Raw genomic sequence first — 57156 nt, forward strand, 5'->3', positions numbered from 1 at the left:
AGAATGTCCTCGCCGGACGGGCAGACCATCAAAGCAGGGGGGAGGATCAAAGGCGGCGAGATGAGTTGCAGACCAGTGCCAGTTTGTGTTGGCGCACCTGCGGCAGCGTGGGTGGTTCCGCGGGGTCTGGGTGGTTCTGCTTCGACGGCCTTACGAAACCAAACCACATCCCGTCAAGCGCCCCAGTTCCAGCCGTTGGTGGCGGTTGGTGTTGTTGGTGGGGCGCTTGACGGGATGTGGTGTGTCTTCTCCAGGCCGTCGAAGCAGAACCACCCAGACCGGCCGCTCCGTTGCGAGCAAAAGCGAAGAGCCACAACCCTTTCGCTACGGGACCTTCGCGGCCAGTTTCTCCGCCAGGGCCTTCGCGATCGGGCAGGGGTCCAGGCCGGGGAACCGTCCATTGCGGACGTCCACGCCCCCGCCGCCCTTGGCGAACTTCATCGCGACCAGGCAGATCGGGTCCTTGAGGGAGCCGATGGTGTCGGGGACTACCGCCGCGGGTTTGCCGCCCAGGGTGGTTTTCTCGCCGCCGAACTTGGCTGGGTCGATGGTGGCGCCCCAGACCACGCTGACGCGGAAGTACGGGCTCTTGGTGATGGGGGCGGCTGAGGTGGTGGCGCCGGGGCTGGGGATGACCACGCTGATGGTTTCGTCGTTGTAGAACATGCAGCCGGTCTCGATGGCGTCGTCCTTCTTCAGCACCATCAGCTTCGGTGGGCGGGCCTTCGGGTCGCGCTGGGGCTCGGGGATGTCGTTCCAGCCCAGGACGGTGCACGGGTCGAAGGGGGCGCCGGCGGCCTGCCAGTCCTTGGGCGGGTCTTGCAGACCCAGGCGGATCGGCTGGCGTTTGACCTTGTCGCCGGAGGGTGGGGTGACGCCCGCGTCGGCGGCGCTGGGGCCCGTGGCGGGGGTGGGGGTGCCGGGGATGGACTGGGTGCAGGCGGTCAGCATGGCCAGGGCGGCGAGCAGGGGCAGGAGCTTCTTCATGACAGGGCCGCCTTGGTGACGAGTTTGGCCGCGGTCTCGGTCTGCTGGCAGTCGGGGCCGGTCACCCGGATCACCGGGACCTCCTCGTTGAGGCCGGGGATGGAGAGCTCCTCGGCCTGCACGTTGATCTGGCACTCGTCCTTCTTCTGCTGCACGCTGCCCGGCCTGCCCTCGACCTGGATCGGCTTGTACTGCCCAGGGGTGCGCTGGACGGCGGCCACCGGGTCGTCGGCGAGCAGGAAGCGGACATCGAAGCCGCCGCTGCCGGTCTTGGTGCGCACCGGCAGCCGCACCACGCACGAGTACGGGTTGGCCGCCTGGAGCTGGGGCTTGTCGCCGCCCTGCGGGAGCAGCTTGGCCAGCTCCTCGTGGGTCGCGCAGGGGTCCTTGGCCGCCAGGGCGATCGCCGGTTCGGTGGCGCCTTCGCCGCGCAGGGGCGGGTTCGACCAGATCGGCGCGAGGGTGGCCAGGTAGTCCTTGCCGAGCTCGCAGGCCGGCTTCGGCGGCTGCTTGTTCTGCGTGCCGCCGTGGAAGGAGATGCGCAGGGTGATCGCGGACTGCTTGCTGGTCTGGTAGTACCAGCTGCAGCTGCTCGCGTCCTTGGAGTCGCTGAGGAAGGTCTTGCCGCCGATCTCGGACTTCGGCTCGTCCTGCGGGAAGAACGGCGCGCCCACATAGGTGGTCACCGAGAAGGTGCCCAGGTCAGGGAGCTTCACCCGGGCCACGCACTGGTCGAAGGTCTCCGGTTCCAGCAGCTCGAACTCGCCGCCGAAGACCTTCTTGACCGCCTCCGGATCGTGCAGGGCACAGGTGTCCCAGGTGCGGTACACCGTGTTCTCCGCCAGCCGCTGCCGCATGCTCTGGTCCATGGTGACCGGACCGGTCTGCGCGGTGACGGTGGGTTTGGTCGCTGTTGGCGTGGGGCTGGGCCCGGTGCAACCGGAGACCAAGAGCCCCACCAGGATCAGGCCGATAACGCTGCGCACGGGGAGAAACTAGTCCACATCGGACAGCGCCGTGCGGTGAACCGCCCGGGTGGGCCGCCGTGGCAGCCCACCCGGGGTTCGACTCAGGCGCGCAGCGTCGCGCCGTGGCGCTCGGTGGCGACCGCGATCGCCGCGTCGCGGGCCGCGGTGGCCTCCTCGACGGTCAGCGTGCGGTCCGCGGCGCGCAGGCGCAGCGAGAAGGCCAGTGACCGCTTGCCCTCGCCGAGCTGTTCGCCGGTGTAGACGTCGAACAGGCGGACGTCCTCCAGCAGGTCGCCGCCGCCGTCGCGGACCGCGTCGGTGACCTTGGCCGCCGGCACCGACTCGTCCACCACCAGCGCCAGGTCCAGCAGGACCGGCGGGTAGGGCGAGATCACCGGGGCCGGGCGGGAGCTGACCACCGGCAGGGCGTCCAGGTCCAGCTCCAGCGCACAGGTGCGCTTGGGCAGGCCCAGGGCCTCCACGACCTTGGGGTGCAGCTCGCCCGCGTGGCCGACCGGGATGCCGCCGACGCGGAACTCGGCGCAGCGGCCGGGGTGCCACGGCGGCTGGCTGCCCGCCACGACCTCCAGCTCGACCCCGGCGGCGTGGCCGATGGCGCGCACGGCCTCCACCGCGTCCGCCCAGCTCGCCTCGCGGCCCTTGCCCCACCAGCCCGCGCGCTCGCGGGAGCCGGTGAGCACCGCGGCCACGTGCACCGGCTGGTTCGGGATCGCCGCGTTCAGCCGGGCCAGGTCCTCATCGGACGGACGGCCGGCGACGCCGACCTCCGGCATCGGGACCTGCTCGGCGCGCGGCAGCACCACCTGGCCGATGCCGTACACCGCGAGCTCCTTGAAACCGCGGGAGATGTTGCGCTGCACCGCTTCCAGCACACCCGCCAGCAGCGTGGTGGCCAGCTCCGGCTTGTCCGCCTCCAGCGGGTTGAGCAGCTTGACCGTGCGGCGGCGCACGTCGTCCTCAGCCAGGCCGAGCGCGTCCCACATCGCGGGGCCGGTGAACGGGCTCGGGATGATCTCCACGAACCCGGCCGCGGCCAGCGCGCGGGAGACCGTGCGGCGGCGGCGCTGCGCCTGGGTCAGGCCGCGACCGGCGGGCACGGCGGGCAGCGTGGTGGGGATGGTGTGGTACCCCTCCAGCCGCAGCACCTCCTCCACCAGGTCGGCCTGCTGGTTGAGGTCGTTGCGCCAGGTCGGCGGGTAGGCCACCACCACGGCGGTGCCGTCGTCGGCCGAACCGATCTCGATCCGGCAGCCGATCTGGGTGAGTCGGTGCGCGGTGACCCCGCGTGCGTAGTTCACCCCGGCCACCCGGTCCGGCAGCGCGAGCGGCATGGTGATCGGCTCGGGCAGCGCCGGGCTGCCCACGTCGGTGCGGCCGCGGTGGATCTGGGCGTCGCCGTAGCGGGCCAGCAGCTGGGCGGCGCGCTCGGCGGCCACCGCGGGCAGCGCCGGGTCCACGAACCGCTCGAACCGCTTGGAGGCCTCACTCGGCAGCTTGTGCCGCCGGACGCCGCGGGCGATGGCGGCGGGCTCGAAGTTGGCCGCCTCGATCACCACGTCGGAGGTGCTGTCCCTGACCTCGGTGCTGGCCCCGCCCATCACCCCGGCCAGGCCGATCGGCCCGGACTCGTCGGTGATCAGCAGGTCGTCGGTGCTCAGCGTGCGCTCGACGTCGTCGAGGGTGGTGAGCTTCTCCCCCTCGTTGGCCCGCCGCACCGTGATGCCGCCCTTGAGCGCGGCGGCGTCGTAGGCGTGCAGCGGCTGGCCCATCTCCAGCATCACGTAGTTGGTGACGTCCACCGCGAGCGAGATCGGCCGGATGCCACACAGCATCAGCGTGCGGCGCATCCACCACGGGGTCGGCGCGGTCGGGTCCAGGCCGGTGACCCGGCGGGCGACGAAGCGGCGGCAGCCGGCGCGGTCCTCGATGTGCACCGGCCAGCACTCGCCATCGGCCTCCGGCGGCTCGTTGCCCGCCGGGTCGCCGTAGGGCACGTCGAAGGCGTTGGCGATCTCGCGGGCCAGGCCGCGCACGGACAGCGCGTAGCCGCGGTCCGGGGTGACCGCCAGCTCGATCACCGCGTCGTGCAAGCCAAGCACGGTGACCGCGTCGTCGCCGGGGCTGGCCGAACCGGGCGGCAGCACCAGGATGCCGGCGTGGTCCTCGCCGATGCCCAGTTCCTTGACCGAGCAGATCATGCCGTTGCTGACCCGGCCGTAGGTCTTGCGCGCGGCGATCTTGAAGTCGCCAGGCAGCACCGCGCCGGGCAGCGCGACCACCACGAGGTCGCCCTCGCGGAAGTTGCTGGCCCCGCAGACGATGCCGGTCGGCTCGCTCAGCGCGGCGGCCACCGCGGCCTGCTCAGCCGCTTCCTCGGCCACGTCGGCCGGGGCTTCCTCGGCCGCGGCGGTGGCGGCCGCGCCGACCACGCCGGGGCCGGTGATCTCGACCTTGCAGTAGCGGATCGGCTTCTTGAACTCGGTCAGTTCCTCGATCTCGGCCACGCGGCCGATGACCAGCGGTCCGGTCACGGTGGCGAGGGGGTGGACGTCCTCCACCTCCAGCCCGACCCGGACGAACGCGTCGGCCAGCTGCTGCGGCGTGGTCCCCTCTGGCAGTTCGAGGTGCTGGGACAGCCAGGACACCGGGATACGCACGGGCTCAGGACTCCGTTCCGAAGGGCAGGGTGAAGCGGACATCGCCGTCGGCCATGTCCCGCAGGTCGGAGATGCCGTTGCGGAACTGGAGCGTGCGCTCGAGGCCCATGCCGAAGGCGAAGCCGGAGTAGACGTCGGGGTCGATCCCGGCCGCACGCAGCACGTTCGGGTTGACCATGCCGCAGCCGCCCCACTCGACCCAGCCGGGCCCGCCCTTCTTCTGCGGGAACCAGACGTCGACCTCGGCGCCGGGCTCGACGAACGGGAAGTAGGAGGGCCGCAGCCGCACCGTGGACTCCTCGCCGATGATGGCGCGGGCGAAGGCGTCCAGGGTGCCCTTGAGGTGGCCCATGGTGATGCCCTTGTCCACCACCAGGCCCTCGACCTGGTGGAAGGCGGCCAGGTGGGTCGCGTCCGGCTCGTCGGTGCGGTACACCCGGCCGGGGCTGATCACGTACACCGGCAGCTCACGGTCGAGCAGCGTGCGCAGCTGCACCGGGGAGGTGTGCGTGCGCAGCACCAGCCCGGAGTCGGCAGGCCCGACGTAGAAGGTGTCCTGCATGGTGCGGGCCGGGTGGTCCTTGAGGAAGTTCAGCGCGTCGAAGTTGAACCACTCGGACTCGACCTCGGGGCCCTCGGCGAGCTCGTAGCCCATGGCCACGAACACGTCGGCCACGTACTCGGCCAGCGTGGTGATCGGGTGCCGGGCGCCGGGCGCGATCCGGTCCCACGGCAGCGTGACGTCGACGGTCTCCTCCCGCAGCACCCGCTCGTCGCGCTCGCGCAGCAACTGCTCGCGGCGCTCGTCGAAGGCGGTCTGGATGGCGGTGCGGGCCTCGTTGACCCGCTTGCCGGCATCGGCCTTGGCGGCGGGGGGCAGCGCGCCGATCTCGCGGCGCGCGGTCAGCAACGGGGAGCGCTCACCTAGGTGCGCAGGCTTCGCCGCCGCCAGTGCCTCCAGGTCGCCGGCCTCGGCAAAAGCCTTCTCGGCCTGCACGACGGCAGCGGCGAGGGTCTCCGGCGCGAGGGCGGCGACCCCCTTCGGGTCATAGGGGTCGTTGGCTGCGGACATGGGTGAAGAACAGCTCCTAGAGTCTGTACTGGTTAGCAGGGCGATCCTAGGCGATGGCCGGATACCGGGCGCACTCATATCGCGCAACGCGTAACATCCGAGGGCCTTGACGCGCTGATTCGAGTGCGAGAGCCAGACCCACCTCGCTCCAGCCGATCTCCCTGAGGGCCATCTTGACGCACACCTTCGGTGTCGACCTGCGCGGCGTCATCGACCTGCTGAGCCACCACCTCTACCGCAGCCCCCGCGTCTACCTGCGGGAACTGTTGCAGAACTCGGTGGACGCGACCACCGCCCGCGCCGAGCTCGGCCACGCCTTCACCCCGGCGGTGCACGTCGAGCCCGCGGTGGACGGCGGGGTGCTGCGGATCACCGACAACGGGATCGGGCTGACCGCCGAGGAGGTGCACAGCCTGCTGGCCACCCTCGGCCGCACCTCCAAGCGCGATGAGCTGGGCTTTGTCCGCACCGGGCTGCTCGGCCAGTTCGGTGTGGGGCTTTTGTCCTGTTTCATGGTGGCCAGGCGGATCCGGGTGGTCTCCCGTTCGGCCCGCGGCGGCGAGCAGGTGGTGTGGACGGCCGAGGCCAGCGGGGACTACCGGGTGGAGACGGTGGCCGAGCCGACCATCGGCATCGGCACCGTGCTGGAGCTGGAGCCCGCGCCGGACGCCGCGCACTGGCTGGACGGGGACCTGGTCCGGGCGCTGGCCCGCGAGTTCGGTGAGCTGCTGCCGGTGCCGGTGACCGTGGCCGGGGCGCGGGGCGACGGCCGGATCAGCCGGCCGGAGCTGCCCTGGGTGCCGATGCCAGGCGAGACCGCGACCGAGCACCGGGAACGGCTGCTGGATTACTGCGGACAAACTCTGGGATTCACCCCATTCGACGTACTGCCGCTGGACGTGCCCGCCGCCGGGCTCACCGGCGCGGCCTTCGTGCTGCCCGCGGGCACCCATCCGGGCGTACGGCAAGCCCATCGGGTGTACCTGCGGCGGATGCTGGTCGGCGACGGGGTGGAGGGGCTGCTGCCGGAGTGGGCCTACTTCGTGCGCTGCGTGGTCAACACCACCGCGCTGCGGCCCACCGCCAGCCGGGAGGCGCTCTACGAGGACGAGACGCTGCTGGCGGTGCGGGAGGCGCTGGGCAGGCAGCTGCGGGACTGGGTGATCCGGCTGGGCGCCACCGAGCCCGCGCGGGCCGGCGCGCTGCTCTCGGCGCACCAGCTGGGCATCAAGGCCATGGCGCTCACCGACGACGACCTGCTTCGCTTGGTGGAGCGCTGGTTGCCGTTCGAGACCACCGAGGGGGTGGTGAGCCTGCGCCAGTTCCGCCGCAAGTACGGCACCGTGCTGTTCACCCCGGACGTGGACGAGTTCCGCCAGCTCGCCGCGGTGGCCGAGGCGCAGGGGCTCGGCCTGGTCAACGCGGGCTACGCCTACGACACCGACCTGATGCGCCGCCTGGTGCAGACCGAGGGCAGCGCCGCGGCCCGCCGGGTGCTGCCCAGCGAGCTGCTGGCCAGCCTCGGCGCGCCCGATCCGGAGGTCGAGCAGGAGCTGCTGGCCGCGGTGGAGCGCGCGGACGCGGTGCTGGCCAGGCACGACTGCGAGCCAGTGCTGTGCGACTTCGACCCGATCTCGCTGCCCGCGCTGCTGATCACCGACCCGGAGCTGAGCCGGGAGGCCGACACCGAGCAGCTGCGCGCCGAGGCCGATCCGCTGTGGGCCGACCTGCTGGGCCAGCTCTCCGGCGCGGCCTCCGGCGCCACCCACCGGCTGGTGCTCAACTGCCGCAACCCGCTGGTGCGGCGGATCGGCACGGTGGGCCCCGACCTGGCCAGGCTGGCGATCGAGTCGTTGTACGTGCACGCGCTGCTCCAGTCGCGGCGGCCGTTGCGGCCCAAGGACACCGCGGCGCTGAACCGGTCTTTCCTGGACCTGCTGGACCGAGCGGTGCACAGCGACAACTGAGGGGACTGGGGTGACCGAGGAACAGGCGCCGGCGCGGATGCTGGCCACGGCCGAGCACATGCCGGCCGGGCTGCCGCGCTATGAGGCCCTGGAGCGGGCCGCGCGCGGGGCGGACGCGGCCAGGGATGTCCGGCTGGGGCTGCGGGTGCGGCTGGCGATGATCCGGCTCTGCCACGAGCTGCGCCGCTCCGACCTGATGCTGGCGCCTTTCGCCTGGGCGGTGGCCGCCGAGCGCCGCGATCCGGCCGCCTTCGACCCGGCCGCGCTGCACCAGCTGCGCTGGATGCACAAGTGGGTGGTCAACGGGCTCATCTCCGATCCCCGGTTCAGCCTGGCCCAGGTGGAGGCGGCGCTGGCCGAGCTGGCCGCCCGGTTCCAGCGGGAGGGCGCCTCGCCGCAGCCGGTGCTGGGCTTACGGATCCGGCTGGCCGGGCAGCGCGGGGACGCCACCGCCGAGGAGCTCTTCCCGGCCTGGCTGGGCAGTCCGGGCGACCAGCTCAGCGACTGCGCGGCCTGCGTGGTCGGCGCGCAGGTGGAGTTCCTGGTCGCGCACGGGCGGCACGCCGAGGCGGTGGCGCACGCCGATCCGGTGCTGCGTCAGGAAAGCGCCTGCTCGATGCAGCCGGCCGGGGTGCTCAGCAGCCTGCTCGGCGCGTTCCTGCGCGGCGGCGAACCGGCCCGCGCCCGGCAGGCGCACCTGATGGCCTACCGGCGGTTGCGCGAGCGGCCGGGCGATGGCGCGGCACTGGCCGCGAACCTGGAGTTCCTGGCCGTCACCGGCAACGCCGAGCGCGGGGTGGAGCTGCTGGAGCGGCACGCCGAGCTGCTCACCGAACTGCCGAACCCGTTGGCGCGCCTGGTTTTCCTCGGCGCGGTCGCGCTGGTGCTGGGCCGGGTGGACCCGGATCGGGTGGTGGCCGCGGGGCCGCGCCGGGTGGCCGCGGGCGTGCTGCGCACCGAGCTGGTCGCCGAGGCGGGCGGGCTGGCCGAGGCCTTCGACCGGCGCAACGGCGCGGTGTGGCTGATGCGCAGGCTGGCGGAGTTCCTGGAACAGCCGGACGGGCCGAGGGTGACCCTGGCGCTGCCGCCGCCCGAGGTGGCCGAACCCGTTGTGCCACCAGAGGATCCGCGCACGGTGGCGGCGGCCGCGGTGGACGCCTTCGACGCGGGCGACTTCGTCAGCGGGCACCGGCTGCTGGCCTGTCTGCCCCAGGAGGTCGACCTGCCCCCGGTGCTGGCGCTGCGGGTGCGGGCGCGGCGGGTGTTCGAGACCAGGCCGCAGCCGCCGGAGGCACGCACCGTGCTGGCCGGGGCGGTGGAGGCCTTCGCCGCGCTCGGCGAGCACGAGCTGGCGGTGCGGCACCGGTGCGGGCTGGCCGTGCTGGAGCTGCGCGCGCACGCCGACCACCGGGCGGGCGCGGTGGCCGAGCAGGCGGTGCGGGACGCGGTGCTGCTGGGCGATCCGGAGCTGGAGGTCGGGGCCAGGCTGGTGCTGGCCGAGGTGTGCCAGGAACGCGGCCTCGGCGAACCGGCCGCCGCGCAGCTGGAGGCCGCGCGGGACCTGGTGCTGCTGCGCGCCCGGCGGCTGGCCACCCGGCTCGCGGTGCGCGAGGCCGAGCAGTTCGTGCTCACCGGGGACCTGACCGCCGCGCTGGCCGCGCTGACCTCCGCGCTCACCGTGGACAGCTCGCAGGCCGACCGGTTCAGCGCTTTGGTGGCCCGCGCCCGGCTGTGCAAGGACTTGGGCGAGGCGGCCGAGACCGTGCACGCCTACGACGAGCTGGCCGCCTTCGCCACCGCCGCGGACGGCCCGTGGACCGCGGAGGCGCTGCTGGAGCGGGCCGCGGTGCTGGTCGAGCTGGACCTGGAGGTGGAGCGGCTGCCCGACCTGGTGAACGCGGTCGCCGCCTGCCGCAGGCACCTGGGCGCCACCGCCACCGCGCAGGCCTGCTTCCTGCTCAGCGGCGCCTACCTGGAGCTGGACCGGTACGTGGAGGCGGCGGAGACCCTGGAGGAGGCGCTGCGGCTGGTGGAGGGCCGGGACCAGCGCAGCACCGAACTGCCGGTGCGGCACCGCCTCGGCGCGGTCTGCGGGGTGCTCGGCGAGCACGAGGCGGCCGAGGAGCACCTGCTGGCCGCGCTGGACCTGGTGCCGCCGGAGAACCGCCTGCACCGCGCCCAGGTGCTGGCCAACCTGGCCGCTGCCTACACCAACCTGGACCGGGTGGAGCCCACCCGCGCCGCCTACTGGGAGTCCGCGGAGATCCTGTGCACCGCCGGGCACCCGGACCAGGCGGCCCGGATGTTGTTGCGGCTGGCCAACTCCGTGGGCGCGCAGGACCAGGAGGCCGCGCTGGCCGCGCTGAGCAGGGCGGCGGAGCTGGCCGCAGAGGACGACGAGGAGCTGCACGCCGAGCTCATCGCCGGCCGGGCCTTCGTGCTGGCCCTGCACGGCCGCTACGCCGAGTCGCTGGCCGACAACGCCGAGGCGGAACGGCTGGCGGTGCGACTCGGCGACGTGCTGTGGCAGGTGTACCTGGTGAACCGCTCGGCCCAGATCCACCTGTTACAGGGAGATCCGCGGCGCAGCGAGAGCGAGGCCCGCCGCGCCGCCGCGCTGTTACCCGAGGACGCCCCGCACGTCGATGTGGCCGGGGTGCTCAAGGCGCTCAGCGACGCCCTCACCGAGCAGCACCGCACGGTGGAGCGGGATCCCTTGGCCCAGCAACTGCTGGCCCGCCTCTGAGTCAGTTCGGCGTGGTGGGCACCAGGCCAGGGTTGAACAGCTCGCGGACGTAGATGCGGGCGCCGGAGCGCAGGTGGATGAGATAGTCCTTGCCCACACAACGTTCCAGCCCCGACCGGGGTGGCCAGTGCGCGGTGAACCGGCCCAGCGCCTCCCGGCCCGCGCTGAGCCGGTTGCCGGTGAGGTGGCGGCCCAGTGGGCGCTGGCCGGGCGGGAGCAGGGCGTCGGCTTCCTGGCGCGGCAGCAGCACCAGGTTGATGCTGACCACCTGGTTGGTGGGGGTGACCAGGCGGCTGTGCCGGTGCACGTAGCCGCCACCGCGCGCGGTGCGCAGTTTTTCGCGTAGTGGCACCGGAACCGAGTTCGCGGTGTGCGTCTCCTGCCGGTCGATCACCGCGGTCAGCGGCGCGCGCAGCAGGGCTTCCAGCAGGGCCGTGGTCGAGCCGTCGGCGGCGAGCAACATCCGGGTGGTGGCGGGCAGGTCGGTCAGGTCGCCGAGTGGCACCGGCATCGGAGCAGCCTCCAGTCGGGGGCAGGGTTTCCCGTTTCATACTCCCGAAAACCCGCCGCGGACAGCGGCCCCGTTGGCAGAACTGCCGGTGGTGGTTCAGCCGCGGCGCTGGGCGCGCGCGCTGGCGTAGAGGCAGACCGCGGCGGCGGTGGCCAGGTTCAGGCTCTCCGCGGCGCCGTGGATGGGCACCTTGAGCGCGATGTCGGCCGCTGCCAACACATCCTGCGGCACGCCGTGCGCCTCGCTGCCGAACAGCCAGGCCGTCGGCGCGGCCAGTTCGCCGCGATCGTCGGCGGTGTCCAGGTCGGCCTCGGTGTTGCCGTCGGCGGCGACCAGGCGCAGATCCGCTTCCGCGCATGCCTGGAGAACCGAGGCGGTGTCCCGGGACCGGGCGATCGGCAGGTGGAAGACGCTGCCGGTGGAGGCGCGCACGCACTTGCCGTTGTGCACGTCCACGGTGTCCCCCGCGAAGATCACCGCGTCCGCGCCTGCCGCGTCGGCGACCCGGACCACGGTGCCCGCGTTGCCGGGATCGGCGATGCCGACGAGCACGGCGACCAGCCGGGGACTGCCGTGCAGCGCCTCGGCCATGGTGACCTCGACCCGGTCGCAGACGGCGATGACGCCCTGCGGGGTGACCGTCTCGGACAGGCCTTCGGCGGCCCGTTCGGTGATCTCGCTGATCCGGATCCCGGCCGCGTCCGCGGCGTGCAGCAGATCCGCGTTGCGCCCGGCGGCGACCTCGGTGACGAACAGCTCGTGCACCTGGCCGCGGCCGTGGCCCGCCCAGCCCAGCGCCTCGCGGACCGCCTGTGCGCCCTCGGCGAGGAAGCGGCCTGCGCGGTCCCGGCCCTGGCGGCGGGTCAGCTGGCGAGCAGCAGCGACCCGGGGTGTCCGTTCGGTCAGGACGGCCCCGGGTCGGCTGGTGCTGTTCGCCTGGTGGCGGGTCAGGAGGCCGCCGCGTTCCGGTCGGCGGGCAGGGCCTCGCGCGCGACCTCGACGAGGGCCGCGAAGGCCGCCGAGTCGCTGACGGCCAGCTCGGCCAGGATCTTGCGGTCCACCTCGACGCCGGCGAGGTTCAGACCCTGGATGAAGCGGTTGTAGGTGATCCCGTTCGCGCGAGCGGCCGCGTTGATACGCGTGATCCACAGCTTGCGGAAGTCACCCTTGCGGGCACGGCGGTCCCGGTAGGCGTAGTTGAGCGAGTGGAGCACCTGCTCCTTCGCCTTGCGGTACATCCGCGAGCGCTGACCGCGGTAGCCGCTGGCCTGCTCCAGAATCGTACGGCGCTTCTTCTGGGCGTTCACTGCCCGCTTGACGCGTGCCACGGGTACATCCTGTCAATCAAGTGAGACCGGAGTGGGGCGGTCCCAGGTGGAAAAGTCGGTCTGGGGTGGCCGTCAGAGGCCGAGCAGGCGCTTGAGGCGGGGAGCGTCGTTCTTCGAGACGACCTCGGTGCCCTCAAGACGGCGGGTCAGCTGGGAGCTCTTGCGCTCCAGCTTGTGACGGCGCCCCGTCTTCTCCCGCATCAGCTTGCCGCTGCCGGTCACCCGGATGCGCTTCGAGGTCCCTTTGTGGGTCTTCTGCTTGGGCATGTCCGTCCTCGTTCGTTTGCTTGCGCCGCCACAGGGGCAGCGCGGGGCCAGCCGGTTCCCGCCGGGGGAACCGGCTCGCAACGCGGGCGAGGGTGCCCGCGTTGCTCGCAGTACGCGGGGAGTTACTCCGCCGCCGCGTCCTGCTCGGTCTCCGCGTCCGACTTGGTGGCGGTGCGCGGCTTCACGTTCTTGTGCGGAGCCAGAACCATGATCATGTTCCGGCCGTCCTGCTTGGGGCTGGACTCAACGACACCCAGATCGGCGACGTCCTCCGCGAGGCGCTGCAGCAGGCGGAAACCCAGCTCGGGCCGGGACTGCTCACGACCACGGAACATGATGGTCACCTTGACCTTGTGTCCCTGACCAAGGAAGCGGACGATGTGCCCCTTCTTGGTCTCGTAGTCGTGCGAGTCGATCTTCGGCCGGAGCTTCTGCTCCTTGATGACCGTCATCTGCTGGTTGCGACGGGACTCGCGGGCCTTCTGCGCGCTCTCGTACTTGAACTTGCCGTAGTCCATGAGCTTGCAGACCGGCGGTCGTGCCTGTGGGGCGACCTCGACGAGGTCGAGGTCCGCTTCCTCGGCAAGTCGCAGCGCGTCCTCGATGCGGACGATGCCGACCTGCTCACCCGCGGGTCCGACCAGACGGACCTCGGGTACCCGGATGCGGTCGTTGATGCGTGTTTCGGAGCTGATGGGGCCTCCTCGGTTTGGCGGTAGCTCGCGCGCACCGCGACAAGAAGAACCCCGACATAACGACGAGGCCCCGGCGCATTGTTCCGCGCACGGGGCCCGCCCATTTCCGATCTCGCGATCACCCGCCGTCGCCGGCGAGGATCGCGCACGGGTAGTCTGACCTGGGTCGACTACCTGACCGGACCCGGACACCTCAAGCGGTGACTCGGGTGGGAGCGGGGCTCCACTTGCCGCCCCCACGTGCGCGGGGGCTGGTCGCTCGTGGAATCGTACCAGGCGTGAGTACGTCCCACCCAATCGAGGGCTCCGACCCCGACCCCGTGCGCGAACTGTCCGACGTCCCCAGCATCGAGGTGATCAGCCGCGCCGCGGTGATGCTGATGTCCGCCGCCGCCGAGAAGCTCGGCCTGGCCGACCCCGACCCCGCCGAGAGCGACCGCCTGGACCTGGACGAGGCCCGCAGGCTGATCACCGCGCTGGCCGGGTTGATCACGGCTTCGGTGGAGTACCTGGGGATTCACGCGGCGCCGCTGCGGGACGGGCTGCAGGCGCTGCAGAAGGCGTTCCGGGAGGCCTCGGCGGTGCCGGACGAGCCGGGTCAGGGGCCGGGCGAGAAGTACACGGGACCGGTGTACTGAAGCAGGCGGTCCAGGTCGAGGGTGATCGGGAACGGAACCGGGCGAGTCAGAGTGCCACGGAAGACGCCGGCCGGAGCATAGGCGCCGGTCGGCTCGTCCAGCTCATAGGCGCGCACGACCGGCGCGAGGTCGTCCCTGTCGACGATCCAGTAATGCGGGATGCCCGCTTCGGCGTACTTGCGCAGCTTGACCGTGTGGTCCCGGTGCGCGGACTCCGGTGACACGACCTCGACCACGAGCCGCACGTCCGTCGGCGCGAACCAGGTGAGGCCGGGATCGGGCGGCGCGTCGTTGACGACGATGTCGGCTTCCGGCCGGTTGCGCTGGTCCAGCCGGATGGTCATGCCACAGTCGACCTCGATGCCGGGCGGGGCCTGCGCGGCGAGGGCCCTCCCGAACTCGTGGCACATCCGGCTGTGCCAGACGGTCTGCGGCACCAAGCGGAACACCAGTGCGCCGTCGATCAGCTCGGTGTGCTGGGGCGCCTCCGGCAACTGATCGAGGTCGTCGGAGTACCAGCCCTCGTCGCGGGGCGGGCGCATCCACTCCGGCAGGGTGTCCAGGTCGTCAGCGTTCACTTGTTCCTGTCTCCAGTCGTAACCCCAGCCGACGCAGCTCCTTGCTCGCCAGCAGTTCGGTGGCCGCGCGATCACCCGACCGCCACGCTCCCACCAGGTCCACCCCAGGCTTGGCCAGGGTGTGCAGCGGCAGGTTGGCCAGCCCGCGCAACGCGAGCAGATCCACGTGCGCCTCCCCCAGCCTGGTCAGCCGCCGGGCCGCGGTGGCCTGGCGGACGAACCGGGCCCGCAGCGGCAGCCAGGACACCAGCAGCAGTGACACCGGGACCAGCACCAGCAGCACGCTCAGCCACAGCGCGGTCGAGTCCACCGCGGACATCTGCTTGTTCCCCGCGTCCACCAGCCGGTCCGCCACCGCCGAGCCACGGCCCAGCGCGGCCGCCAGCTCGTCCCCCACCAGCGGCAACCGCCCGGCCTGGGCGGCGGCCGAGGTGGACAGCTCGCGTAGCGAACCGCCCGCCTCGACCAGCTCGACGCCGGGTGCTCGTAGTTTGCTCACCAGGTCGTAGAGGTCCATGGCCAGCCAGACGCTGACGGCGATGATCAACAGGGCACCGAGGTCGGCCACCAGCTGGGCCGTGCGGCGGGCCCCGTGGTCGGCGTAGAGCTTCACCCCCTCCTTGTATCCCGGATCGGGTGGGTTCAGACAGGGGTCACCAGTCGGCGCGGGAGCAGGCCTCGTAGGCGTGCCTGCGGAAGATGCCGTTGTCGTCCAGGAGTTCCACGCACAGCCGGTAGTGGCCGTCCGCGCCGTACTCGCAGGCGAGGTCGTGGTCGTCGTCGATGCCGTAGTAGAGCCGGTCGAGGTAGCGGTAGCAGTCGTAGCTGTCCGCGCTGGCGGGGGCGGCCAGGGCCACCGATCCGCCGAGGGCGAGGGCTAGCGCGGTCAGGAACCCGGCGACGCGGGATCGCTGTGCCATGACGTGAACCTCCTGAGCTGGTGGAACGTCTGCTCTCCCAACCAAACCCAGTGCCGCCGGGGACTCAATCCCGCGCCACTCCACCAGGGGACGGATCTCACGCGTTGGTAGCGGACGCGGTATCCCTTGGAGCAGTGGCGCGAGGTTCAGTCACCGTCGGTGATCAGTCGCCGAGCACGGCCAGCGCGTCGATCTCGACCAGCAGGCCGGCGGGCAGGCCCACGTAGACCGTGGTGCGCCCGGAGAACGGGCCGGAGTTGATCACCTCGTTGTAGACCGCGTTCATCTCGCCGAAGTGACCGGTGTCGGTGAGGTACACCCGGAACATCACCACGTCGTCGAAGCTGGCGCCGCCGGCCTCCAGCACGGCGGCCACGTTCTTCAGGGTCTGGCGGGTCTGCTCGGCGACGGTGTCACCGACGATCGCGCCGGTGGCCGGGTCGAAGGCGACCTGGCCCGCGACCTGCAGGATGTTGCCCTTGCGGACGCCCTGGGAGAAGTTGGCCACCGGGGTGGGCGCGTTCTCGGTGCGGATCTCGGTCTTGGCCATGGTGCGGCGACTCCTTGTCGGTGTTGCGGGGTCTGTGTTGCGGGGGAAATCAGGTGTTGTCCGGGCGCCAGCCGCAGGCGGCGCTGGCGGTCCTGGCGGCGGCGCGCAACTCGGGCAGCAGCGCGAGCAGGCCGTCGTAGTCGAGCAGCATCTTCGGCACCGACATCGACACCGCGGCCAGCACCTCGCCGCGGGCGCCCAGGATCGGCGCGCCGATGCAGTGGATGAAGTCCTCGTGCTCGGACCGGTCCACCGCGTAGCCCTGGGCCCGGACCTTGCGCAGTTCGGCCAGGTAGGCGGCGGGGTCGGTGATGGTGTTCGCGGTCAGCTTGGTGAAGGTGATGCCCTCGACGATCCGGCGCTGCTCGCGTTCGGGCAGCGCGGAGAGCAGCAGCTTGGCCACCGCGGTGCAGTGCAGCGGCGCGCTCTTGCCGACCCTGGAGTACATCCGGACCTGGTGGCGGCTGTCGTACTTGTCGATGTAGATCACCTCGCCGCCCTCGTAGCTGGCCAGGTGCACGGTGTGCCCGGTGCTCGCGTTCAGCTCGCGCAGCGCGGGCTCGACGGTGCGCCGCACATCGCGTTCCTCCAGCGCGCGGTGCGCCAGGTCGAACAGCGTGGTGCCGAGCCGGTAGTGCCGCACGTCCTCGCGCTGCACGAACCGGCGCGCCTCCAGGGTGCGCAGCAGCCGCAGCGCGGTGGACTTGTGCACGTCCAGCACCGCGGCCAGCTCGTCCAGCGTGCGCCGCCCGCCGGCCAGCTCGGTGAGGATGGTCAGCGCGCGGTCCAGGCTCTGGCTCATGCCGGCGCTCCCGCGGTGAAGTGGGTGGCCGCCCAGGTCGCCGGGTCCGCGGCCAGCAGCTCCGCCCGCCGCGGCGCCGGCACGGGCTCGCCGACGTCGTCCCTGGTCAGCAGGGAGCCGACCGCGGTGAGGTGGCCCTGGCGGAGGCGGCGCGCGGCGTCCAGGCCGTCCAGGTGCGCGGAGAGGAACCCGGCGGCGAAGGCGTCTCCCGCGCCGACCGGTTCGACCACGTCGACCTTGAGCGCGGGCTCGAAGTGGGTGCTGCCGTTCTCCACCAGGGTGGCGCCCTGCTCAGCCTGCTTGACCACCAGCGTGCGCGGTTCGGGCAGCAGCTCGCGCAGCGCGGCCGGGTCGCCGACGCCCCACAGCGCCTCGGCCTCGTCCGAGCCGACCAGCACGATGTCGGCCTTGTTGGCCAGCTCGGCCAGCACCGAGGTGTCCCGGCCACGCCACAGCGCGGGGCGCCAGTTCAGGTCGAAGGAGACCAGCCGGTCGCCGCGCCAGGGGTCCAGGATCGCGGTGAGCAGCGCGAGGCAGCTCTCCGAGAGCGCGGCGGTGATCCCGGAGACGTGGATCAGCGCGGTGCGGTCCAGGTTGAGCGTCTGCAGCAGTTCCGGCCCCATGCCGGAGGCGGCCGAGCCGCGCCGGAAGTAGCGCACCGTGCTGCCGCCGGCGTCGGCCTCCTTGACGTAGAGGCCGGTCGGGCGGTGCTCGTCCCGGCCCACGTCCGCGGTGTCCACGCCGAAGGAGCCGATCCGGTCCAGGATGGCCTGGCCGAAGGCGTCCTGGCCGAGTGCGCTGACCCAGCGGCTGTGCCAGCCGAAGCGGGCCAGGTGGCAGGCCACGTTGGACTCCGCGCCGCCGACCGTCCTGGTCCAGGTGGTGACCTCGTGCGTCGGCCCCGGCTCGGCCGGGACGAACAGGGCCATCGACTCACCCAGGCACACCACGTCCGCAACCCCGCGATCAACTGGGGGTTTCAGCTCATCCACTCAGGTTCCCTCCGGCCCGGCCAACGTTGACGACCAGCTCAGCGGAATGCTACACAGCCACGCATCACATAGCGCAATCTCAGTTGCGTAATTCGCAACGAAAGGCGGATGCTGTGGAACCGGCTCGTCTCGACCAGGACGCGGTGGCCGCGATCGCCACCGAGCGGATCGACTGGCGCTTCAAGGGCCTGCCGAGCGCGCTCGCGGGTCAGACCATCGCCGAGGCCGCCGCGGCCCGCCCGAACCTGTTCCGGGACGGCTTCCTACCCCCGCTGGTGGTCATCGACGCCGACGCCCTGGAGCACAACCTGCGCACCATGGCGGACTGGGTGGCCGGCCAGGGCCTGCTGCTCGCCCCGCACGGCAAGACCCCGATGGCGCCCCAGATCTACCAGCGGCAACTCGCCGCGGGCGCCTGGGCGATCACCGCGGCCAACGCCAGCCAGCTGCGCGTCTACCGGGCTTTCGGGGTGAGCCGGATCCTGCTGGCCAACCAGCTGGCCGACGCGGCCGCGCTGGCCTGGCTGACCGAGCAGGTCAACGCCGACCCGGACTTCGAGTTCCTGTGCTGGGCCGACTCGGTGCGCGGGGTCGAGCTGATGACCGAGGGCCTGACCGGGCTGTCCCGGCCGATCGAGGTGCTGGTGGAGCTGGGCGCGCCCGGCGGCCGCACCGGGGCGCGGGACCGGGCCACCGCCCGCGCGGTGGCCGAGGCGGTCAGCGCGAGCCCGGTGCTGCGGCTGGCCGGGGCCGGTGGCTACGAGGGCGCGGTGGCGCACGGCGACGTGGACACCGCGTCCGCGACCGTGCGCGGCTACCTGCGCGAGATGTGCGGACTGCTGGCCGAGCTGCACGCGGACGGGCTGTTCGCCGGAGCCGAGCGGGTCGTGCTGACCGCGGGCGGCAGCGCCTGGCCGGACCTGGTGGCCGAGGCCTTCACCGAGTTCGCCCCCGGCTGGACCGGCCCCGAGCTGCTGCCGGTGCTGCGCAGCGGTGCCTACCTCACCCACGACGACGGCTTCTACCGCGGCATCACCCCGTTCGGCCCGGACGCCCGGCTCGCGGGCACCACCGCGCTCAAGCCCGCGCTGCACGGCTGGGCGCAGGTCACCTCCAAGCCCGAGCCCAGGCTGGCCCTGCTCACCGCGGGAAAGCGGGACTTCTCCTTCGACGAAGGCCTGCCCGAACCGCAGCTGCGCCGCCGCGGCGCGGAGACCACCGAGCTGACCGGGTGCGCGGTCACCAAGCTGAACGACCAGCACGCGTTCCTCGAACTGTCCACTGTGGACCAGGTCGAGGTCGGCGACTGGGTGCGGCTGGGCCTGTCCCACCCGTGCACGGTCTTCGACAAGTGGCAGCTGCTGCCCGTGGTGGCGGCCGACGGTGAGACCGTCGTCGACTTCGTGCGCACCTACTTCTGAGGGGACGGCCATGGCTGAGCTCGTCTTTCGCGGCGCCCTGCTGGTGGACGGCACGGGCGGGGAACCCCGGCTCGCGGACGTGTCGGTCGACCAGGGGCGGATCGCCGAGATCGGTGCGCCCGGAAGCCTAAGCGGGACAAGGGTTGTCGAGGCCGACGGTCTTGCGCTGACCCCCGGTTTCATCGACATGCACTCGCACTCCGACCTCCAGGTGCTGGTCAAGCCGGACCACGAGGCCAAGGTCTGCCAGGGCGTGACCCTGGAGGTGCTCGGCCAGGACGGGCTGTCCTACGCGCCCGTCGACGACTCGGTGCTGGCCCAGCTCCGCCAGCAGCTCGCCGGGTGGAACGACGACCCGGCCGGGTTCGACTGGAACTGGCGCAGCGTCGGGGAGTACCTGGACCGCCTGGACACCGGGATCGCGGTCAACGCCGCCTACCTGGTGCCACAGGGCACGCTGCGGATGCTGTGCGTGGGCTGGGACGACCGCCCGGCCACCGCGTCCGAGATGGACCGGATGAAGACCGTGCTGGCCGAGGGCCTGGCCCAGGGCGCGGTCGGCATGTCCTCCGGCCTGACCTACACCCCGGGCATGTACGCCGGCACCGCCGAGCTGACCGAGCTGTGCGAGGTGGTGGGCCGCAACCGCGGCTTCTACAGCCCGCACCACCGCAGCTACGGCGCGGGCGCGGTGGAGGCCTACGCGGAGATGATCGACGTCTCGGTCCGCTCCGGCTGCCCGCTGCACCTGGCGCACGCCACGATGAACTTCCCGGTGAACAAGGGCCGCGCGGGTGAGCTGCTGTCCATGGTGGACAGTGCCATCGACGACGGCTGCGACATCACCTTGGACACCTACCCCTACCTGCCCGGCGCCACCTACCTGTCCGCGCTGCTGCCCAGCTGGGCGACCGCGGGCGGACTGGACGCGGCGCTGGCACGACTGTCCGATGTGGACACTCGTGAGCGGATCAGGGTCGAGCTGGAGGAGATCGGCTCCGACGGCTGCCACGGCGTGCCGGTGGACTGGTCCACCATCGAGATCAACGGGGTGCGCAAACCCGAGCTGCACGGGCACCTGGTCGGCTCTTCAGTGCTGGACAGCGCGGCCCGCCAAGGGGTTCCGCCCTCACAGCTGTACTTCGACACGCTCATCGCCGAGTCGCTGGGCACCTCCTGCCTGATGCACGTGGGCCACGAGGAGAACGTGCGCGCGATCATGCGGCACCCGGCGCACACCGTGGGCAGCGACGGCCTGCTGGTCGGCGACCGACCGCACCCGCGCGCCTGGGGCACCTTCCCGCGCTACCTGGCGCACTACGTCCGCGAGCTCGGCGTGCTGGGGCTCGCCGACTGCGTGGCGCACATGACCGGCCGCGCCGCCCGGCGGCTGCGGCTGACCGACCGCGGCCTGGTCCGCGAGGGCTTCGCGGCGGACCTGGTGCTGTTCGACCCGGCGGCGGTGCGCGACACCGCCACCTTCGAGGCGCCCCGCACCCGCCCCGAGGGCATTCCGTATGTCGTGGTCAACGGGGTCCCGGTGATCGACGACGGCAGGCACACCGGCGCGCTGGCCGGTCGTTCCGTGCGCAACACACCAACCGGTACTCGCTAGCTCAACACACCCACCGCCACTGGGGAGAACCCTTGCTCACCTGGCTGCAAACGTCGACACCAGGACTGCTGCTGCTGTCCGCGGTCGGCATCGCCGTGCTGCTCACCATGATCATCAAGTTCAAGGTGGAGCCGTTCATCGCCCTGCTGATCGCGGGCGTGCTGGTCGCGCTCGCGGCCGGGCTGCCGATCGACAAGCTCGTGGGCTCGGCGCAGAGCGCCAAGGAGTCACTGATCGAGACCGGGTTCGGCGGCGTGCTCGGGCACGTGGCCGCGATCATCGGTCTCGGCACGCTGCTCGGCGCGATCCTGGAGGCCTCCGGCGGCGCCGAGGTGCTCACCCGCAGGCTGCTCGCCCTCTTCGGCGAGAACCGCGCGCCGCTGGCCATGGGCCTGGCCGGGTTGATCTTCGGCATCCCGGTGTTCTTCGACATCGGCATCTTCGTGCTCGCCCCGCTGGTCTACGTGGCGGCCAAGCGCAGCGGCCGGTCCATCGTGCTCTACGCGATGCCGCTGCTGGCCGGGCTGTCCGTGATGCACGCCTTCCTGCCGCCGCACCCCGGCCCGGTCGCGCTGGCCGGACTGCTCAAGGTGGACCTGGGCTGGCTGATCATCATGGGCCTGGCCTGCGCCATCCCCGCCTGGCTGATCGGTGGCGTGTTCTTCTCCTCCTGGATCGGCAAGCGGATCAACATCCCGGTGGCCGAGGAGCTGGTGGCCGCGGGCGAGGCGTTCGCGGAGAAGAACAAGGATCGCGCGGTGCCCTCGCTGGGCCTGGTGGCCTTCATCATCGGCCTGCCGCTAGCACTGATCCTGGGCGCCACCTTCGGCAGCGTGCTGCTGCCCAAGGGCAACGAGGTGCTGAAGGTGCTGACCTTCTTCGGCAACCCGGCGATCGCGCTGACCATCGCGCTGCTGCTGGCGCTGTGGCTGCTGGGCACCCGGCGCGGCATGACCGGCAAGGAGATCGGCGAGATGACCGGGGCCGCGCTGCGCCCGGTCGGCATGATCCTGCTGGTGATCGGCGCCGGTGGCTTCTTCGGCGCGGTGCTCTCCGCCACCGGCGTGGGCAAGGCGCTGGCCGGCACGCTCTCCGACGCGGGCCTGCCGTTCATCGTGCTGGCCTACGTGATCTCCTGCGGCCTGCGCATCGCCCAGGGCTCGGCCACGGTGGCCATCGTGACCACCGCGGGCATCGTGGCCCCGCTGCTGGCCGACGCCGGGTACTCCCAGCCGCAGCTGGCGCTGATCGGCGCCGCCATCGCGGCCGGTTCCATCATCGCCTCGCACGTCAACGACGGCGGTTTCTGGATCGTGTCGAAGTACTTCGGCATCCCGACCAAGGAGACCCTGCAGACCTGGACGGTATTGGAGACGATCCTGTCCGTGGTCGGCTTCGGGGTAGCCGCGATTCTCAGTGTGGTCATCGGCTGAGGCCGGTATATGGTCGCCCCGCAAGCAACACTTTCCGTGGGGGATAACGATCATGAATTCGCGTCTGCGCGCGCCGCTGTCCGCTGCCCTGCTCGCCCTGCTGCTCACCGGCTGCGGCGGCGCGGGCGGCGGCAGCGGCACGCCCGCCACCTCCGGCCCGACCTCGGCCAGCGCCGCGCCCGGCCCGACTTCCGCCGTCGCCAAACCGGGTGAACCCTGGTTCGACGATCTGAAGGTGGCCACCGCGGACGGCAAGCTCTCCGCGGCCTGCCCGCTGCCGGTGGAGTTCGACGTGGCGAAGCTGTGGGTGGCCAAGGCGGTGTCCAAGGAGGGCGCGGGCCTGCTGGGCAAGCAGGGTGTCTTCCAGGTCGCCTGCGAGATCGACGCCAAGCCCGCGGGCAACCTCGGCTTCCTGCGGGTCTGGAGCACCGACTCGGCGCTGGGTGCCAAGCAGGCGCTGGAGAGCTTCATGACCGGGGAGAAGAAGGCCGCCAAGTCCGAGATCCGGGAGACCGCGGCGGGTTCGCTGGCCGCGGCCGAGGCGACCTACGTGGTGCCGGACACCATCAACGGCGGCGACCGCCGCCAGCGCGCGCTCGCGGTGACCCTGCCCAAGGGCGCGGTGGTGCTGCAGCTCGGCGGACTGGACACCGACGAGCACAAGCAGATGCTGCCGGCGTACGTGCTGGCCAGGTCCACCATGGCGGCCAGGGGCTGATCGTCGGGTCAAAGGTCAGGGCACCCCAAAGTTTCCGATTTCGCTCTTCCGGAGGCTGCTGGGGGTGCCGCTAGCGTGCTGCGCATGACCTCCGGGGCCGCCACCCTCGCCTTCGCCGAGCGGCGGCGGGCGCCCAAGCAGCTGGGCACCCGGTCGATCGTGCTGGTGGTGCTGGCCAGCGTGGCCGGGCTGATCGGCCTGGTCGGGCCGGAGGGCAGGCGGCTGACCGACCTGTCCACCCGGCCGGTGATCGAGCTGAACTTCGGCCAGCTGGTCACCGTCGGCGCCGGGATGATCGGCATCGCGGCCGGGCTCTGCCTGATCCGCCGCTGGCCCTGGCTGCTGCTGGCCGGCGCGATGGCCGGGGTGCCCGCGGCGGTGGTGCGGATCTGGCCGACGCTGCTGCACGAGACGACCTGGCCGGAGAAGTACACCACCGGCCAGGACGGCATCCTGGACACGCTCACCGCGGGCGGCACCATGGGCGGCTCGCTGCTGATCGCGGGCATCCTGGGCGCGGCCCAGCAGTTGTCCCGCGCCGGATCCCGGGCCGCGGCCGCCGCGGTGGTCGCGGCCATGATCGGCGCGGAGCTGTTCAGCCGGATCCTGTTCGGACGGCCCGTTCCGGTGCCCGGCCCGCCGCCGCCGGACACCGCGGTGGCGCTGCTGACCGTGGTCGGCCTGACCGGCGCGGTGCTCGCGGTGCTGGCCGCGGCCACCGGCAGGCTGACCGAGCCAGCCGAGTACCCACCGGACCGCCGGATGCTCCAGCTCGGCCTGTGCGCCAGCGCGATCCCGTTGCTGCCCAAGGTGATCAGCGCGTTCTTCCCAGCCGGTCCGCAGTCCGCGGCCGAGGTGGGCGTGTCCGCGGCGACCGCGCTGGCGGCCACCGTCGCGGTGGCGGTGATCGCCGGGGCCGGGGTGCTGGGCGCGGTGGTGGTGGTCACCGCGGCCGCGCTGGCGGCCAGCGCACCGCTGTTCGCGGCCTACTACGCGATGACCGTGGCCGCCACGCCGATCCTGCCGATCGCGGCCACCGGACTCGCGCTGGGCGTGCTCGCCGCCACCGTGCGGCACCGGCTGCTGGCCGCGGCGGGGGTCTGCCTCGGGCTGGCCGCGGTGGCGCTGACCGCGCCAGAACTGCCCGGCCGCGGCCTGCGCGCGCTGCTGGAGCACACCGACCACCTGCCGGCCGAACTGGTCATGGTGCTGGTGATCGTGGCGGTGATCCTGGCCGCGGGCGCGGTGGCGCCTGGCCTGGCCGACCGCGGCGCGCTGCCGATGGCGCTGGGCCCGCTGTTCACCGGGCTGGCGCTGGCCGGGCAGGAGCTCATGTACTTCAGCGGAAAGGTCAGCGCGGACACCACCGTGCTCGGCAGGCTCTACGGCCCGCAACCCGTCGCACTGGCCGGCGGCATGCTCGCACTGGCCGGATTCCTGTTGCTGTACAAGGGAATTCTGCACCGCCGCCGTACCGAGAGCTGATCTTCGGACGCGGATCGATCACAGCGTGGTGTCAGACCGGGTCAGCACCCGTTCGGCCGAGTCCGCGCCCGCCGTCAAGCCTCCACCATGGCTGCGCTGGAACCGATTCCGCTTGTCGAGACCCGGAGGTCCCATGCGCCGACGGTCGGTCATCACCCGTCTACTCGGTCTGGTCGTCCCCGTCCTGCTGGCCCAGCTCCTCGTCCCCGCGACCGCATCCGCAACCGAACCGGTCTGTCAGCCCTTCACCCAGAACGTCTCCGTGCTGCTCACCCAGCAGCAGATGCGCGGCACGCTGTGCACCCCGCCCGGCGCCACCAAGGTGCTGGTCATGGTGCCCGGCGGCACCTACAACCAGACCTACTGGAACTTCCCGTACCAGCAGGGCACCTACAACTTCCGCAAGGCGATGAACGCCGCCGGGTACGCCACCGCGGTGGTGGACCGGCTGGGCACCGGCGCGAGCTCACGTCCACTTGGCACACTGGTCACCGCGCTGGTGCAGGCCAAGGCGGTGCACAAGGTGATCCAGACGCTGCGCTCCTCTTTCGCCAAGGTCGTCCTCATTGGACACTCGATCGGCTCGGCGATCTCGGTGCTGGAGGCGGGCACTCACCGCGATGTGGACGGGGTGGTGCTGACCGGCATGACGCACCACCCGAACCTGCTGAACCTGTCCACCGCGCTCACCGACATCCACCCGGCCATGCTGGACCCGCAGTTGCAGGGCGGCGGCTACGACCCCAACTACCTGACCAGCAAACCCGGCAAGCGCGGCCCGCTGTTCCACGAGCCCGGCGCGGTGGATCCCGCGGTGGTGGCGGTGGACGAGCAGACCAAGGACGTGCTGACCGTGCTGGAGACCGGCGACTCGCTGGGCGTCGGGATCATCCCGCCGTACTCGGCGCTGATCAACGCGCCGGTGTTACTGGCCATCGGCGGCTCGGACAAGCTGTTCTGCGGCACCGGGGCCACCAACTGTTCAAGCGCGAACTCCGTGCTGGCAACGGAAAGCGCTTACTACGCGCACGCGCCGAACGTCTCGGCCTACGTCGCGCCAGGAGTGGGACACGACCTCAACCTGCATCCGAGCGCACCGCAGTACCAGCAGGCGGTGCTGAACTGGCTGGCCGCGCACATCTAGCCCGGCACCCGGCCCTGAGGCGGCCCGCCGCCACATCGGCGCGGGCCGCCGCGGTGGTCAGCAGCCGGAGTGCGTCCGGCTCCAGCCCCGGATATGCCGCGCGACCGACCAGGACTGGCCACGCGACAGACGCGCCGTCGCCACCCCGCGAGCCAGGGTCAACCCATGACATCCGCCCTCACCCTGTCCGCGGCCCTGGTCGCCGCGCTGGCCAGACCGTTCCTGCCAGGAACCCAGTCGTACCAACAGGTTTCCACCCCGGTCTGGCTGGTGGCACTCGCCGTGGTCTGCGGCGCGCTCGCCCTCACCGGCCGCGCCACCCGCACCACGGGCACGCTCGGTTGTGTCCTGCTGCTGTGGGCGAGCGCGGGCCTGCCCCTGGACGGCTTCCGGTTCTTCTTCTGGGCGACCGGCATCCCGGCCGGCGACTTCGCCCTGGTCGACTGGCCCGGCGCACTCAGCCGCGGCACCGCCCTGGCCGCCCTGCTCGCCCTGCTGGTCACCTTGCTGCGCACCCGCCGCCGTGACCACCGCGACCAGCGTGGACTGGGCCACCTGGCGCTCGCCCTTGCCCTGCCCTACCCGGCGCTGAAGGTCTACTGGTGGCTGGACGGCGGCGCCCCGCCACTGGGCGAGGTGCTCGCCTTCGGCGCAGCGGCCCTGCTGGCTTACGCCCTGGTCCGGACCTGGCCACTGCCAAGGCCGCTGCTGCTGCTCAGCGGCACGATCGCGACCATCGCCCTGATCAGCCAGGGCTCAATGCCGATCTTCGCCGCCCTGTCGGTCCCACTCGGCGGCCCAGCCCTGCCCTTCGACCTGGGCGACCCGGCCACGCTGGTGGTGCTGGTGGTCTACCTCAGCTGGGCACTGCTCGGCGTCACCCTGGCCGCGGCAACCCTGGGATTCGCCGACCGCACCCGCCCCCAGCGCCCTACGGTGCTGACATGACCCCACCCGGCGACCCAGCATCGCCCGGCCGCTGGAACCGGCGTTCGGCGAGCGGCCGCCGTGTGTGGCCCGCGCCGGGCGGGCCTCGCGCCCTGGCCCGGCCCGGCGTGCGGGACGCGCTGCTCGCCGCCGTGCTCTGCGCGGGGCTCGGCGGCCTGTCCGCCACCCTCGCGCTCGTCGCGCTCCCCCACCCGACTGCCCTCCCACTGCTCGCCACCCTGGCCGTCGCCCACCTCGCCCTAGCCGCCCGCCGCACCCACCCCCTCCCTGCCCTCCTGCTGACCTGCCTCGCCTTCGCCGCCGCGGCGCTGATCTCCGGTTTCGCGCTGGTGCTGCCCTCGGCGCTGGTGGTGCCGGTCGCGCTGTACTCCGCCTGCGCGCACGGGGCTCGGCGGGCGCCCTCGGTGGCTCTGGCCGTCGGGCTCGCCCTGGCCGGGCTGGTCACCGTCGCTTTTGTGGGGTCGCCGCAGGTCAGGGACGCGAATGCGCCGGTGCCGGCTGGGTTGCTGGCCGCGTTGCTGGGTGCGGTGGTGCTCGCGGCGTGGAGTCTGGGGCTGGCGCACCGGCAGCGGGCGGCGAGTCTGGCCGAGCGGGCGCGGCGGGACGAGCGGGCCCGGATCGCCGCGGAGATGCACGACGTCATCGCACACTCGCTGGCGGTGATCGTCAGCCAGGCCAAGGGCGGCCGGTACGCGCCGGAGCTGGCCGGCGAGGCGCTGCGGGTGGTCGAGGACACTGGCCGGGCGGCGCTGACCGAGATGCGCGGGCTGCTCGGCGTGCTGCGCGGGCCCGAGCCGGTCACCCGGCGACCGCAGCCCGGTCTCGCCGACCTGCCCGAGCTGCTGGCCGGGATTCGCGCCACCGGTCTCCCGGTCCGCCTCACCGAGCGCGGCGAGCCCCGGCCGCTGGGCGCGGTCGCCGGGCTGGCCGCCTACCGGGTGGTGCAGGAGGCGCTGACCAACGTGCTGCGGCATGCCGGGGCCGGTGCCGCCGAGGTCGAGCTGGCCTGGTCCGCCACCGGGCTCACCGTGACGGTGGCCGATGATGGTGGTGGAGACGCGGCGGTGGCGGGACACGGGTTGACCGGGATGCGCGAGCGGGCCGAGGCCGCGGGCGGCAGGTTCATCGCGGGTGGGCGGCCGGGCGGCGGGTTCGCGGTCACGGCCTGGCTGCCGGAGCGGTCGTGACCATCCGGGTGGTGGTGGTCGACGACCAGGGACTGGTCCGCACCGGCTGCGTGCTGGTGGTGCGGTCCCAGCCGGACCTGCGGGTGGTCGGCGAGGCCGCCGACGGCGTCCAGGCCCTCGCCCTGCTCGCGCACACCCCCGCGGACGTGGTGCTGATGGACGTGCGGATGCCCCGCATGGACGGCGTCGAGGCCACCCGGCAGCTGCTCGCCCGTCCCGGCCCCGCGCTCAAGGTGATCATGCTGACTACCTTCGACCTGGACGAGCACGCCTTCGCCGCCCTGCGCGCCGGCGCCAGCGGCTTCCTGCTCAAGGACGGCCCGGCCGAGGAGATGCTGGCCGCGATCCGCACCGTGCACCAGGGCGACGCGGTGATCGCCCCGTCCACCACGCGCAGGCTGCTGGACCACATCGCCCCCGACCTGCCCGGCCCGGCCACCACCGACCCAGCCGCCGCGCTGACCGCCCGCGAACGCGAGGTGCTGCTCTGCCTGGCCCGGGGCGCGGCCAACGCGGAGATCGCCGCCACCCTGTTCCTGTCCGAGGGCACGGTGAAGATCCACGTCAGCCGCATCCTGGCCAAGCTGGGCCTGCGCGACCGGGTGCACGCGGTGATCTGGGCCTACGAGCACCGCCTCGTCCGACCCGGCAGCTGAGCCGGCCGATCCCGCACGGTGCGAGATCGGCCGGCGCGGCGGGTGGGGTCAGCGGGCGGAGACCTTGGTCTTGGGCTTGGCGCCGTTCTTGGTGGCGGTGCCGTTCTTGGTGGTCTTGGTCGTGGTCGTCTTGGTGGTGGCTGCCTTGCCGTTGGCTGGCTTGGCGCCGTTGGTCTTGGACTTGGCGCGCGGTTCGGCGCGGACCGCGCCCGCTTCCTTGGCCAGCAGCGGGGCGAGGAACTGGCCGGTGTAGCTCTCGGGCACGTCCACCACGTCCTCGGGGGTGCCGGTGGCGACCACCATGCCGCCGCCGGAGCCGCCCTCGGGGCCCATGTCGACCAGCCAGTCCGAGGTCTTGATCACGTCGAGGTTGTGCTCGATCACGATCACCGTGTTGCCCTTGTCCACCAAGCCGTTGATCACGCCCAGCAGCTTGCGGATGTCCTCGAAGTGCAGGCCGGTGGTCGGCTCGTCCAGGATGTAGACCGTCTTGCCGGTCGACCGCTTCTGCAGCTCGCTGGCCAGCTTCACCCGCTGCGCCTCGCCACCGGAGAGCGTCGGCGCGGGCTGCCCCAGCCGGACGTACCCCAGGCCGACGTCGACCAGCGTGCGCAGGTGCCGGTGGATGGCGTTGACCGGCTCGAAGAAGGCCGCGGCCTCCTCGATCGGCATGTCCAGCACCTCGGCGATGGTCTTGCCCTTGTAGTGCACCTCCAGGGTCTCCCGGTTGTACCGGGCGCCCTTGCACACCTCGCACGGCACGTAGACGTCCGGCAGGAAGTTCATCTCGATCTTGATGGTGCCGTCGCCCGCGCAGGCCTCGCAGCGGCCGCCCTTGACGTTGAAGGAGAACCGGCCCGGCTGGTAGCCGCGCACCTTCGCCTCGGTGGTGGCCGCGAACAGCTTGCGGATGTGGTCGAACACCCCGGTGTAGGTGGCCGCGTTCGAGCGCGGGGTCCGGCCGATCGGCGACTGGTCGACCTGCACCAGCTTGTCCACCTGGTCCAGCCCGGTGACCCTGGTGTGCCGCCCCGGCACCTGCCGCGCGCCGTTGAGCTTGTTCGCCAGCACGGTGGCCAGGATGTCGTTGACCAGCGTCGACTTGCCCGAGCCGGACACACCGGTGACCGCGACCAGGCAGCCCAGCGGGAACTCCACGTCGATGCCGCGCAGGTTGTGCTCGCGCGCGCCGACCACGGTCAGCTGCCGCTTGCGGTCCACCGGCCGCCGCAGCGCGGGCATCGGGATCTCCCTGACCCCGGCCAGGTACTGCCCGGTGACCGACTTCGCGTTGGTCAGCAGCTCCTCGTACGGCCCGCTGTGCACCACCTGGCCGCCGTGCTCACCGGCGCCGGGGCCGATGTCGACCACCCAGTCCGAGGTGCGGATGGTGTCCTCGTCGTGCTCGACCACGATCAGCGTGTTGCCCAGGTCGCGCAGCCGGGACAGCGTCTCGATCAGCCGGTGGTTGTCCCGCTGGTGCAGGCCGATGGACGGCTCGTCCAGCACGTACAGCACGCCCACCAGCCCGGACCCGATCTGGGTGGCCAGCCGGATGCGCTGGGCCTCGCCGCCGGAGAGGGTGCCGGAGGCGCGGTCCAGCGAGAGGTAGTCCAGGCCGACGTCGAGCAGGAAGCCGAGCCGGGCCTGCACCTCCTTGAGCACCGCGGCGGCGATCATCTTCTGCCGCCGGTCCAGCTGCAGCCCGTTGAGGAACTCGGCGCAGTCGCGCACGCTCATCGCGCAGACGTCCGCGATGGACTTCTCGCCCTGGCTGCGGTGGCCGAGGGTGACCGCGAGGATCTCCGGCTTGAGGCGGGTGCCGCGGCAGGCCGGGCACGGCACCTCCCGCATGTAGCCCTCGTACTTCTCCCGCATGTAGTCGGACTCGGTCTGCTCCTGCCGCCGCTCCAGGAACGGGATGACGCCCTCGAAGTTGGCGTAGTAGGAGCGCTCGCGGCCGTACTTGTTGCGGTAGCGGACGTGCACCTGCTTGTCGACGCCGTGCAGCACCGCCTTCTGCGCGCTGGCCGACAGGCGCTTCCACGGCGCGTCGATCCGGAAGCCGATGGTCTCGGCCAGCGACTCCAGCAGCCTGCCGTAGTACTCGGCGGCCTGCCCGCTGGCCCACGGCGCCACCGCGCCCTCGGCCAGCGACAGCTCGTCGTCCGGCACGACCAGCTCCGGGTCGACCTCCTTGCGCACGCCGATGCCGGTGCAGTCCGGGCAGGCGCCGTAGGGCGAGTTGAACGAGAACGACCGCGGCTCCAGGTCGTCCACCGTGAGCGGGTGCGCGTTCGGGCAGGCCAGGTGCTCGGAGAAGCGGCGCTCGCGGTGCGGGTCGTCCTCCGGCTTGTCCACGAACTCCAGCACGACCAGGCCGTCGGCCAGCCGCAGCGCGGTCTCCACCGAGTCGGTCAGCCGCTGCTTGGCATTGGCCTTCACCGCGAGCCGGTCGATGACCACCGCGATGTCGTGCTTCTCCTGCTTCTTCAGCTTCGGCGGGTCGGACAGCGAGTGCACCGCGCCGTCCACCCTGGCCCGCGAGTAGCCCTGGGACTGGAGCTGCTCGAACAGGTCGACGAACTCGCCCTTGCGCCCGCGCACGATCGGGGCCAGCACCTGGAACCGCTCGCCCTCGCCCATGGCCAGCACCTGGTCCACGATCTGCTGCGGGCTCTGCTTGCTGATCAGCTCGCCGCAGACCGGGCAGTGCGGCTTGCCCGCGCGCGCGTAGAGCAGGCGCAGGTAGTCGTAGACCTCGGTGATGGTGCCGACCGTCGAGCGCGGGTTCCGGCTGGTGGACTTCTGGTCGATGGACACCGCGGGCGAGAGGCCCTCGATGAAGTCGACGTCCGGCTTGTCCATCTGGCCGAGGAACTGGCGCGCGTAGGCCGAGAGCGACTCGACGTACCGGCGCTGGCCCTCGGCGAAGATCGTGTCGAAGGCCAGGCTCGACTTGCCCGAGCCGGAGAGCCCGGTGAACACGATCATGCTGTCACGCGGCAGGTCGAGATCGACTCCGCGCAGGTTGTGCTCGCGTGCGCCACGAACGACGAGACGGTCGGCCACTGAGGTGGGGTCCCTTCACAAGGGTCTTGCGGTCTTGGGGCAAGGCAGAAGCCATGCTAAGCCGACCCACCGACATTCGTTCGCGCAGGTGTTCGAACGATCTAGGAATCGGCCTTGGCGCCTGCAAGGCTCACGTGCCTGGTCTCCTTCGATGTGAGGTAGACCACCAGGCTGACCAGGCACAACACTGCGATGTACCAAGGGTACAGGGCTCCCGAACCCGCTGCTGTGAGCTGTTCCACGACGTAGGGCGCGGTGCCGCCGAACACCGCCACGGTCAGCGAGTACGGCAGTCCGAGGCCCGCCGAGCGCACCTCGGTGGGGAACAGCTCGGCCATCGCCACCGGCGCCACCGCTCCGTAACAGGCGAACAGCAGCAGCCCGCCGGACATCACTAGGAAGAGTGACAGCGGCGAACTGGAGATGAGCCCGAACAACGGCACGACCAGCAGCAGGTAGCCCGCGGCGAACACGATCAACAGCGGCTTTCGCCCGATCCGGTCGGAAATCGACCCCAGCAGGGGGAGCGCCAGGACCATCAGCAGCTGGGCGGCCACCGAGGCCCACTGCGCGCCGGTGGCGGCCATGCCGTGCGCCTTCTGCGCGTAGGTGGGCAGGTAGACCGCGAAGGTGTAGTACGCGGCGGTCGCGCCCGCGGTGAACCCGACCACGCGCAGCGCGGCGCCGGGGTGGCGGCGCAGCACCTCCAGCGTGGGCCTGGCCACCCTGCGGTCCTTGCCGAGCAGGAACGCCTCGGTCTCCTCCAGGGCGCGCCGCAGGTAGAGGCCGTAGACGCCGAGCAGCGCGCCGACCGCGAACGGGATCCGCCAGGCCCAGTCGGCCAGCGCCTCGCGGCCCAGGGTGGCGGTGAGCAGGGTGAGCACCAGGGTCGCGGCGATGGTGCCGAGCACGTTGCTGACGTAGATGAAGCTGCTGTAGAAGCCGCGCCTGCCGGTCGGCGCCAGCTCGGCCAGGTAGGTCGAGGAGGAGGCGAACTCGCCGCCGGTGGACAGGCCCTGGGCGATCCGGGCGAGCAGCAGCAGGCCGGGCGCGAACAGCCCGATCTGCTCGTAGGTGGGCGCGACCGCGATCAGCAGGCTGCCGCCGGCCATCAGGATCACCGAGAGGCTGAGCCCGGCGCGGCGGCCGTGCCGGTCGGTGAAGGCGGCCAGCAGGGCGCCGCCGAGCGGCCGGAAGAAGAAGCCGACGGCGAAGATCAGCAGGGTGCTCAGGGTGCCCGCGGTGGGGTCGTCCTTGGGGAAGAACTGGGGCGCGAAGAACACCGCGAAGATCGCGTAGGCGTTCCAGTCGAACCACTCCAGGCCGTTGCCGATGGAGGCGGCGACCAGGCCCTTGCGGCGGTCGGCCGGGGTCGGCGCGACCGGGGTGTCTGTTGTGGACACAGGGCCTCCAGCAGGTCGGAACGGTCCGTACGGTGCAGATCAAACCTCTTGGGGGTGTCCGAGGGCCACAATTTCCACGATGTGAGCACCACATTCGGCCGAAGCGGACGAGTAGCCTGGGTCCCTAGGATCAAGGACTTCGTCACAGACACCGGACACGCCTACCAGTCGGGGAGGGGCGCTATGACCGGATTAGCACGCCAGCTGACGGGAGTTTCCGTGCCATCACCGCGCCGCAGTCCCGCCGATGCCGCGGCCAGGGCGAGCACCGCCCTGGACGCGCTGGAACGCGCGGACCAGCGGCTGCTCCAAGCCGTCACCGAGCTCGGTGACGCGGGGGTGCGCGGTGCGAGCGGACTGCCGGACTGGACCAGGGGTCACCTGCTGACCCACCTGGCCCGCAACGCCGATGCCCTGCTGAACCTGGTGATCTGGGCGCGCACCGGGGTCGAGCACCCGATGTACGCCAGCCGCGCGGACCGGGACGCCGACATCGAGGAAGGCGCCAACCGCAGGCTCCGGCTGCTGCAAGAGGACCTGGTGGCCGCGAGCGAGCGGTTCGCCGCGGCGGCCAGGGCGCTGAGCGAGACGGCCTGGACCGCGGACATCCAGCACACCAGCGGCACCCCGTTCGTGGCGCACGAGATCCCGTGGCTGCGGGTGCGCGAGGTGTGGGTGCACCTGGTGGACCTCGATGTCGGCGTCGGGTTCGAGGACATCGACCCCGCGGTGCTGGGCGAGCTGATCGGCAGTTCGCTCGCGGTGTACGGGGAACGGCCGGGCGCGCCCGCGCTGCAGCTGGAGGTCGAGCTGCCCGAGGGCGGTCAGCGGGTCTGGACGCTCGAGGGCTCGGACGCTCCGGCCGCGGTGGTGCGCGGGGAAGCGCCGGCCATGCTGGCCTGGCTGACCGGGCGCGGGGACGGCACCGCGTTGTCCGGCACCGTGCCCGAACTGCCCCGCTGGCTCTGACGCCGACGGCGGATCCTGCTGGTGGTGAGGAGCCGGAACAGCGGCTTCTCCACCAGCCGGGTGAGCAGCCAGCCGAGCAGCACCAGCGCGCCGAGCACCAAGGCCAGCCGCGCCCAGGAGTCGACGCCGATTCGCTTGAGCCCCAACGAGATCAGCGAGCCGACCTGGTAGTTGACCAGGTACACGCCGAAGGAGATGCCGGCCAGCCAGGCCAGCGGCCTGCCCAGCGAGCGCAGCACCGGCAGGTTCCACACCGGCCGTCGCGCGGCCAGCGCCATCAGCGCCACCATGCCGGCCAGCGCCGCCGCTCCCCCGGGCTCGCCGAGATGCCATTCCTGGGCCGCGGCGGCCGCGGCGAGCAACAATCCGAACTGGACCGGGCTGATCCGGCGGCGGGACCACAGCCAGATGGCCAGGCCGACCGCGAACAGGTGGGTGCGGTTGAGCTGGAGCATGCCGAACCACCAGTCGAGTGAGGCGGAGTGCTCGCGCAGCCAGCTCAGCGGCAACGGCGCGAGCACCAGCGCCCAGCACAGGATCCGCAGGTCCCGATAGGACCATTTCCAGCACGCGGCCAGCACCGCGGCCACCACGAACGCGGTCATCTGGAGCTGGAGGGTCCAGTAGCTGATGTCCACGAAGTCGGCGTCCGGGACGCGAGCCTGGAGCAGGGCCAGGTTGGCCAGGTAGTCGTGCAGGTCCAGGCCGCCGGTCCAGTCCGCGGGCGCGATGTTGGTGCGCAGCAGGTAGGTGACGGTGACCGCGAGCCAGTAGGCGGGCAGCAGCCGCGCCACCTTGTGCCAGACAAAACGCCCGGAACGCCCGCGCGCCAAGGTCCGCGCGGTGAAGTAGGCGGAGATCACCAGCAGGCTGTTGGCCCCGACCTGGATGCCGAACCGGAACGGCATGCCGCCCAGCTCGGGATGGTCGTGCGGCCCGAGGTTGGTGGCGTGCTGTAACAACACCGCCGTCACGGCGAGGACGCGGATGAGGTCCCAGCTGACATGACGGGTGGTGGCCACGACCGGCGGCGCGGAGGCCGGCGGCGCTGGTGTCGCGGCTGCGGTGGAGGAGTTCGGCACGTCGCTCACAGAGGGGGCTGGGAGGTGCTGGTGATCGTTTGCAGCCCAACCCTAAGCCCCATTGCTGAGCGTGACCTGAAGAGGGATCCCACCCCCGAATGCCGCAGGAAAACACGCCCCGCCGATAGCGGTCCGCGACCGGATCCCCCCAGGTACTACGGTGGTCCCGTGGAGGTCCTCGAGAACTACACCGGCCATGTCGAGCCCGGCGGCCCAGCCGCCCGCCGCACCCTGGCCCACCTGACGATCACCAAACTGTCCGTGGGCGGAGACTGGAACAACAACGCCTACCTCCTGGTGTGCCGCACCACCGGCGACGCCCTCCTGATCGACGCCGCCAACGACGCGGAACGCCTCCTGGACCTCCTGGGCCACGACGCCAACCGCCCCCGCCTGCGCGCCGTCGTCACCACCCACCAACACCCCGACCACTGGCAAGCCCTGGGCGCGGTGGCCGGCGCCACCGGGGCCCAGATCGTGGTCCACCCCCTCGACGCCGACCCCCTGCCCGCCCCGCCGGACGTGCTGGTCGAGCACGGCGACACGGTGACCGTGGGCGAGAGCGAGCTCGAGGTGATCCACCTGCGCGGGCACACGCCGGGGTCGATCGCGTTGCTGTACCGGGATCCGGAGAGCACCGGGCACCTGTTCACCGGGGACTCGCTGTTCCCTGGTGGGGTGGGGAAGACGGGGTCGCCGGAGGACTTCCAGTCGTTGATCGCGGATGTGTCGGAGCGGTTGTTCGACTACCTGCCGGATGACACCTGGTTCTATCCGGGGCATGGGGACGACTCCACTATTGGGGCGGAGCGGCCGAAGCTCAGCGAATGGCGCGAACGCGGCTGGTGAGCTGAGACTCGTGCAAGATGGCACCGTCTGACAAGTTCAGACGGTGCCATCTTGTCCGTCCGCACTTCGCGTGCACAGTTCAGTTGCTGTCACATTGTGGGGAGACTTGTGACCACCGCGATTGCCCTGTTCGCATTAGCCGGAATTGTAGCTCTCATAGTATTTGTCAGAGTCCGATGGCGACGCAGGCTCGACCTGCAATTTTACCACCAATGGGCTCGGATGCAGAACTACTCGCAGAGCACGCCAGACGTCGAGATCGCCTTTGTGACACGCGTGTATCAGACCGCCAGGCGGGGCTCCAAGGCACTTATCAGGTGGCCCACAGGCTATACCCAGGACACCTGGTTCCATTTCAACTGGCCTCGCGCGGGTAGCACCGTGCTGCTACGCGGATCCACGGGGTGGGGACCACACAACCGCAATCCCGAGGTCTTCTACGTGAACCAGGACCAACTGCTGGACCTGTTACCGCCGGGTGCCATGGCCGCTGTCGAACGCCAACGGCGGCGCGAGGCCAAGCGCACCGGCTGATCGCCGAGGTCGGCGCACCTGACGCCACCAGGAGTCGCGCGGGGCGGATCGGGTTTCGCTGTGCGAACAGGTGCTCGGGGCGGTCCTACGTTCGGGTCCATGGAGACCGAACAGGTTGTGGAGATCTACACCGATGGCGCGTGCCGCGGGAATCCCGGCCCCGGCGGCTGGGGTGCGGTGTTGCGGTGTGGCGGGCATGAGCGGGAGCTGTACGGCGGTGAGCCGGGGCCGACCACGAGCAACCGGATGGAGTTGATGGCGCCCATCCAGGCGGTGCGGGCGCTGACCCGGCCGTGTGCGGTGCGGGTCTTCAGCGACAGCCGTTACCTGACCGACGGGATGGGGATCAGCGTGGCACGGTGGAAGGCCAATGGCTGGCTGGCGAAGGGGAACCGGCCGGTGCCCAACGCCGATCTGTGGCGGTTGCTGGACGATGTCGTTGCGCCGCACCGGGTTGAGTGGCGGTGGGTGAAGGGGCACTCGGGGATTCCGGAGAACGAGCGGGCGGATCGGCTGGCGGGCCGGGGTGTGCGGGAGGTGACCGGGGGCGGCGCGCGGGTGTCGTGGCGAGCGGGTGGGAAACGTGAGCCGGTGCCGCGATCGGCGGTGCCCGCTCAGCGGCGGTGTTCGGCGATCACCAAGGCGGGCCGGGCCTGTCCGATCGAGGCTGGGCCGGATGGGCTCTGCCATGTGCACGATCCGGCGTTGCAGTGCCGGGCGGCGCGGAAGAACGGCAAGCCGTGCGCGGTCGCGACCGGGGGTGGGCGGTGTGCGCGGCATCGGGACGCGGCGGTGGTGCCCGATCTGTTCTCGGGCTGAGGGTGGGGGCCGCGTGGGTGTGCGGCCCCCACCTGGGGTCAGCGCGCCTCCGGCTCGTAGCCCAGGTTCGGGCGGAGCCAGCGTTCTACTTCCGGCAGGGGCATGTCGCGGCGCTTGGCGTAGTCGTGGACCTGGTCCTTGCCGAGGCGGCCGACGGTGAAGTACTTGGCCTCGGGGTGTTGGAAGATCAGGCCGCTGACCGCGGCGGCTGGGGTCATGGCGAAGGAGGTGGTGAGGGCCAGGCCCAGTTTTTCGGCTTCGAGCAGGTCGAAGAGCTCGCGTTTTTCGCTGTGGTCGGGGCTGGCCGGGTAGCCCAGGGCGGGGCGGATGCCGCGGAAGCGTTCGGCGTGCAGGTCGGCCAGGTCGGGCTGGGTGTCCGGCTCGAACCAGGCTCGGCGGGCTTCCAGGTGGGCCCATTCGGCGAAGGCTTCGGCGAGGCGGTCGGCGAGGGCCTTGACCATGATGGCGCGGTAGTCGTCGTGCTTGGCCTCGTACTCGGCGGAGAGCTCCTCGGCGCCGTGGATGGCCACCGCGAAACCGCCCAGGTAGTCGCCTTCCGGTGCCACGTAGTCGCTCAGGCAGCGGTTGGGGCGGTTCTCCGGCTTCTGGGTCTGCTGGCGCAGCATCGGCAGCCGCACACCGCCGGGGGTGCCGTTGTCCACCACGATGTCGTCGCCCTCGCTGCGGGCCGGCCAGAAGCCGTAGACGCCCTTCGCCTGGAACCGGCCCTCGGCGATGATCTGGTCCAGCAGCACGTTGGCGTCGTCGAAGAGCTCCTTCGCCACCGGGTTCTCCAGGATCTTCGGGTACTTGCCCTTGAGCTCCCAGGCCAGGAAGAAGAACGTCCAGTCGACCATGCCGCGCAGGGTGGTCAGGTCGGGCGTCACCGTGCGGATGCCGGTGAAGTCCGGGGTGGGCAGGTCCTCGAAGGAGACCAGCTCGTAGTTGGCGCGGGCCGCCTCCACGGTCAGCAGCGGCTTGTGCTCGCGGGCCTCGTGCTGCACGCGCAGGCGGTCCTGGTCGACCCGGTTGCGCTGGGCCAGTTCCTCGGCGCGGTCCGGGTCGAGCAGGTCGGAGACCACGCCCACCACCCTGGAGGCGTCCAGCACGTGCACGGTGGTGCCCTCGTAGGCAGGCGCGATGCGCACCGCGGTGTGCTGCCGGGAGGTGGTCGCGCCGCCGATGAGCAGCGGCAGCTTCAGGCCGCGCCGCGCCATCTCGGCGGCCACGTTGACCATCTCGTCCAGGGACGGGGTGATCAGGCCGGACAGGCCGATCGCGTCGGCGCCCTCGGCCACCGCGGTGTCCAGGATCTTGGCCGCGGGCACCATCACGCCCAGGTCGATGACCTCGTAGTTGTTGCAGCCCAGCACCACGCCGACGATGTTCTTGCCGATGTCGTGCACGTCGCCCTTGACCGTGGCCATCACGACCTTGCCGTTGCCGCGGCTCTCGGTGACCACCCCGGCCAGGCGGGCCGCCTCCTTCTCCGCCTCCATGAACGGTTCCAGGTAGGCCACCGACCGCTTCATCACGCGGGCGCTCTTGACCACCTGCGGCAGGAACATCTTGCCCGCGCCGAACAGGTCGCCGACGATCTTCATGCCGTCCATCAGCGGACCCTCGATCACCTCAAGGGGCCTGGGCAGCAGCTGGCGGGCCTCCTCGGTGTCCTCCTCGATGAAGTCCACGATGCCGTGCACCAGCGCGTGCGAGAGCCGCTCGCCCACCGGCGCCTCGCGCCAGGACAGGTCCAGCACCCGCTTGGTGCCGCTGCCGCTGACCGTCTCGGCGTGCGCGACCAGCCGGTCGGTGGCGTCCGGGCGGCGGTCGAAGAGCACGTCCTCGACCAGTTCCAGCAGGTCAGCCGGGATGTCGGCGTAGACGGCGAGCTGGCCGGCGTTGACGATTCCCATGTCCAGGCCGACCTGGGTGGCGTGGTACAGGAACGAGGAGTGCATGGCCTCGCGGACCACGTCGTTGCCGCGGAAGGAGAAGGACAGGTTGGAGATGCCGCCGCTGATCCGCACGCCCGGACAGCGCTGCTTGATCAGCGGCAGCGCGTCGATGAAGGCCTTGGCGTAGCCGTTGTGCTCGCTGATGCCGGTGGCCACGGCGAGCACGTTCGGGTCGAAGATGATGTCCTCGGCCGGGAAGCCGGCCTGCTGGGTCAGCAGGTCGTAGGCGCGGCCGCAGATGGACACCTTGCGCTCGGTGGTGTCGGCCTGGCCCTCCTCGTCGAAGGCCATCACCACCACGCCCGCGCCGTAGTCGCGGATCCGCCTGGCCTGGGCGAGGAACTGCTCCTCACCCTCCTTCAGGCTGATCGAGTTGACGATTCCCTTGCCCTGCACGCACTTCAGCCCGGCTTCGAGCACGCTCCAGCGGGAGCTGTCGATCATCACCGGGATGCGCGCGATCTCCGGCTCGGTGGCGATCAGGTTGAGGAAGTTGGTCATCGCCCGCTCGCTGTCGAGCAGGTCGGCGTCCATGTTGACGTCCAGGATGTTCGCGCCGCCGCGGACCTGCTCCAGCGCGACGTTGGCCGCGGTCTGGTAGTCGTTGGCCTCGATCAGCCTGCGGAACTTGGCCGAGCCGGTGACGTTGGTCCGCTCACCGATCATCACGAAGCCGGTGTTCTCGGTGATCTCGAACGGCTCCAGGCCGCTGAACCTGGTGCGGTGCGCCGGTTCCGGCACGATGCGCGGCTTGAGCGAGGAGACCGTCTCGGCAATCTTCCTGATGTGCGCCGGGGTGGTGCCGCAGCAGCCGCCGACGATGTTGACCATGTTGGACTCGACGAACTCGGCGAGCAGCTCCGCGGTCTGCGCCGGGGTCTCGTCGTAGCCGCCGAAGGCGTTGGGCAGGCCCGCGTTGGGGTGCGCCGACGTGTAGGTGTTGGCGAAGCGGGCCAGATCGGCCACGTGCGGGCGCATCTCCGCGGCGCCGAGCGAGCAGTTCAGGCCGACCACCATCGGGTCGGCGTGCTCGATGGAGCTCCAGAACGCCTCGACGGTCTGCCCGGACAGGGTGCGGCCGGACAGGTCGACGATGGTCACCGAGATCCACAGCGGCAGGTGCGGGGCGACCTCGCGGGCGGCGGCGATGGCGGCCTTGCAGTTCAGCGTGTCGAAGATGGTCTCCACCAGCAGCAGGTCCACCCCGCCCTCGGCCAGCGCCGAGATCTGCTCCGCGTAGGTGTCCTTGACCTGCTGGAAGTTCACCGCGCGGTAGCCGGGGTCCTCCACCCGGGGCGACAGCGACAGGGTCACGTTCAGCGGCCCGATCGAGCCGGCGACGAACTTGCCTCCTGCCTCGTCCGCGGCCTGCCTGGCCAGCTGGGCCGCGGAGATGTTCATCTCGCGGACGTGCTTCTCCATCAGGTAGTCGGCCTGGCCGATCCCGGTGGCGGTGAAGGTGTTGGTGGTGGTGATGTCCGCGCCCGCGTCCAGGTACTGGCGGTGGATGTCCAGCACCAGGTCGGGACGGGTGATGTTGAGCAGATCAGGGTCGCCGGTGACGTCCCGGGCGTGGTTGGCCCAGTGGTCGCCGTAGTAGTCCTCCGGCTTGAGCGCGGCGTTCTGGAACATGGTGCCCCACGCGCCGTCGAGCACCACCACCCGCTGTGCCAGCAGCTCCTTGAGCTCCTGCGTGCGGTCACCGTTGTTACCCACCGAATGCACCTCCCGACTCAGTCTGGGAGGCGCCCTTTGGTGTCTTCGAACCGGTCGAGCGTGGCGGGCCGGAACCCGTTGCAGCGCCTCTCGACCTTCAGCGAAGAGGGTACCGAACAACCCTGTACGCCGCGTCGCGTGATTCAGCTACTTGAGGAACCGGCCGAAGTGGTCTCCCCAGACCTGCTTCTCCAGCGGTACGGCCACACTGCCGCCCCCGGCGGAGTCTAGCGAAGTGCCCACTCAGTGCCGATCTGTCCTGCCTGTTGGGATGGCCCCGGATGTGCGCAGGTCACCGGTCTGGCCTCGATCCGGGCCACCACCTCGGGCGAGCCGAACCGGCGGTCGATCTGACGGACCGCCGCCGCCCAGTCACGGCGGGTGCGGATCCGGGACAGGCAGTCCAGCACGAACGGGTCGAGCCAGCGGGCCCTGGAGCGCTGCCACAGTTCCACTGGATCCTCGGTCAGGAGGCTGCCGACGGTGCCCCGGTAGATCGGCAGGTCGCGGGCCGCACCCGGCCGCGGATGGCGCCCGGCCGGGTGCTTTCCCTGGGCCGTTCAGGCGACCGGCTTCCGGTTCGCGTCAGGTGTCCGCCGTCCGCGAGTTAGGTCAGCGGGATCAGGTCGGCTCGGGGAGGAGCGACATGGGACGACGTATCGGTGGCGCGGGCGGCGGTTCGGATCCGGCGGGCAAGGGCGGTGCCGTCGTGGTCGCCGCGGTGGCCGCGGTGGCGCTGGCCGGCGCGGCCGGGGCCGGTGGCGGGCTGGGACTGGGCGGTGCGGGCGGTGCCGGCGGCGGCTCGGGTGGTGGCGCGGCGAACTCGGCCGCCTCGCGGAACATCAGCGCGCGGAAGAGCGAGGGCAAGAAGTCGGCGAAGAGCGGCAAGGCGGAACAGGCGTGGCAGCGGCTGGGCACCCGGCAGCTGCGCAAGGAGGTCAGGACCGCGGCCGAGTGCCTGTCCCACTCCTTCGGCCGGGTCCGCGAGTTCTTCGCGCACACCCCGTGCAAGTCACTCGACCGAGCGCTGTTCAGCATCGGCGACGGCGAGGGGAACGTGGTGGTCGTCTCGGTCGTCTGGGTGCGCTTCCGCACCAAGGGGCAGGCGGAGGACTTCCGGCGGCTCAGCGATGTGCACGGTTCCGGTGACATCACGCCGCTGGGGGCGGAACTGCTGGAGCTGCGGGACATCCGGTTCAGCGGCCACAACTACGACGCGCAGCCAAACGGCAACGCGGTGGTGATCGCGGAAACCGAGACCGCGGCGGGCAGCCTGAGCGCGGAGGCACTGGACGCGGTGGCCGAGGTCGCGGCCCAGCTCCCCCATCCCTGACCCGCGATACCCGTTCGCGGCGACCGGCTGCCCTGGCTATCGTCGCCGCGTGAGCAGCTTCCCCGAACGCGCGCGCCAGGCCGAGAACCCTGAGCTGTCCGTGCGTCAGCGCCTGCTCGCGCTCAAGGACTGCGTCTCCAGGTTCCCGCTCTACGGCCACCAGGCCACCTGGCAGCACCTCATCTCCTGGGCCCGGATCCCATTGCGGCCGGAGGACGACCTGGACTCGTTCACCCGGGCGGTGGCTGAGCTGCGGGGCGCCAGGGAGCTGTGGCTGCCGTTGACGGCGGAGTTCGCGGCGCGGCGGCGGGCGGAGAAGGCGGTGGGGCGGCGGCAGGTCCCGCGGCGGGACCGGTGGTTGACCTGGCGGTTGGAGGTGTACTGCCCCAATCCGGCGTTGCGGCCGGTGGAGTCGATGGCGCGGGTGGTGGCGCGGGTCGTCGCGGCGCATCGGGACGGGTCGGTGTTCGAGCGGGACTGCGTGGTGTGCGGGGCCGGTCGGCCGGTGGAGCAGGCGTGTCCGGGGTGTGGCGTGAGCATCCTGGGGCGGTCGGCCTGGCGGTGGCGCTGACCTGCGCGGGTATCGTCCCGGTGTGCCGGACGACGAGAACGTGGTGGAGATCTACACCGACGGGGCCTGCATCCCAAACCCCGGTCCTGGTGGCTGGGGCGCGGTGTTGCGGTACGGACGCCACGAGAAGGAGATCTGCGGCGGCGAGCCCGGGGTGACCACGAACAACCGGATGGAGCTGATGGCGCCGATCAGCGCGCTGGAGGGGCTCACCCGGCCCTCGGTGGTGCACATCCACACCGACAGCACCTACGTGCGCAACGGGGTCACCGCCTGGATGGCGAAGTGGGAGAAGAACGGCTGGCTCAGCTCGCGCAAGGAGCCGGTGAAGAACGTGGACCTGTGGCAGCGGCTGGGGGCGGCCGCGGCGCGGCACCGGGTGGAGTGGTTCTGGGTCAAGGGGCACGCGGGGCATCCGGAGAACGAGCGGGCGGACCGGTTGGCGCTCAAGGGGTTGCAGGAGGCGATGGCGCAGGCATCCGGGTGAATCCCGGTTTCCAGGGAGTTCGGCGCCGCCCGGGGTCGTAGGTTGGCGGGAAGTCGACCTAGGGGGACTGGGTGGGGATCAGCGCGCACGCGCAGCGGGAGGTGGCTCGGCGGGCCGAGGCGGTGCTGACCGAGCGCGCGCCGGGGCTGGACGCGGTGTCGCGGCGGGTGCTGACCGCGCTGCTGGCCAGGACCGCGACCGGGGCCCGGCTGCTGGTGCGGCCCGAACCCGTTGCGGGACAGGCGGTTGCCTTCCTGGTGGCGGGGCGTGGGGTGTTCGCGGTGCTGATCGGGGAGCAGGTGCCCTCCGACACCGAGCTGGGACAGACCGTGCTGCACGCGGAGCAGCGGTGCGCGGGGGTCGCCGGGCCGCGCGGGCAGGTGCTGGCGCGCAGTGCGATCCACCTCGCGGTGGTGCTGGGCGGGGAGGCCGGGGCACCTCGGGAGCGCCGGCTGGGCTGGGTGCTGACCGAGGCGCAGCTGCCCGAGCTGTTCCGCCGGGAGGCCGCGCACCTGGACCGGACGCAGGTGGATTCCGTTGCCGCGCAACTGGTTGAGCGGCTGCCGGAGTACCTGGAGCTGCGGGTGTCGCCGCCGGAGCGGGAACAGCCCGCCGAGGGGCTGCTGGAGCTGGCGGAGATCACCGAGGACCAGGTGGGGGCGGCGCAGCGGCGGCCGTTCGAGAGCTGGCTGACCTTCCTGCACCCGCGCCAGCAGGCGGTGGCGGTGCGGGACTACAGCGGACCGGCGCGGATCAGCGGACCCGCTGGGACGGGCAAGACCGTGGTCGCGCTGCACCGGCTGCGGCACCTGGCCCGGCGCAGCACCGGGCCGCTGCTGTTCACCACCTTCGTGCGCACGCTTCCGTTGGTGCACAAGGCTTCCTTCGCCCGGCTGGCGCCGGAGCTGGCCGACCGGGTGGAGTTCACCAACTTGCACGCCTGGGCGCGGGAGTTCCTGCGCGAGCGCGGGCACCAGCTGACCATCCGTTCCTCCTCGGCGGAGACCGCGTTCAGCCGGGCCTGGATGGCACATCGCCTTGCCCTGCAAGAGATCGAGGACGTCGGCTACTGGCGGACCGAGATCGACCGGGTGATCAAGGGTCGCGGGGTGGGCAGCCTGGCCGAGTACCAGCGCACCCCGCGCCGGGGTCGGGTGCGGCGGCTGGACAGCGGGCAGCGGGAGCTGGTGTGGGCGCTGTTCCAGAGCTACCAGCGCTATCTGGCCGAACGCGGGCTGCACGACCACAACGACCTGATCGCGCTGGCCCTGGCCGAGCTGCGCCGGGAACCGCCGCAGCGGCCGTACGCGGCGGTGGTGGTGGACGAGGTGCAGGACATCACGCTGATGGGGTTGCGGCTGCTGCGCGAGCTGGCCGGGGACGGGCCGAACCGGCTGCTGCTGGTCGGCGACGGGCAGCAGCAGGTCTACCCGGGCGGCTGGCGGCTGTCCGACGCCGGGATTCCGGTGCAGGGCCGGGGCGAGGTGCTGCGGGTCAACTACCGGAACCGGGCCGAGGTGCTGGGTTTCGCGCAGCGGTTCGACGCCACCAACCAGGTCGACGACCTGGACGGCGCGGCCGGGGTCGGGTTGCGCGAGGCCGAGTCGGCCAACGAGGGCGGGGAGATCCAGTCCTGGCGCGGGCCGGAGGCGGAGCTGGGTCTGGCGCTGCGCTCGGCGCTGGCCGGTTCGACCGTCCCGAGTGGACGGACGGCGGTGATCGTGTTCCACCGCAAGGACCTGGACCGGTGCACGGCGCTGTTGCGTGCGGCCGGGATTCCGATGCTACGGCTGGACGACTACGTGGGCGCGGAGGACGACCGGGTCAAGGTGGGCACGGTGCACCGGGCCAAGGGGCTGGACTTCCAGGCGGTGCTGGTGGTCGAGTTCGGCGCGCGGCCCAAGGAGGACGAGGAGCAGCGGGCGCTGCGCGAGCGGCAGCAGCTGGTCGCGGCGACCAGGGCGCGGGACTTCCTGTGGTGGGGCACCGCCGAAGCCGGGTGAGCAGCTCCGGCGGTGCCCGTCAGTTCAGCTAGACACGGCGGATCTTGGCCAGCCAGGCCGGGAGATCGCCGAGCTGCTTGCCGCCGTCCTCGGTCTGGCCGACCACCCCCCGGTACTCGGCGTCGGCCAGTGACTCGATCACCCAGCCCTCGGCGAAGGCCGCCCGGATCACCGAGTCGCTGACCTCGGGGCCGAAGCCGGGTCCCTTGTCGGACAACGCGAGCAGGTGCAGCACCGCGCCGGGACGGCACACCCGGTGCAGGCTGCGCACGTACGCGGCCCGGTCGGCCGCGCCGAAGACGTGGAACAGCGCGGAGTCCAGCACCGTGTCGTAACGCGGTTCCGGACCCAGGTCCAGCGCGTTGGCCACCTCGAACCTGGCCGGGGACTGGGCGCGGACCGCGTTGGCCCTGGCCGCGGTGATGGCCAGCGCCGAGTAGTCCACGCCGAGCACGCGGTGCCCCAGCGCGGTCAGGTGGATGGTGTGCTGGCCATCGCCGCAGCCCACGTCCAGCACCTCGCCGCGGAACTCGCCGTGTGCGGCCAGTTCCACCACCGCGGGCTGCGGTTCGCCGATCACCCACGGCGCGCTGTTCTCACGGTACGCCTGTTCGAAGGTGTCCAGACCGGTCGGCTGGTTGGCCTCGGCGAGACGTTCCTGGGCCTCGGCCATGTCCTCCTCGGTGGGCGCGTCGTCCTGGGTGAGCCGCAGCCGCCAGTAGCCGGTGAACTCGATGTCCCGCTTGGCCATCCCGCGTTCACCGACCAGGTGGCGGCGCAGCGAGCGCACCGCGCCCGCCTCCCCCGCCAGCCAGGCCAGGCCGGTGCCGGACGGGAGCTCCGCGCCGCGCACCGCGGTCAGCAGCGCGTCCGGTCCCTGGCGCACCCAGTGCAGCTCCAGCTCGGCCGCGGTCGCCAGCGGCTGCTCCTCGGCGGCATCCGGAACCTCGAGGTACACCAACGCTTTCCGGCCCGGCGCCAGCGACTCCAGCAGGGTGGCGATGGCGGGCAGGGCGGTCAGGTCACCGGCGAAGAGCACCCAGTCGGACTCGCCCAGCGGGCGGGCGTACTGCGAGTCCGGGCCGTAGCGCCCCAGCACGTCGCCGACCTCGGCACGGGCGGCCCAGGCCGTGGCCGGGCCGTCCGCGCCGCCGTGCAGCACGAAGTCGACGTCGATGGTGGCGGTCTCCGGGTGGTGCGCCCGGACGGTGTAGCTGCGCAGCACCGGGCGTTCGGCCGCCGGGATGGCCAGGTACGCCTGGTACCAGCGCATCGGGTCGCCATCCGGCGGCAGCTCGGGCAGCACCGGCTCGGTCTGGCCCGGCTGCGGGAAGCACAGCTTCAGCTGCTGGTCGGGCCAGGTGGTCAGGTTTTCCAGGCCAGGGCCGGTGAAGCTGACCCGCACCAGGTGCGGACTGAGCCTGCGGACCGCGGTGACCCGGAGGTGGTCGACAAGGGGTGGCGTCATGGTCAGACCCCCACGTAGTCGCGCAGGTGGCGGGCGGTCAGCGTGTCCGCGTTCTTCACCAGCTCGGTCGGGGTGCCCTCGAAGACGATCCGGCCGCCATCGTGCCCGGCGCCGGGTCCCAGGTCGATGATCCAGTCCGCGTGCGCCATCACGGCCTGGTGGTGCTCGATCACCACCACGGTGTTCCCGTTGTCCACCAACCGGTCCAGCAGGCCGAGCAGCTTGTCCACATCGGCCAGGTGCAGGCCGGTGGTGGGCTCGTCCAGCACGTAGGTGGCCGCGCCCTCGCCCATGTGGATGGCCAGCTTGAGCCGCTGCCGCTCGCCGCCGGAGAGCGTGGTCAGCGGCTGGCCGAGGCTGAGGTAGCCGAGGCCCACCTCGTGCATCCGGTCCAGCACGGCGTGCGCGGCGCCCTTGGCGAAGAAGTCCCGCGCCTGGGTCACCGGCATGGCCAGCACCTCGCTGATGTTCTTGCCGCGCAAGGTGTAGGTCAGCACCTCCGGGGTGAACCGGCGGCCCTCGCACTGCTCGCACACCGAGGCCACCCCGGCCATCATGGCCAGGTCGGTGTAGACCAGGCCGAGGCCCTTGCAGTTCGGGCAGGCCCCCTCGGAGTTGGCGCTGAACAGGCTGGCCTTGACCCCGTTGGCCTTGGCGAAGGCGGTGCGGATCGAGTCCAGCAGCCCGGTGTAGGTGGCCGGGTTGCTGCGCCGGGAGCCACGGATCGGGGCCTGGTCGACGATCCGGACACCGTCCTTTGTAGACAAAGAACCGTGGATCAGCGAGCTCTTGCCGGAGCCCGCCACGCCGGTGACCACGGTGAGCACGCCGAGCGGGATGTCCACGCTGACATCGCGCAGGTTGTGCAGGTTCGCGCCGGTGATCCGCAGCTGCCCGGCCGGCGTGCGCACCTCCTCGCGCAGTTGCGCCCGGTGGTCCAGGTGGCGGCCGGTGAGCGTGCCGGAAGCCCGCAGCCCGGCCACGTCGCCGGTGTAGCAGACCTGGCCGCCACCGGAACCCGCGCGCGGGCCGAGGTCGACCACGTGGTCGGCGATCTCGATCACCTCGGGCTTGTGCTCCACCACCAGCACGGTGTTGCCCTTGTCCCGCAACAACAACAGCAGCTCGTTCATCCGCTGGATGTCGTGCGGGTGCAGGCCGACGGTGGGCTCGTCGAAGATGTAGGTGACGTCGGTGAGGCTGGAACCCAGGTGCCGCACCATCTTCACCCGCTGCGCCTCACCGCCGGAGAGGGTGCCGGACTCCCGGTCCAGGCTCAGGTAGCCCAGGCCGATGCCGATCATCGAGTCCAGCGTCTCCAGCAGTCCGGCCAGCAGCGGGGCCACCGCGGGTTCGGCGATCGAGCGCAGGAACTCGGCCAGGTCGCTGATCTGCATGGCCGAGCACTCGGCGATGTTCTTGCCGTTGACCAGCGAGGCCAGCGCGGCCTGGTTGAGCCGGGCGCCCTGGCAGGACGGGCAGGTGGTGAAGGCCACCGCGCGGTCCACGAAGGCCCGGACGTGCGGCTGCATCGCCTCCCGGTCCTTGCTCAGGTACACCCGCTGCACCTTGACCACGAGGCCCTCGTAGGTGGTGTTCATCCCGGCGATGTTCATCTTGGTGGCCGGCTTGTGCAGGAAGTCCTGCCACTGCTGCTCGGTGTAGTCCTTGAGCTTGACGTCCGGGTCCACCAGGCCGGAATGCGCCAGCAGCTTCCAGTACCAGGAGTCCACCGCGAACTGGGGCACGGTGATCGCGCCCTCGTTGAGCGACTTCTCCCGGTCGACGAGCGCCTTGACGTCGATGGCGCTGGCCTTGCCGATGCCCTCGCACTCCGGGCACATGCCCTCGGGCAGGTTGAAGCTGAACGCGCCCGAGGTGCCCGCGTGCGGCTGGCCGAGGCGGCTGAAGATGATGCGCAGCATGGTGTGCGCGTCGGTGGCGGTGCCCACCGTGGAGCGGGCGTTGGCGCCCATGCGTTCCTGGTCGACCACGATCGCCGCGCTGAGGTTGCGCAGCGAGTCGACGTCCGGACGGCCCAGGGCCGGCATGAAGGACTGCAGGAACGCGCTGTAGGTCTCGTTGATCATCCGCTGCGACTCGGCCGCGATGGTGCCGAAGACCAGGGACGACTTGCCGGAGCCGGAGACCCCGGTGAAGACGGTGAGGCGACGTTTCGGAATGTCGACCGAGATATCGGCCAGGTTGTTCTCCCGTGCTCCCCTGACCTCGATCACATCGTGACTGTCGGCAGGCAGTGCCACTTGACCCCCAGAGAACTTTAGGCTGTAAAGTGATGGCCGCAGGACGGTACTTTATGGCGTAAGGAGATGCAAGTTGGTGGTCTACGCCGCCCAGGGGGACGCGGCCAGGTCGATGGCCCTGCTGTGGCGTGGCACAGCGGATGAGCAGCCAAAACCCGGTCCGAAGCAGGGGCTGGACCTGGCCGCCGTGGTCACCGCGGCGATCGAGATCGCCGATGCGGAGGGCATGGCCGCGCTGTCCATGCGCGCGGTCGGCCAGCGGCTCGGGCGCACCGCGATGGCGCTCTACACCTATGTGCCGAACAAGAACGAGCTCATCGACCTGATGTACGACCGGGTGCTGACCGAACTGCCGACCGACTACGACCTGGACGAGGGCTGGCGGGCCGCGATCACGGTGTGGGCGGAGGACACCTGGGAGTTCTACCTGCGGCACCCGTGGGTCCTGCAGGTCTCCCAGGCGCGGCCGGTGCTCGGACCCGGCGAGTTCACCGTGCTGGAGACCACGCTCGGCCTGCTCTTCGCCACCGGGCTGGACACCGAGCTGGTGCGGCGGCTGGTCGGGGCGCTCTCGCAGTACGTGCGCGGGGCCGCGCAGCCGATCGCCGAGGCGCGGCAGGCGCTGGTCGCGACCGGGCAGACCGACGAGGAGTGGTGGTTCGGGCGCTCGGCGCACCTGGGCGAGGTGGCCCCGGAGTTCGCCACCCGGTTCCCGCTGCTGGCGCGGCTACAGGAGAGCCCGGAGGAGGACCGGGGGGACACGCCGTACCTGGAGTTCGAGGCGCGGAAGACCTTCGAGGCCGGGCTGGCGGTGCTGCTGGACGGGATCGAGGTCGCCCGGCAGCGGGCCGGTCTGGACCTGGGTTTCAGCCCAGCGTGAAAGGGCGGCGGTCCCCGGCCGCTGGTGGCTAGGCTCGCCGCGATCTCCGCGCCGGACGGAGCCTGAACCCGTTGGGGACCCGATGAAGAAGCTGTTGGCCACCGCGACGGTGGCAGGCACGATGCTGACCGGCGTGCTCGTCGGAGCCGGCACCGCCAGCGCCGCGAACCCGACCAAGCGCTGCGACCCGAACCCGGACCGGAGCTGCAGCCTGGCCTCGGGGTTCTTCCCCGGCGGCACCATCTCCATCGACATCGACGCGTGGCTGCGCCCTGGCGCCCAGGACACCTACTTCACCTTCACCATCGGCAACTGCAAGGGCGGCGCCTACGCCAACGAGCCCGCGCGCAGCTGGACCTGCACGCTGCCGGCCAGCTACTACACGCTCACCGCGCGGGCCAGCTTCGATGCCCCCACCTGGGAGCTCGGTCTCCGCTGGTGATGCCGCGCGCGGGGCCCTCCGCCCCGAGGGCCCCGCGCCTCAGCGCACCGCGAACGGGGTGCGCCTGCGGTCCCTGGAGTCGTTGTCGTGCAGGTACTTCCGGGTGATCCGCTCGCGCTCGAGCTTCTCCCAGGTGTCCGCGACCCCGGCCAGCCAGCTGGCCACCGAGTGCGCGGTCCCGGTCGGCGGCACCGCGTCGCTGGCCGGCGGGTCGGTCAGGTCCAGCGGCTCGGGCAGCGGCGGCCAGATCGGCGCGACGAAGGTGTGCGGGGCTGGCAGCGCGTCGTAGACCGCCTGCAGGGCGTCCCGCTCGGCCTCGATCGCGGCCACCGTGGCGGTCGGGTCGATGCGTCGCTCGACGGTGATGTCCAGCTCCGCCAACGCCTTCTCCCCTGCCGAGGTGATCAGGCAGCGGCGGCGCTCCAGCAGCGCGGCGATCTTGTCCGGCTCATCCCGGCCGGTCACCCAGGCGCCGGTCAGCCGGGACATGCCATCGTCCAGGCCGGTCTGCACGTGCCAGATGACCACCCGCTCGTCCTGGGCGTCCAGCACGGCGTCGGTGCGATCGAAGTCAGGCATCGGGCCAGCCTAGGACACGCCCTAGCGCCCGCTCGCGGCCAGCAGTTCGAGGTAACCCTTGCTGGACCGGAACAGCAGGTCCGCGTGCGGTTCCAGCTTGCCGGGGGCCCAGCGGCGGGCCTCGTAGTTCTCGGTGGCGGCGCGCAGCGCGGCGTGGCAGAGCGCCAGCTCCTCGGCCAGCCGGGCCTGGTAGTCCACTGTGGACGGAGCTTCGGCGCGGAACGGCTCGGCATCGCCCTCGGCCAGCGCGGACAGCGCGTCGGTGGCGATGCCCTCCTCGGCCGACCACACCAGCATCGGGCGGACGATGTGGTGGTTCCACACCGGGGCCTGGGCGGAGCGCCACAGCGGGAGGAACGGGTTGCGGGACAACCGGGTCAGGTTCGCCCAGTGCTGCGCGCCGGTGGGCTCGCCGCGCCAGGGCACCTCGGCGGGCGGCAGGTCGACGGACAGGGCGACCGTGATCATCTCCGGTTCGGCCCCTGGTTCGAGGATCTCGCCTGCGGCCCAGAGCGCGCGCACGCGCAGCGGGCTGATCGGGTTCGGGTTCGCCGCCAGGTCGGCGCAGGTCTGCGCCAGGGTTTCCAGGTGGTGGGCCGCGCGGTTGCGTTTCACGGCGTCATCCTGCCCGACCCGGCGCCAGCGAGCCGGGTCAGGGCGTCGATCAGGTGTCCCGGCCGTGGAACTCCGCGATCGCCTCGGCCACCTCCTCCGGCCACTCCCCCTCGGCCACCAGCGCGGCCACCTCGGCCTGCCAGCCGGGGTGGCCTGCCCCGAGCACCGCGCACAGCAGGTCGCCGGGGTAGAAATCCGCTTCCAGCAAGGGTTCCGCGCGCAGCCGCGCCAGCGCCAGCGGCATCAGGTGCGGCAGGCCGATGCGCTGGCCGATCAGCAGCCGCAGGTCGGCGGGGGTGAGCTGGTCCAGCGGGACCCGGCGCAGCTGGTGGCAGCGGGCGATCAGCTGGGTGGCCTCCGGCGGCGGCGGGCCCCAGTCGTCGCGTTCCAACTCGGTCAGGTTCATCCGGTCTGCTCCGATCCGTAGGCACGCAGGAACGCCCGCACTCCCTCGGCGACCGCCGCTTCGAAGAGGTCAGCGGCGATCGGCTGCGCGCCGTAGAAGGTGGCGGCCTGGACCTCGCCGACGGCGAGCAGGGCGAAGTGGGTGGCGGCGCGCTGGGGGTCCTCGATGGTGAGCAGGCCGCGCTCGCCAAGGTCGGCCAGGCGGCGGGCCAGCTCGGCGCGGACCGGGGCGGGGCCGGTCTCCTGCCAGGCGGCCAGCACATCCGGCGGGAAGTGGCCGACCTCGGCCTGGATGTGGCGGACCAGGGCGAAGTGGCCGTTGTAGACCTGGAGCGGGGCGGCGAAGTCGCGGGCGAAGGCGAGCAGGTCGGCCTCCAGGTCGAGGATCTTGTCCAGGTGCCTGGCCATGCTGGCCAGCATGGTCTCCCTGACCTGGGCCGCGCTCTCCAGGATGATCGCGCGGAACAGGTCCTTCTTGTCCGCGAAGTGGTTGTAGATGGTGCGGCTGGAGACCGCGGCCTCCTTGGCGATCACGTCGATGCCGGCCCGGGTGTAGCCGTCCCGCGCGAAGACCGTCCTGGCCCCCTCGATGATCGCCTGCCGCTTCTCCGCGAGCCCCTTCCGGCCACTGTTCTCGCTGCTCAAGGCACCCCTCCCGGAAATTTTTACAATGTTCGTTGTAGTTGTTGCAACGATCGTTGTACCTTGACGACGTTACCCGACGAGATCCTGGGGGACCTCATGACCACACTGGCGCCACCCCGCGCGCGCCCGCAGATCCTCGCATTGGTGCTGGTGCTCGGTGGGGTGCTCACCGGGCTGGACCTGACCATCGTGAACGTGGCGCTCAAGCACCTGGCCACCGAGTTCCACGCCCCGCTGCCCACGGTCGGCTGGGTGGTCACCGGCTACTCCCTCGCCATGGCCGCGGTCATCCCGGTCACCGCCTGGGCGGTCGGCCGCTTCGGCGCGACCCGGATCTACCTGTGCGCCATCGGTTTGTTCCTGTTCGGCTCGGTGCTGGCCGGGGCCGCCTGGGACATCGGCTCGCTGATCGGCTTCCGGGTGGTGCAGGGCCTGGGCGGTGGGATGATCATGCCGGTCAGCATGACCATCCTGGCCCGCGCCGCCGCGCCCGGCGAGCTGGGCAAGGCGATGAGCACCATGGGACTGGGCGTGCTGATCGGGCCGCTGTCCGGGCCGGTGCTCGGCGGCTGGCTGGTGGACGAGGTGTCCTGGCGCTGGATGTTCTTCCTCAACCTGCCGATCGGCGCGGCGGTGGTCCTGCTGGCGCTGCGACTGTTCCCGCCGGATGCCGCGACCACCCCGCGCAGGCTCGACCTGCCCGGCCTGCTGATGCTCTCCCCCGGCCTGGCGCTGGTCCTCTACGGCGTCACCGTCGGCGGCGAGCAGGGCGAGTTTGGCGCGGGCACACTGCTGGCGATCGTGGCCGGCGCGCTGCTGGTCGGCGGGTTCCTGGTGCGTGCCAAGCGGATCCGCGAACCGCTGATCGACCTGGGCCTGTTCCGGGACCGCGTGTTCGCCGCCGGGGTGGGCACGCTCGCGCTGTACTCCTGCGGGTACTTCGGCTCGATGTTCCTGATGCCGCTGTACTTCCAGCTGGCCCGCGGCGAGAGCGCCACCTCGGCCGGCCTGCTGATCATCCCGGCGGCACTGGGCTCCGGACTGATCATGCAGGTGGCCGGGCGGCTGGTGGACCGGTTCCCGCCGGGCCTGATCGTGCTGGCCGGAATCACCGTCGGGGTAACGGGTTTCCTCGCCTTCGCCGCGCAGCTGGCCATGGACGGGCCGTACTGGGGGCTGCTGATCGCGGTCGCGCTGGTCGGGGTCGGCGGTGGCGGCACCATGATGCCGACCATGACCGCGGCCACCCGCGCGCTGCCGCCGGAACGCACCGCGGCAGGCAGCGCGGTGCTCGGCCTGACCAGCGCGCTGGCCGGGGCCACCGGCACCGCGGTGCTCTCGGTGGTGCTGGCCGCCAACCTCGCCGCGAGCGCGCCCGGCGCGGCGATCCAACAGACCTACTTGCTGGTCGCGGGCCTGGTGGCGGTCGCGCTGCTGCCCGCGCTGATGTTGCCCAGGAGGGCCGCATGAACGAGATCGCCTTGCTGCGCCAGGCAATCCGGGCGCTCACCGACCGCGCCGAGATCGTCGAGCTGGTCACCCGGTTCCTGCGCTCGCTGGACGAGCGGGCCTTCGACGCCCGCTGGGCCGAGCACACCTTCGCCCCGGACATCGAACTGCACTACCCGGTCGGCTCCTTCCACGGCCTGGCGAACATGGTGGAGCTGCACACCGCCACGCTGAACCTCTTCGGCCCGACCCAGCACCTCTCCGGCAACCACCTGGTCGAGCTGGACGGCGACCGGGCCACGGTGCGCTGGGACGGCGTGCAGTCGCACGTGCACCTGGAGGCCACCCAGCAGCTGCGCGCGGACCCGCCGGGCGAGCGGTTCGTCAGCGGCGGCTGGTACCAGGCCGAGGTGGTGCGACTGGACGGGCGCTGGCGGTTCCGCCGGATCGAGCTGCACGTGACCTGGAAGCAGGGCAAGCCGCCGGTGGTGACCGAGGAGATCGGCGCGGTGCTGGGCCGGCTGCGGGCCTAACCGGCCACGATCGACTCGATCACGGTGGTGATCCGGTCGGCCACCAGGTCGGGGTCGGGCGCGCCGACGTCCAGCCAGGCGGTGATCGCCTCCAGGCAGGTGGTGGTGGCCAGCCGGGCGGCCCAGCGGGTCCACGGGTCTTGACCCGCGAGCTTGGCCTGCACCTCGGCGACCATCGCCGAGCGCAGGTGCTGGGCCTGGGCGGCGTACTCCGGCTGGTGCGCGGCGTGCTGGAACAGCACCCGGAACGCGGCTGGTTCGGCCGCGGCCCAGGAGACCAGGGCCTGCACGCTGGCCGCGCCGACCTCGACCTCGGTGGCGGCCAGCAGGCATTCGGTGGCGCGGTCGAGCACCGCGTGGCACAGGTCCTGCTTGGACTCGAAGTGCCGGTACAGGATCATCCGGCTGACCCCGGCCTCAGCGGCCAGGTCGTCCAGGCTGGTGGCGGCGAACCCGTTGCGGGACAAGGCTTCGGTGGCCGCGGCCAGGATCTGTTCGCGGCGTTGCGCCCGAGGTAGTCGCCGGGTCGGGGCTGGGTCGTCGGCAGGCATCGGTTGAAGAGTAGACCCTCAGATGTATACCCTGAGATATATATCTGAGAATCTACTTTAGGTGGGCGCGATGACGGAGCGGGTGCGGCGGATCCGGACGCCGCTGGGCGATGCGGCGTGGCTGGTCACCGGGCACGCGGAGGTGCGGCGGCTGTACGCGGACCGGCGACTGGGGCGCACGCACCCGGACCCGGCCTCGGCGGCAAGGTTCGGCGACCACCAGCTGCTCAGCGCCTCGGAGCTGTACTCCCATGAGCACGAGCACGAGGAGCACATGGGGATGCGGGCGCTGTTGCAGCCGTTCTTCAGCGGGCGGCGAATGGCGGAGCTGGGTGCGCCGGTGCGGGCGCTGCTGGCGGAGCTGCTGGACGAGCTGGCCGAGGCCGGGCCGGGCGCGGACCTGCATGCGACGGTGTCCGCGCCGCTGTCGGTCCGCACGCTGTGCGCGCTGCTCGGGGTGCCGGACCGGGACCGGTTCCGGGACCTGGTGGACGGGATGGACGTGGGTGACCGGGCGCGGGCCGATGCCGCGCAGGCCGAGCTGGCCGCGTACCTGGCGGAGCTGGTCGAGCGGAAACGGTTGACGCCGGACGATTCCCTGCTGGGCGGGCTGTGCGCGGCAGGGCTGTCCACTGAGGACATCGCGGGGATCGCGACGATGGTGTTGTTCGCCGGGTACGACAGCACCGCGGTGATGATCGACTCCGGGGTGCTGTTGCTGTCGCGGCACCGGGAGCAGTGGGAGCTGCTGCGCACGGTGCCCGCGGCGGTGCCCGGCGCGGTGGAGGAGATCCTGCGGCTGGCCGACGCGGAGGAACCGGAGGGAGCCGGTTTTCCGCGCTATGCCAGGGAAAGCTTCGAGGTCGACGGGGTGCGGATCGAGCAGGGCGAGGCGGTGCTGCTGGACGTGGCGCGGGCCAACCTGGACGAACGGGCCTTCGCCGATCCACTGCGTTTCGACCTCGGCCGCTCGCCCAACCCGCAGCTGTCCTTCGGGCACGGGCCCTGGCACTGCCTGGGCGCGCCGCTGGCCAGGTTGCAGCTGACCGAGGTGTTCACCGCGCTCCCCGCCCGGTTTCCCGAGCTGCGGCTGGGGATTCCGGATGGGGAGCTGACGCAGGAGGGCGGCACGTTCACCGGACGGGTGCGCGGCCTGCCCGTGCTGTGGTGATCAGGCGCCCACGGTCTTGCGCAGCCACACCCTGGTGGCCTCGCGGTACTCGTGCGCGTTCTTGTGCAGGGCAAGGGAATGCCCCGCTCCGGGCAGCGTGTAGGTCTCCAGCTTCGCGGCCGGGCTGTAGTACGGGGCCTCGGCCGGGCGGAGGGTCTTGCCGCTGGTGCAGTCGCGCAGCGCGAGCAGGCCGCAGAACAGGATGTCCTTCTGCCCCACCGGCTGGAAGACCGGCACGTTGATGCCCAGGGTGGTGGGCAGCACGATGCCGAACACCGCGACCGTGCCCATGCCCGGCACGGACACCTGGTCCTTGGTGGCCTCGTCCGCCTCGATCACCTTCGGATCGGTGTTGGCCGCGTGGTAGAACAAGGGTCCGCGGGCGCCGGGGCGGGTGGCGAACCACAGCGGGTCACTGCCCCGGCTGCCCAGGATCGGGTCGAGCAGGGCGGGTCCGAGGCCGAGCACCGCGCCGAGGCCGAGCACCGGCAGCGCGGGCAGGTGCGTGATGCCGCTGAGGATGACCGCGTCCACGTCCTTGTACAGCGCGGCTTCCGCGGCCACGATGCCGGAGCCCACCGAGTGGCCGACGATCACCACCTTCTGGAACGGCACCCCGCCGACCCGGCCCGCGCGCAGGTGCTGGACCACCTGGTGCATGGAGTCGGCCTCGGCGGAGAGCAGCATCGGCAGGCTCAGCGGCTTGCTGCTCTTGCCGGTGCCGAGCCGGTCCACCGCGAAGGTGGCGAAGCCGGCCTTGGCCATGTCCCGCTGGTAGGAGTAGCGCTCCGGCTGGTACGGCAGGTCCCAGTAGGCGCGGTTGTAGGTGCCGCCGTGCACCAGCAGCTGCACCACCGGCGGGGTCTTGCCGCTGGGCAGGCAGAGCTGGCCCTGCACGGTGGCCGGGCCGCCGGGCAGCAGCGGCAGTAAGCCGGGGCCGGTGACCGGCAGGTCGAGCACGGTGCAGTTCACCGGGTTCGCCACGGCCTGGGGGGCGAGGAGCCCGGTGAGCAGCAGGGCGCAAGCCGAGGTGACCGCGAACAGCTTCGGGA

General features: G+C 71.6%; 50 protein-coding genes and 2 pseudogenes (1 of these 52 only partly in view). 24 read left to right on the forward strand and 28 right to left on the reverse strand.

From position 1 onward, the window contains the following. Positions 1 to 324: 324 nt before the first annotated feature. The 4 genes from ACWDY5_RS34430 to pheS all read right to left on the reverse strand — a co-directional run bounded on the left by ACWDY5_RS34430 (position 325) and on the right by pheS (position 5705). On the reverse strand, positions 325 to 987 hold the full coding sequence (locus tag ACWDY5_RS34430; protein WP_449726316.1) for a DUF3558 family protein: 663 nt from the start codon (positions 985 to 987) through the stop codon (positions 325 to 327). Next, positions 984 to 1973, reverse strand: coding sequence for a hypothetical protein (locus ACWDY5_RS34435; RefSeq protein ID WP_449726317.1), 990 nt, complete (start codon positions 1971 to 1973; stop codon positions 984 to 986). Before ACWDY5_RS34435 ends, ACWDY5_RS34430 begins: the two co-directional genes overlap by 4 nt. A gap of 83 nt (positions 1974 to 2056) precedes the next feature. Further along, the gene (pheT, locus tag ACWDY5_RS34440; RefSeq protein WP_449726318.1) at positions 2057 to 4633 is read right to left on the reverse strand and encodes a phenylalanine--tRNA ligase subunit beta; all 2577 of its coding nucleotides are present in this window, start codon (positions 4631 to 4633) and stop codon (positions 2057 to 2059) included. Positions 4634 to 4637: 4 nt separating this feature from the next. Next, entirely contained in the window at positions 4638 to 5705 is a 1068-nt protein-coding gene (gene pheS, locus ACWDY5_RS34445) for a phenylalanine--tRNA ligase subunit alpha (RefSeq protein WP_449726319.1), read from the reverse strand. Positions 5706 to 5878: 173 nt separating this feature from the next. On the opposite strand from pheS, the gene ACWDY5_RS34450 reads away from it, so the two are divergent. Continuing rightward, the gene (locus tag ACWDY5_RS34450; RefSeq protein ID WP_449726320.1) at positions 5879 to 7672 is read left to right on the forward strand and encodes an HSP90 family protein; all 1794 of its coding nucleotides are present in this window, start codon (positions 5879 to 5881) and stop codon (positions 7670 to 7672) included. Positions 7673 to 7682: 10 nt separating this feature from the next. Further along, positions 7683 to 10418: a hypothetical protein gene (locus tag ACWDY5_RS34455; RefSeq protein ID WP_449726321.1), complete on the forward strand. Its 2736-nt coding sequence runs from the start codon at positions 7683 to 7685 to the stop codon at positions 10416 to 10418. 1 nt (position 10419) lies between these two features. Here the strand turns inward: ACWDY5_RS34455 and ACWDY5_RS34460 are convergent, their stop codons facing one another. From ACWDY5_RS34460 to infC, 5 genes are all read right to left on the reverse strand, one after another. Beyond that, positions 10420 to 10929: a hypothetical protein gene (locus tag ACWDY5_RS34460; protein WP_449726322.1), complete on the reverse strand. Its 510-nt coding sequence runs from the start codon at positions 10927 to 10929 to the stop codon at positions 10420 to 10422. A 96-nt stretch (positions 10930 to 11025) separates the two neighbouring features. Next, positions 11026 to 11880 carry a TrmH family RNA methyltransferase gene (locus tag ACWDY5_RS34465; protein WP_449726363.1) on the reverse strand — a complete coding sequence of 285 codons (855 nt, stop codon included), beginning with the start codon at positions 11878 to 11880 and terminating at the stop codon, positions 11026 to 11028. Continuing rightward, a complete protein-coding gene (gene rplT / locus ACWDY5_RS34470) occupies positions 11877 to 12257 on the reverse strand; it encodes a 50S ribosomal protein L20 (RefSeq protein ID WP_252485876.1) in 381 nt (126 codons plus the stop codon). Before rplT ends, ACWDY5_RS34465 begins: the two co-directional genes overlap by 4 nt. Before the next feature lie 72 nt (positions 12258 to 12329). Continuing rightward, positions 12330 to 12524, reverse strand: a complete 195-nt coding sequence (rpmI, locus tag ACWDY5_RS34475) for a 50S ribosomal protein L35 (protein WP_252485877.1) — start codon at positions 12522 to 12524, stop codon at positions 12330 to 12332. Between the two features lie 122 nt (positions 12525 to 12646). After that, positions 12647 to 13219, reverse strand: coding sequence for a translation initiation factor IF-3 (infC, locus tag ACWDY5_RS34480; RefSeq protein ID WP_449726364.1), 573 nt, complete (start codon positions 13217 to 13219; stop codon positions 12647 to 12649). A 278-nt stretch (positions 13220 to 13497) separates the two neighbouring features. Here infC and ACWDY5_RS34485 point away from each other — a divergent pair, with 278 nt between their 5' ends. Next, positions 13498 to 13857 carry a DUF1844 domain-containing protein gene (locus tag ACWDY5_RS34485; RefSeq protein ID WP_252485878.1) on the forward strand — a complete coding sequence of 120 codons (360 nt, stop codon included), beginning with the start codon at positions 13498 to 13500 and terminating at the stop codon, positions 13855 to 13857. On the opposite strand, the gene ACWDY5_RS34490 is transcribed toward ACWDY5_RS34485, so the two are convergent. From ACWDY5_RS34490 to ACWDY5_RS34515, 6 genes are all read right to left on the reverse strand, one after another. Continuing rightward, positions 13818 to 14435, reverse strand: coding sequence for a Uma2 family endonuclease (locus tag ACWDY5_RS34490; protein WP_449726323.1), 618 nt, complete (start codon positions 14433 to 14435; stop codon positions 13818 to 13820). The genes ACWDY5_RS34485 and ACWDY5_RS34490 overlap by 40 nt on opposite strands. Continuing rightward, positions 14425 to 15048, reverse strand: a complete 624-nt coding sequence (locus tag ACWDY5_RS34495; RefSeq protein WP_449726324.1) for a hypothetical protein — start codon at positions 15046 to 15048, stop codon at positions 14425 to 14427. The genes ACWDY5_RS34490 and ACWDY5_RS34495 overlap by 11 nt, the downstream gene beginning before the upstream one ends. 40 nt (positions 15049 to 15088) lie before the next feature. Beyond that, entirely contained in the window at positions 15089 to 15355 is a 267-nt protein-coding gene (locus ACWDY5_RS34500; protein WP_449726325.1) for a hypothetical protein, read from the reverse strand. A 163-nt stretch (positions 15356 to 15518) separates the two neighbouring features. Beyond that, positions 15519 to 15905 carry a RidA family protein gene (locus ACWDY5_RS34505; protein ID WP_449726326.1) on the reverse strand — a complete coding sequence of 129 codons (387 nt, stop codon included), beginning with the start codon at positions 15903 to 15905 and terminating at the stop codon, positions 15519 to 15521. 49 nt (positions 15906 to 15954) lie between these two features. Beyond that, the gene (locus ACWDY5_RS34510; RefSeq protein ID WP_449726327.1) at positions 15955 to 16707 is read right to left on the reverse strand and encodes an IclR family transcriptional regulator; all 753 of its coding nucleotides are present in this window, start codon (positions 16705 to 16707) and stop codon (positions 15955 to 15957) included. Continuing rightward, positions 16704 to 17657: a sugar kinase gene (locus tag ACWDY5_RS34515; protein ID WP_449726365.1), complete on the reverse strand. Its 954-nt coding sequence runs from the start codon at positions 17655 to 17657 to the stop codon at positions 16704 to 16706. The genes ACWDY5_RS34510 and ACWDY5_RS34515 overlap by 4 nt, the downstream gene beginning before the upstream one ends. Before the next feature lie 155 nt (positions 17658 to 17812). Between ACWDY5_RS34515 and ACWDY5_RS34520 the strand changes: the two genes are divergently transcribed. From ACWDY5_RS34520 to ACWDY5_RS34560, 9 genes are all read left to right on the forward strand, one after another. Continuing rightward, positions 17813 to 19120 carry an alanine racemase gene (locus tag ACWDY5_RS34520; protein ID WP_449726328.1) on the forward strand — a complete coding sequence of 436 codons (1308 nt, stop codon included), beginning with the start codon at positions 17813 to 17815 and terminating at the stop codon, positions 19118 to 19120. 10 nt (positions 19121 to 19130) lie between these two features. Beyond that, positions 19131 to 20735: an N-acyl-D-amino-acid deacylase family protein gene (locus ACWDY5_RS34525; RefSeq protein ID WP_449726329.1), complete on the forward strand. Its 1605-nt coding sequence runs from the start codon at positions 19131 to 19133 to the stop codon at positions 20733 to 20735. A 32-nt stretch (positions 20736 to 20767) separates the two neighbouring features. After that, positions 20768 to 22168 (forward strand): GntP family permease, encoded by a 1401-nt coding sequence (locus tag ACWDY5_RS34530; RefSeq protein ID WP_449726330.1) that lies wholly within the window; start codon positions 20768 to 20770, stop codon positions 22166 to 22168. 52 nt (positions 22169 to 22220) lie between these two features. After that, a complete protein-coding gene (locus ACWDY5_RS34535) occupies positions 22221 to 22886 on the forward strand; it encodes a lipoprotein (protein ID WP_449726331.1) in 666 nt (221 codons plus the stop codon). Positions 22887 to 22970: 84 nt separating this feature from the next. Next, complete coding sequence (locus tag ACWDY5_RS34540; RefSeq protein WP_449726332.1) at positions 22971 to 24371, forward strand: hypothetical protein; 1401 nt, start codon at positions 22971 to 22973, stop codon at positions 24369 to 24371. Positions 24372 to 24504: 133 nt separating this feature from the next. After that, positions 24505 to 25515, forward strand: a complete 1011-nt coding sequence (locus ACWDY5_RS34545; RefSeq protein ID WP_449726333.1) for an alpha/beta hydrolase — start codon at positions 24505 to 24507, stop codon at positions 25513 to 25515. Between the two features lie 165 nt (positions 25516 to 25680). Next, positions 25681 to 26463 carry a hypothetical protein gene (locus ACWDY5_RS34550; RefSeq protein WP_449726334.1) on the forward strand — a complete coding sequence of 261 codons (783 nt, stop codon included), beginning with the start codon at positions 25681 to 25683 and terminating at the stop codon, positions 26461 to 26463. After that, positions 26460 to 27650, forward strand: coding sequence for a sensor histidine kinase (locus tag ACWDY5_RS34555; RefSeq protein WP_449726335.1), 1191 nt, complete (start codon positions 26460 to 26462; stop codon positions 27648 to 27650). The genes ACWDY5_RS34550 and ACWDY5_RS34555 overlap by 4 nt, the downstream gene beginning before the upstream one ends. Further along, the gene (locus ACWDY5_RS34560; RefSeq protein ID WP_449726336.1) at positions 27647 to 28306 is read left to right on the forward strand and encodes a response regulator; all 660 of its coding nucleotides are present in this window, start codon (positions 27647 to 27649) and stop codon (positions 28304 to 28306) included. Before ACWDY5_RS34555 ends, ACWDY5_RS34560 begins: the two co-directional genes overlap by 4 nt. 48 nt (positions 28307 to 28354) lie before the next feature. On the opposite strand, the gene uvrA is transcribed toward ACWDY5_RS34560, so the two are convergent. Both uvrA and ACWDY5_RS34570 read right to left on the reverse strand, forming a co-directional pair. Beyond that, complete coding sequence (uvrA, locus tag ACWDY5_RS34565; protein WP_449726337.1) at positions 28355 to 31378, reverse strand: excinuclease ABC subunit UvrA; 3024 nt, start codon at positions 31376 to 31378, stop codon at positions 28355 to 28357. Between the two features lie 101 nt (positions 31379 to 31479). Further along, positions 31480 to 32781, reverse strand: a complete 1302-nt coding sequence (locus ACWDY5_RS34570; RefSeq protein WP_449726338.1) for an MFS transporter — start codon at positions 32779 to 32781, stop codon at positions 31480 to 31482. A gap of 219 nt (positions 32782 to 33000) precedes the next feature. Between ACWDY5_RS34570 and ACWDY5_RS34575 the strand changes: the two genes are divergently transcribed. Next, positions 33001 to 33750 (forward strand): maleylpyruvate isomerase family mycothiol-dependent enzyme, encoded by a 750-nt coding sequence (locus tag ACWDY5_RS34575; RefSeq protein ID WP_449726339.1) that lies wholly within the window; start codon positions 33001 to 33003, stop codon positions 33748 to 33750. 68 nt (positions 33751 to 33818) lie between these two features. Here ACWDY5_RS34575 and ACWDY5_RS34580 read toward each other — a convergent pair. Then, a pseudogene (locus ACWDY5_RS34580) lies at positions 33819 to 34841 on the reverse strand (acyltransferase family protein); the annotation flags it as partial. Positions 34842 to 35000: 159 nt separating this feature from the next. Between ACWDY5_RS34580 and ACWDY5_RS34585 the strand changes: the two are divergent. Both ACWDY5_RS34585 and rnhA (ACWDY5_RS34590) read left to right on the forward strand, forming a co-directional pair. Beyond that, complete coding sequence (locus ACWDY5_RS34585) at positions 35001 to 35681, forward strand: MBL fold metallo-hydrolase (protein WP_449726340.1); 681 nt, start codon at positions 35001 to 35003, stop codon at positions 35679 to 35681. Between the two features lie 633 nt (positions 35682 to 36314). Further along, positions 36315 to 36773 (forward strand): annotated as a pseudogene (rnhA, locus tag ACWDY5_RS34590) (ribonuclease HI); the annotation flags it as partial. Positions 36774 to 37072: 299 nt separating this feature from the next. On the opposite strand, the gene metH reads toward rnhA (ACWDY5_RS34590), so the two are convergent. Then, positions 37073 to 40708, reverse strand: coding sequence for a methionine synthase (gene metH / locus ACWDY5_RS34595; RefSeq protein ID WP_449726341.1), 3636 nt, complete (start codon positions 40706 to 40708; stop codon positions 37073 to 37075). A gap of 227 nt (positions 40709 to 40935) precedes the next feature. Next, positions 40936 to 41163, reverse strand: coding sequence for a hypothetical protein (locus ACWDY5_RS34600; protein WP_449726342.1), 228 nt, complete (start codon positions 41161 to 41163; stop codon positions 40936 to 40938). A 191-nt stretch (positions 41164 to 41354) separates the two neighbouring features. Between ACWDY5_RS34600 and ACWDY5_RS34605 the strand changes: the two genes are divergently transcribed. The 4 genes from ACWDY5_RS34605 to ACWDY5_RS34620 all read left to right on the forward strand — a co-directional run bounded on the left by ACWDY5_RS34605 (position 41355) and on the right by ACWDY5_RS34620 (position 45102). Beyond that, the gene (locus tag ACWDY5_RS34605) at positions 41355 to 42041 is read left to right on the forward strand and encodes a hypothetical protein (RefSeq protein WP_449726343.1); all 687 of its coding nucleotides are present in this window, start codon (positions 41355 to 41357) and stop codon (positions 42039 to 42041) included. A 49-nt stretch (positions 42042 to 42090) separates the two neighbouring features. After that, the gene (locus tag ACWDY5_RS34610; RefSeq protein WP_449726344.1) at positions 42091 to 42612 is read left to right on the forward strand and encodes a hypothetical protein; all 522 of its coding nucleotides are present in this window, start codon (positions 42091 to 42093) and stop codon (positions 42610 to 42612) included. A gap of 22 nt (positions 42613 to 42634) precedes the next feature. Beyond that, on the forward strand, positions 42635 to 43099 hold the full coding sequence (rnhA, locus tag ACWDY5_RS34615) for a ribonuclease HI (protein ID WP_449726345.1): 465 nt from the start codon (positions 42635 to 42637) through the stop codon (positions 43097 to 43099). Between the two features lie 71 nt (positions 43100 to 43170). Then, complete coding sequence (locus ACWDY5_RS34620) at positions 43171 to 45102, forward strand: UvrD-helicase domain-containing protein (RefSeq protein WP_449726346.1); 1932 nt, start codon at positions 43171 to 43173, stop codon at positions 45100 to 45102. A 28-nt stretch (positions 45103 to 45130) separates the two neighbouring features. Here ACWDY5_RS34620 and ACWDY5_RS34625 read toward each other — a convergent pair whose 3' ends face one another. Together ACWDY5_RS34625 and ACWDY5_RS34630 are read right to left on the reverse strand one after the other, a co-directional pair. After that, complete coding sequence (locus tag ACWDY5_RS34625; RefSeq protein ID WP_449726347.1) at positions 45131 to 46570, reverse strand: SIP domain-containing protein; 1440 nt, start codon at positions 46568 to 46570, stop codon at positions 45131 to 45133. A gap of 2 nt (positions 46571 to 46572) precedes the next feature. Next, positions 46573 to 48834, reverse strand: coding sequence for an ATP-binding cassette domain-containing protein (locus tag ACWDY5_RS34630; RefSeq protein WP_449726348.1), 2262 nt, complete (start codon positions 48832 to 48834; stop codon positions 46573 to 46575). 73 nt (positions 48835 to 48907) lie between these two features. Here ACWDY5_RS34630 and ACWDY5_RS34635 point away from each other — a divergent pair, with 73 nt between their 5' ends. After that, the gene (locus ACWDY5_RS34635; protein WP_449726349.1) at positions 48908 to 49714 is read left to right on the forward strand and encodes a TetR/AcrR family transcriptional regulator C-terminal domain-containing protein; all 807 of its coding nucleotides are present in this window, start codon (positions 48908 to 48910) and stop codon (positions 49712 to 49714) included. Positions 49715 to 49796: 82 nt separating this feature from the next. Beyond that, positions 49797 to 50156, forward strand: coding sequence for a hypothetical protein (locus ACWDY5_RS34640; RefSeq protein WP_449726350.1), 360 nt, complete (start codon positions 49797 to 49799; stop codon positions 50154 to 50156). 39 nt (positions 50157 to 50195) lie between these two features. Here the strand turns inward: ACWDY5_RS34640 and ACWDY5_RS34645 are convergent, their stop codons facing one another. From ACWDY5_RS34645 to ACWDY5_RS34660, 4 genes are read right to left on the reverse strand one after another with little or no spacing between them, the layout of a single operon-like run. Beyond that, the gene (locus ACWDY5_RS34645; RefSeq protein ID WP_449726351.1) at positions 50196 to 50735 is read right to left on the reverse strand and encodes a hypothetical protein; all 540 of its coding nucleotides are present in this window, start codon (positions 50733 to 50735) and stop codon (positions 50196 to 50198) included. A gap of 21 nt (positions 50736 to 50756) precedes the next feature. Then, complete coding sequence (locus ACWDY5_RS34650; RefSeq protein ID WP_449726352.1) at positions 50757 to 51350, reverse strand: DUF7711 family protein; 594 nt, start codon at positions 51348 to 51350, stop codon at positions 50757 to 50759. 49 nt (positions 51351 to 51399) lie between these two features. Next, a complete protein-coding gene (locus tag ACWDY5_RS34655) occupies positions 51400 to 51756 on the reverse strand; it encodes a contact-dependent growth inhibition system immunity protein (protein ID WP_449726353.1) in 357 nt (118 codons plus the stop codon). Next, a complete protein-coding gene (locus ACWDY5_RS34660) occupies positions 51753 to 52400 on the reverse strand; it encodes a TetR/AcrR family transcriptional regulator C-terminal domain-containing protein (RefSeq protein ID WP_449726354.1) in 648 nt (215 codons plus the stop codon). Before ACWDY5_RS34660 ends, ACWDY5_RS34655 begins: the two co-directional genes overlap by 4 nt. 60 nt (positions 52401 to 52460) lie before the next feature. Between ACWDY5_RS34660 and ACWDY5_RS34665 the strand changes: the two genes are divergently transcribed. Beyond that, on the forward strand, positions 52461 to 53870 hold the full coding sequence (locus ACWDY5_RS34665; RefSeq protein WP_449726355.1) for a DHA2 family efflux MFS transporter permease subunit: 1410 nt from the start codon (positions 52461 to 52463) through the stop codon (positions 53868 to 53870). Continuing rightward, positions 53867 to 54382, forward strand: a complete 516-nt coding sequence (locus tag ACWDY5_RS34670) for a nuclear transport factor 2 family protein (RefSeq protein ID WP_449726356.1) — start codon at positions 53867 to 53869, stop codon at positions 54380 to 54382. Before ACWDY5_RS34665 ends, ACWDY5_RS34670 begins: the two co-directional genes overlap by 4 nt. Here the strand turns inward: ACWDY5_RS34670 and ACWDY5_RS34675 are convergent. Next, positions 54379 to 54933 carry a TetR/AcrR family transcriptional regulator gene (locus tag ACWDY5_RS34675; protein WP_449726357.1) on the reverse strand — a complete coding sequence of 185 codons (555 nt, stop codon included), beginning with the start codon at positions 54931 to 54933 and terminating at the stop codon, positions 54379 to 54381. The two genes, ACWDY5_RS34670 and ACWDY5_RS34675, sit on opposite strands and share 4 nt — an antisense overlap. 70 nt (positions 54934 to 55003) lie before the next feature. Between ACWDY5_RS34675 and ACWDY5_RS34680 the strand changes: the two genes are divergently transcribed. Beyond that, on the forward strand, positions 55004 to 56104 hold the full coding sequence (locus ACWDY5_RS34680) for a cytochrome P450 (RefSeq protein WP_449726358.1): 1101 nt from the start codon (positions 55004 to 55006) through the stop codon (positions 56102 to 56104). On the opposite strand, the gene ACWDY5_RS34685 is transcribed toward ACWDY5_RS34680, so the two are convergent. Further along, positions 56105 to 57156 carry the 3' portion of an alpha/beta hydrolase gene (locus ACWDY5_RS34685; protein WP_449726359.1) on the reverse strand. Its footprint extends 10 nt past the window's final position, so the window shows 1052 of its 1062 coding nt (coding positions 11-1062); its start codon lies beyond the right edge, outside the window — the gene reads right to left on this strand; it ends in the stop codon at positions 56105 to 56107.

This window comes from Crossiella sp. NPDC003009, assembly GCF_053591555.1.

Excerpts from the sequence above, each read along its gene's own strand:
- rpmI (WP_252485877.1), bottom strand. The coding sequence starts at position 12,524 with ATGCCCAAGCAGAAGACCCACAAAGGGACCTCGAAGCGCATCCGGGTG.
- ACWDY5_RS34535 (WP_449726331.1), top strand. The coding sequence starts at position 22,221 with ATGAATTCGCGTCTGCGCGCGCCGCTGTCCGCTGCCCTGCTCGCCCTG.
- pheS (WP_449726319.1), bottom strand. The coding sequence starts at position 5,705 with ATGTCCGCAGCCAACGACCCCTATGACCCGAAGGGGGTCGCCGCCCTC.
- ACWDY5_RS34670 (WP_449726356.1), top strand. The coding sequence starts at position 53,867 with ATGAACGAGATCGCCTTGCTGCGCCAGGCAATCCGGGCGCTCACCGAC.
- ACWDY5_RS34555 (WP_449726335.1), top strand. The coding sequence starts at position 26,460 with ATGACCCCACCCGGCGACCCAGCATCGCCCGGCCGCTGGAACCGGCGT.
- ACWDY5_RS34430 (WP_449726316.1), bottom strand. The coding sequence starts at position 987 with ATGAAGAAGCTCCTGCCCCTGCTCGCCGCCCTGGCCATGCTGACCGCC.
- ACWDY5_RS34625 (WP_449726347.1), bottom strand. The coding sequence starts at position 46,570 with ATGACGCCACCCCTTGTCGACCACCTCCGGGTCACCGCGGTCCGCAGG.
- ACWDY5_RS34640 (WP_449726350.1), top strand. The coding sequence starts at position 49,797 with ATGAAGAAGCTGTTGGCCACCGCGACGGTGGCAGGCACGATGCTGACC.
- ACWDY5_RS34645 (WP_449726351.1), bottom strand. The coding sequence starts at position 50,735 with ATGCCTGACTTCGATCGCACCGACGCCGTGCTGGACGCCCAGGACGAG.
- ACWDY5_RS34525 (WP_449726329.1), top strand. The coding sequence starts at position 19,131 with ATGGCTGAGCTCGTCTTTCGCGGCGCCCTGCTGGTGGACGGCACGGGC.
- ACWDY5_RS34505 (WP_449726326.1), bottom strand. The coding sequence starts at position 15,905 with ATGGCCAAGACCGAGATCCGCACCGAGAACGCGCCCACCCCGGTGGCC.
- ACWDY5_RS34680 (WP_449726358.1), top strand. The coding sequence starts at position 55,004 with ATGACGGAGCGGGTGCGGCGGATCCGGACGCCGCTGGGCGATGCGGCG.
- ACWDY5_RS34510 (WP_449726327.1), bottom strand. The coding sequence starts at position 16,707 with ATGAGCCAGAGCCTGGACCGCGCGCTGACCATCCTCACCGAGCTGGCC.
- ACWDY5_RS34605 (WP_449726343.1), top strand. The coding sequence starts at position 41,355 with ATGGGACGACGTATCGGTGGCGCGGGCGGCGGTTCGGATCCGGCGGGC.
- ACWDY5_RS34540 (WP_449726332.1), top strand. The coding sequence starts at position 22,971 with ATGACCTCCGGGGCCGCCACCCTCGCCTTCGCCGAGCGGCGGCGGGCG.
- ACWDY5_RS34655 (WP_449726353.1), bottom strand. The coding sequence starts at position 51,756 with ATGAACCTGACCGAGTTGGAACGCGACGACTGGGGCCCGCCGCCGCCG.
- ACWDY5_RS34545 (WP_449726333.1), top strand. The coding sequence starts at position 24,505 with ATGCGCCGACGGTCGGTCATCACCCGTCTACTCGGTCTGGTCGTCCCC.
- ACWDY5_RS34500 (WP_449726325.1), bottom strand. The coding sequence starts at position 15,355 with ATGGCACAGCGATCCCGCGTCGCCGGGTTCCTGACCGCGCTAGCCCTC.
- ACWDY5_RS34550 (WP_449726334.1), top strand. The coding sequence starts at position 25,681 with ATGACATCCGCCCTCACCCTGTCCGCGGCCCTGGTCGCCGCGCTGGCC.
- ACWDY5_RS34460 (WP_449726322.1), bottom strand. The coding sequence starts at position 10,929 with ATGCCGGTGCCACTCGGCGACCTGACCGACCTGCCCGCCACCACCCGG.
- ACWDY5_RS34675 (WP_449726357.1), bottom strand. The coding sequence starts at position 54,933 with ATGCCTGCCGACGACCCAGCCCCGACCCGGCGACTACCTCGGGCGCAA.